At 67.6% G+C, this 57123-nt stretch carries 47 protein-coding genes (2 of these 47 running past the window's edge); 21 read left to right on the top strand and 26 right to left on the bottom strand.

The window, feature by feature from the left end; translation table 11 throughout:
* The 4 genes from WOC76_RS17825 to WOC76_RS17810 all read left to right on the top strand — a co-directional run.
* On the top strand, positions 1–711 hold the 3' portion of the coding sequence (locus tag WOC76_RS17825) for a hypothetical protein (protein WP_341389211.1). 465 nt of this gene lie to the left of the window's left edge; the window shows 711 of its 1176 coding nt (coding positions 466–1176); the start codon falls outside the window, past its left edge; the stop codon is at positions 709–711.
* Between the two features lie 168 nt (positions 712–879).
* Positions 880–1452 carry a GTP cyclohydrolase I FolE gene (folE, locus tag WOC76_RS17820; RefSeq protein ID WP_341104940.1) on the top strand — a complete coding sequence of 191 codons (573 nt, stop codon included), beginning with the start codon at positions 880–882 and terminating at the stop codon, positions 1450–1452.
* A gap of 157 nt (positions 1453–1609) precedes the next feature.
* Positions 1610–1927, top strand: coding sequence for a hypothetical protein (locus WOC76_RS17815; protein WP_341104941.1), 318 nt, complete (start codon positions 1610–1612; stop codon positions 1925–1927).
* Positions 1928–1956: 29 nt separating this feature from the next.
* Complete coding sequence (locus WOC76_RS17810) at positions 1957–2460, top strand: hypothetical protein (RefSeq protein ID WP_341104943.1); 504 nt, start codon at positions 1957–1959, stop codon at positions 2458–2460.
* A gap of 24 nt (positions 2461–2484) precedes the next feature.
* On the opposite strand, the gene hpnA is transcribed toward WOC76_RS17810, so the two are convergent.
* Positions 2485–3519, bottom strand: coding sequence for a hopanoid-associated sugar epimerase (hpnA, locus tag WOC76_RS17805; protein WP_341104945.1), 1035 nt, complete (start codon positions 3517–3519; stop codon positions 2485–2487).
* A 234-nt stretch (positions 3520–3753) separates the two neighbouring features.
* Between hpnA and WOC76_RS17800 the strand changes: the two genes are divergently transcribed.
* Together WOC76_RS17800 and WOC76_RS17795 are read left to right on the top strand one after the other, a co-directional pair.
* Positions 3754–4500, top strand: coding sequence for an enoyl-CoA hydratase-related protein (locus tag WOC76_RS17800; protein WP_341104946.1), 747 nt, complete (start codon positions 3754–3756; stop codon positions 4498–4500).
* 47 nt (positions 4501–4547) lie between these two features.
* Positions 4548–5249, top strand: a complete 702-nt coding sequence (locus WOC76_RS17795; protein WP_341104948.1) for an SOS response-associated peptidase — start codon at positions 4548–4550, stop codon at positions 5247–5249.
* A 3-nt stretch (positions 5250–5252) separates the two neighbouring features.
* Here the strand turns inward: WOC76_RS17795 and WOC76_RS17790 are convergent, their stop codons facing one another.
* The 6 genes from WOC76_RS17790 to mutM form a co-directional block, all read right to left on the bottom strand.
* Complete coding sequence (locus tag WOC76_RS17790; RefSeq protein ID WP_341108725.1) at positions 5253–6587, bottom strand: FAD-binding oxidoreductase; 1335 nt, start codon at positions 6585–6587, stop codon at positions 5253–5255.
* 430 nt (positions 6588–7017) lie between these two features.
* On the bottom strand, positions 7018–8280 hold the full coding sequence (locus WOC76_RS17785; RefSeq protein WP_341104949.1) for a class I SAM-dependent RNA methyltransferase: 1263 nt from the start codon (positions 8278–8280) through the stop codon (positions 7018–7020).
* A 128-nt stretch (positions 8281–8408) separates the two neighbouring features.
* Positions 8409–9143 (bottom strand): TlyA family RNA methyltransferase, encoded by a 735-nt coding sequence (locus WOC76_RS17780; protein ID WP_445928469.1) that lies wholly within the window; start codon positions 9141–9143, stop codon positions 8409–8411.
* Positions 9143–9961, bottom strand: coding sequence for an ABC transporter permease (locus WOC76_RS17775; protein ID WP_341104951.1), 819 nt, complete (start codon positions 9959–9961; stop codon positions 9143–9145). Before WOC76_RS17775 ends, WOC76_RS17780 begins: the two co-directional genes overlap by 1 nt.
* Entirely contained in the window at positions 9961–10713 is a 753-nt protein-coding gene (locus tag WOC76_RS17770) for an ABC transporter ATP-binding protein (protein ID WP_341389204.1), read from the bottom strand. The genes WOC76_RS17775 and WOC76_RS17770 overlap by 1 nt, the downstream gene beginning before the upstream one ends.
* 81 nt (positions 10714–10794) lie before the next feature.
* A complete protein-coding gene (mutM, locus tag WOC76_RS17765) occupies positions 10795–11664 on the bottom strand; it encodes a bifunctional DNA-formamidopyrimidine glycosylase/DNA-(apurinic or apyrimidinic site) lyase (protein ID WP_341104953.1) in 870 nt (289 codons plus the stop codon).
* A 77-nt stretch (positions 11665–11741) separates the two neighbouring features.
* On the opposite strand from mutM, the gene WOC76_RS17760 reads away from it, so the two are divergent.
* From WOC76_RS17760 to WOC76_RS17745, 4 genes are all read left to right on the top strand, one after another.
* Positions 11742–11882, top strand: coding sequence for a hypothetical protein (locus WOC76_RS17760; RefSeq protein WP_341104955.1), 141 nt, complete (start codon positions 11742–11744; stop codon positions 11880–11882).
* A gap of 75 nt (positions 11883–11957) precedes the next feature.
* The gene (gene ubiE / locus WOC76_RS17755) at positions 11958–12728 is read left to right on the top strand and encodes a bifunctional demethylmenaquinone methyltransferase/2-methoxy-6-polyprenyl-1,4-benzoquinol methylase UbiE (RefSeq protein ID WP_341104956.1); all 771 of its coding nucleotides are present in this window, start codon (positions 11958–11960) and stop codon (positions 12726–12728) included.
* 16 nt (positions 12729–12744) lie between these two features.
* Complete coding sequence (gene ubiB / locus WOC76_RS17750) at positions 12745–14307, top strand: 2-polyprenylphenol 6-hydroxylase (protein ID WP_341104957.1); 1563 nt, start codon at positions 12745–12747, stop codon at positions 14305–14307.
* 126 nt (positions 14308–14433) lie between these two features.
* Entirely contained in the window at positions 14434–16095 is a 1662-nt protein-coding gene (locus WOC76_RS17745; protein ID WP_341389201.1) for an adenylate/guanylate cyclase domain-containing protein, read from the top strand.
* A gap of 7 nt (positions 16096–16102) precedes the next feature.
* Here WOC76_RS17745 and WOC76_RS17740 read toward each other — a convergent pair whose 3' ends face one another.
* From WOC76_RS17740 to WOC76_RS17730, 3 genes are all read right to left on the bottom strand, one after another.
* Complete coding sequence (locus tag WOC76_RS17740) at positions 16103–16978, bottom strand: SDR family oxidoreductase (protein ID WP_341104960.1); 876 nt, start codon at positions 16976–16978, stop codon at positions 16103–16105.
* Positions 16979–17097: 119 nt separating this feature from the next.
* Positions 17098–19809, bottom strand: coding sequence for a heavy metal translocating P-type ATPase (locus tag WOC76_RS17735; RefSeq protein ID WP_445928477.1), 2712 nt, complete (start codon positions 19807–19809; stop codon positions 17098–17100).
* A 78-nt stretch (positions 19810–19887) separates the two neighbouring features.
* Positions 19888–20370, bottom strand: coding sequence for a methyltransferase family protein (locus WOC76_RS17730; RefSeq protein WP_341104962.1), 483 nt, complete (start codon positions 20368–20370; stop codon positions 19888–19890).
* 135 nt (positions 20371–20505) lie between these two features.
* Here WOC76_RS17730 and WOC76_RS17725 point away from each other — a divergent pair, with 135 nt between their 5' ends.
* Genes WOC76_RS17725 through WOC76_RS17715 form a run of 3 tightly spaced genes read left to right on the top strand, consistent with a single transcriptional unit; the run spans position 20506 to position 23530 of the window.
* A complete protein-coding gene (locus WOC76_RS17725; protein ID WP_341108726.1) occupies positions 20506–21636 on the top strand; it encodes an 8-amino-7-oxononanoate synthase in 1131 nt (376 codons plus the stop codon).
* Complete coding sequence (gene bioD / locus WOC76_RS17720; protein ID WP_341104963.1) at positions 21633–22259, top strand: dethiobiotin synthase; 627 nt, start codon at positions 21633–21635, stop codon at positions 22257–22259. The genes WOC76_RS17725 and bioD overlap by 4 nt, the downstream gene beginning before the upstream one ends.
* Positions 22256–23530, top strand: a complete 1275-nt coding sequence (locus WOC76_RS17715) for an adenosylmethionine--8-amino-7-oxononanoate transaminase (protein ID WP_341104965.1) — start codon at positions 22256–22258, stop codon at positions 23528–23530. Before bioD ends, WOC76_RS17715 begins: the two co-directional genes overlap by 4 nt.
* Here the strand turns inward: WOC76_RS17715 and WOC76_RS17710 are convergent.
* The 3 genes from WOC76_RS17710 to WOC76_RS17700 all read right to left on the bottom strand — a co-directional run bounded on the left by WOC76_RS17710 (position 23506) and on the right by WOC76_RS17700 (position 27035).
* On the bottom strand, positions 23506–25278 hold the full coding sequence (locus tag WOC76_RS17710; protein WP_341104966.1) for an AMP-binding protein: 1773 nt from the start codon (positions 25276–25278) through the stop codon (positions 23506–23508). The two genes, WOC76_RS17715 and WOC76_RS17710, sit on opposite strands and share 25 nt — an antisense overlap.
* Positions 25279–25395: 117 nt before the next feature.
* A complete protein-coding gene (locus WOC76_RS17705; protein ID WP_341104968.1) occupies positions 25396–26397 on the bottom strand; it encodes a nickel/cobalt transporter in 1002 nt (333 codons plus the stop codon).
* A complete protein-coding gene (locus WOC76_RS17700) occupies positions 26394–27035 on the bottom strand; it encodes a DUF1007 family protein (RefSeq protein ID WP_341104969.1) in 642 nt (213 codons plus the stop codon). The genes WOC76_RS17705 and WOC76_RS17700 overlap by 4 nt, the downstream gene beginning before the upstream one ends.
* Positions 27036–27336: 301 nt before the next feature.
* On the opposite strand from WOC76_RS17700, the gene WOC76_RS17695 reads away from it, so the two are divergent.
* The 6 genes from WOC76_RS17695 (at position 27337) to WOC76_RS17670 (ending at position 35329) form a co-directional block, all read left to right on the top strand.
* Complete coding sequence (locus tag WOC76_RS17695; RefSeq protein ID WP_341104970.1) at positions 27337–30852, top strand: indolepyruvate ferredoxin oxidoreductase family protein; 3516 nt, start codon at positions 27337–27339, stop codon at positions 30850–30852.
* A gap of 11 nt (positions 30853–30863) precedes the next feature.
* Complete coding sequence (locus WOC76_RS17690) at positions 30864–31688, top strand: cobalt-precorrin-6A reductase (protein WP_341104972.1); 825 nt, start codon at positions 30864–30866, stop codon at positions 31686–31688.
* On the top strand, positions 31685–33142 hold the full coding sequence (locus WOC76_RS17685; protein ID WP_341104974.1) for a cobyric acid synthase: 1458 nt from the start codon (positions 31685–31687) through the stop codon (positions 33140–33142). Before WOC76_RS17690 ends, WOC76_RS17685 begins: the two co-directional genes overlap by 4 nt.
* Positions 33139–34152, top strand: coding sequence for a threonine-phosphate decarboxylase CobD (cobD, locus tag WOC76_RS17680; RefSeq protein WP_341104977.1), 1014 nt, complete (start codon positions 33139–33141; stop codon positions 34150–34152). Before WOC76_RS17685 ends, cobD begins: the two co-directional genes overlap by 4 nt.
* Positions 34152–34895, top strand: a complete 744-nt coding sequence (bluB, locus tag WOC76_RS17675) for a 5,6-dimethylbenzimidazole synthase (RefSeq protein ID WP_341389196.1) — start codon at positions 34152–34154, stop codon at positions 34893–34895. Before cobD ends, bluB begins: the two co-directional genes overlap by 1 nt.
* Before the next feature lie 140 nt (positions 34896–35035).
* Positions 35036–35329: a hypothetical protein gene (locus tag WOC76_RS17670; RefSeq protein WP_341104979.1), complete on the top strand. Its 294-nt coding sequence runs from the start codon at positions 35036–35038 to the stop codon at positions 35327–35329.
* A 36-nt stretch (positions 35330–35365) separates the two neighbouring features.
* On the opposite strand, the gene WOC76_RS17665 is transcribed toward WOC76_RS17670, so the two are convergent.
* The 12 genes from WOC76_RS17665 to WOC76_RS17610 all read right to left on the bottom strand — a co-directional run bounded on the left by WOC76_RS17665 (position 35366) and on the right by WOC76_RS17610 (position 53666).
* Positions 35366–38464 carry an efflux RND transporter permease subunit gene (locus tag WOC76_RS17665; protein ID WP_341104980.1) on the bottom strand — a complete coding sequence of 1033 codons (3099 nt, stop codon included), beginning with the start codon at positions 38462–38464 and terminating at the stop codon, positions 35366–35368.
* Positions 38461–41595 carry an efflux RND transporter permease subunit gene (locus WOC76_RS17660; protein ID WP_341104982.1) on the bottom strand — a complete coding sequence of 1045 codons (3135 nt, stop codon included), beginning with the start codon at positions 41593–41595 and terminating at the stop codon, positions 38461–38463. Before WOC76_RS17660 ends, WOC76_RS17665 begins: the two co-directional genes overlap by 4 nt.
* Positions 41596–41606: 11 nt before the next feature.
* Positions 41607–42938: an efflux RND transporter periplasmic adaptor subunit gene (locus WOC76_RS17655; protein WP_341104983.1), complete on the bottom strand. Its 1332-nt coding sequence runs from the start codon at positions 42936–42938 to the stop codon at positions 41607–41609.
* Positions 42935–44497 carry a TolC family protein gene (locus WOC76_RS17650; protein WP_341104984.1) on the bottom strand — a complete coding sequence of 521 codons (1563 nt, stop codon included), beginning with the start codon at positions 44495–44497 and terminating at the stop codon, positions 42935–42937. The genes WOC76_RS17655 and WOC76_RS17650 overlap by 4 nt, the downstream gene beginning before the upstream one ends.
* Positions 44498–44688: 191 nt before the next feature.
* Positions 44689–45339: a DUF2147 domain-containing protein gene (locus tag WOC76_RS17645; protein WP_341104985.1), complete on the bottom strand. Its 651-nt coding sequence runs from the start codon at positions 45337–45339 to the stop codon at positions 44689–44691.
* Between the two features lie 71 nt (positions 45340–45410).
* Positions 45411–48008 (bottom strand): MMPL family transporter, encoded by a 2598-nt coding sequence (locus tag WOC76_RS17640; protein ID WP_341104987.1) that lies wholly within the window; start codon positions 48006–48008, stop codon positions 45411–45413.
* A gap of 119 nt (positions 48009–48127) precedes the next feature.
* Positions 48128–49306 (bottom strand): DUF1624 domain-containing protein, encoded by a 1179-nt coding sequence (locus tag WOC76_RS17635; RefSeq protein WP_341104989.1) that lies wholly within the window; start codon positions 49304–49306, stop codon positions 48128–48130.
* Positions 49303–50034 carry a cytochrome c biogenesis CcdA family protein gene (locus WOC76_RS17630; protein WP_341104991.1) on the bottom strand — a complete coding sequence of 244 codons (732 nt, stop codon included), beginning with the start codon at positions 50032–50034 and terminating at the stop codon, positions 49303–49305. The genes WOC76_RS17635 and WOC76_RS17630 overlap by 4 nt, the downstream gene beginning before the upstream one ends.
* Positions 50035–50293: 259 nt before the next feature.
* Positions 50294–50419, bottom strand: a complete 126-nt coding sequence (locus WOC76_RS17625; RefSeq protein WP_341104992.1) for a hypothetical protein — start codon at positions 50417–50419, stop codon at positions 50294–50296.
* Positions 50416–51567, bottom strand: coding sequence for an acyltransferase family protein (locus WOC76_RS17620; RefSeq protein WP_341431521.1), 1152 nt, complete (start codon positions 51565–51567; stop codon positions 50416–50418). Before WOC76_RS17620 ends, WOC76_RS17625 begins: the two co-directional genes overlap by 4 nt.
* A 46-nt stretch (positions 51568–51613) precedes the next feature.
* Entirely contained in the window at positions 51614–52855 is a 1242-nt protein-coding gene (locus WOC76_RS17615) for an NAD(P)/FAD-dependent oxidoreductase (protein WP_341104996.1), read from the bottom strand.
* Positions 52856–52940: 85 nt separating this feature from the next.
* The gene (locus WOC76_RS17610; protein ID WP_341108727.1) at positions 52941–53666 is read right to left on the bottom strand and encodes a VIT1/CCC1 transporter family protein; all 726 of its coding nucleotides are present in this window, start codon (positions 53664–53666) and stop codon (positions 52941–52943) included.
* A 671-nt stretch (positions 53667–54337) separates the two neighbouring features.
* On the opposite strand from WOC76_RS17610, the gene purB reads away from it, so the two are divergent.
* The gene (gene purB, locus WOC76_RS17605; protein ID WP_341104998.1) at positions 54338–55645 is read left to right on the top strand and encodes an adenylosuccinate lyase; all 1308 of its coding nucleotides are present in this window, start codon (positions 54338–54340) and stop codon (positions 55643–55645) included.
* Between the two features lie 8 nt (positions 55646–55653).
* Here the strand turns inward: purB and WOC76_RS17600 are convergent, their stop codons facing one another.
* Positions 55654–56172 (bottom strand): DUF2721 domain-containing protein, encoded by a 519-nt coding sequence (locus WOC76_RS17600; RefSeq protein WP_341105000.1) that lies wholly within the window; start codon positions 56170–56172, stop codon positions 55654–55656.
* A gap of 96 nt (positions 56173–56268) precedes the next feature.
* On the opposite strand from WOC76_RS17600, the gene ccmI reads away from it, so the two are divergent.
* Positions 56269–57123 carry the 5' portion of a c-type cytochrome biogenesis protein CcmI gene (gene ccmI / locus WOC76_RS17595; protein ID WP_341105002.1) on the top strand. It continues 348 nt past the right edge of the window, so only the first 855 of its 1203 coding nucleotides appear in the window; its start codon is at positions 56269–56271; the stop codon falls past the right edge of the window.

The following is a 57123-nucleotide window of genomic DNA, read 5'->3' as shown; positions in this document are numbered from 1 at the left end:
GAAGCCGATGAAGCGTCGCTCGAGGCTCCCGATCCAGACGCCGGCGTGGCTCCGCCTGCCGAAAAGGTGGAGGCAAGCGAGCCGGCCGCCGCGCCCCAGCCCGCCGCCAGGACGGATGCGGCGCCGGAGGCGGCCCCCGCCAACATCTCGACTACGGCTGTTCCGCTTCCGGTTGTTCCGGTGGAGAATCAGGATGCTGTCGCGCCGCCGGCCAAGCCTGCGGCCGCTGCGGCCAAATCTGACGCGACGTCGGCCAGGCCTGCGGCGGCAGCCAAGCCTGCGGCCCCGCCAGCCAAGCCTGTCGCATCGGCGTCTGAACCCGCCGCCGTGACCGCTCCCCTGCCGGCGCCGGCGAAGCCCGCGCCCGCCGCCACGACGGCGGCGCTGCAACCTGCGGCGGCTCCAGCCGAGTCAGAGGCTCCGGCAAGCGAGTCGGCCAAGCCAGTGGCGAAGCCTGCCGCAAAGCCGGCCGCCAAGCCCCCGGCGAAAACGGCGAAGCCCAAGCCCCAGGGTTCCCAGCAGACGGCCGCCAAGCCCCCCAAGCCGGCGACCGAGACGCCCGCGCCGGCGGCGGAGGTCGCGCTTCCGGCCCCGCCCCCCGCGCCGCCGCAGGCTCCCGCCGAGACCGGCGGCGCCTTCGGCCTTGTCAAGCGCACGGTCAATTCCGTGGGCTCGACGATCGGCAACATCGGCCGGGCCGTCATCCCCTAAAGAAGGGCGCTCCAAAAGGGCGCTCTCCTCAACCGTAGCGCTCCCGGTTTGCCAAACGCGCCGCCCCGTCGCAAGTTATGCAGGACGGGGCGCGCGAATGCGTCCGGCTCTTGATTCCCGCCCCGCACCTCCTGAGCCGGCGCGTTCGACAGAGTTTCGGAGCAGCGCATGGCGAAGCCGACCCAGGCCGACGCAGAAGCGGCCGTCCGCGTCCTGATCGAATGGGCGGGAGACGACCCGGACCGCGAGGGGCTGATCGACACGCCGTCGCGCGTGGCGCGCTCCTATCGCGAGCTGTTCTCGGGCTATGAGATCGACCCCCGCGACTATCTCAAGCGCACGTTCGAGGAAGTCGGCGGCTATGACGAGCTCGTGATCCTGAAGAACATCCGCGTCACCAGCTTTTGCGAACATCACATGTTGCCGGTGCTGGGCCGCGCCCATGTGGGCTATTTGCCGACGAATCGCGTGGTCGGCATCTCGAAGCTCGCGCGCGTCGTGCACGGCTTCGCCAGGCGCCTGCAAATCCAGGAAAAGCTCACCGCCGAGATCGCCGAGGCGATTCAGGACATCCTGCAACCGGCCGGCGTGGGCGTGGTGATCGAGGCCGAGCATAATTGCATGACGCTGCGCGGCGTGAACACGCCCGGCTCGTCGCTGACGACGAGCCGCCTGCTCGGCGTCATCCGCGACGATGCGCGCACGCGGGAGGAATTCCTGATGATGGTGCGCGGCGCCTGACGCGCCGCGCCGCGCCGCCGCCAGCGCGCCGGCCAGCCGCTTGGACCAGCCGCTTCGCCCAGCCGCTTGGGCAAGCGGCTTGGGCAAGCGGCTTGGGCCAGGAACAACTCCATGCGCGTCGCGTTAACTCGCCACTTGCTTACCCTTGGAGGCGGCAATGGCCGAGGAACGAAACATTCAGCGCCAGCAGCACAATGGTCATGGCGCGAGCGACATGAGCGGCGCGATCGCCGACCAGGCGTCCGCGGCGAGCGAGCAGGTGGGCCGCGCCGTTCAGCAGGGCATGGGCCGGGCCAATGCGGCGCTGAACGCCGTGACGGAGCGGAGCGGCCGGGCGGCGGAGCGCACCGGCGAGGTTTTGGGCAATTTCCGCTCGGCGATCGAGACCTCGGCGCGGTCGCAGCCGACGACGACGGTGGCCCTGGCGGCGTTTGCGGGCTTCATCTTCGGCGCGTTCTGGAGGATGGGCCGGTAGATCGTTCCTCCAGCCTCGAGTTGACGTCAATGTTCGAGCCGATCATCAAGAGGGCCGAAAACGCGGTCGGCGCCACGATCACCCGCCTGTCCGGAAATGCCATGGCGGCGGTTCCGTTGCTGATTGCCTTCGGATTCGCAACCGCGGCGGCGGACTATTGGGCGACCCAGAGCCTGGGGACGCTCTTCGGCAATCTGGCCGTTGCGGGCGCATTTCTGGCGATCTCGCTTTTCGTCTACGCCTATGCGCGTCGGCGCGAGGCGGTTCAACTGGCGCGCGCGAGCGAAGAGCTCGCCGCGCTGACTGCGGCTTCACCGTTCACGGCCCTGTCGCGCGCCATCAACTCCTCCAATGCGACGCAGGCGCTCATGGACCTCGCCAAAAGCGCGGCGCCCGTCGCGGCGAAGAACGCGGCGCGCGTCGCGCTGCGGGAGGCGCCGCGCAATCTGCCCCTGCTTCTCGGCGCGGGGCTCGGCCTGATGGTGGCCTCGCGTCTGGTGAATGCGATGACGAACGGGCGCGGCCGGCATTAGACCCGTGCGGCGCCTCTCACGGCCTCATCCTCCCCGCGAGGATGGGGCCGTGATCGTTTGCGATCCGTGGGCGGGCGCCGTCCCGCTGAACCAGTTGACCGCATCTCTCACGGCGAGACGCGCGGGGCGCGTCTCGTAGCCGAGTTCGCGGCGCGCCTTGGCGTCGTCGAAGAACATGCGCGTGCGCGACATTCTCAGGCTGTCGCAATGCAGGAAGGGCTCGTAGCCGAGGAGGCGCGCGCCCCATTCGTTCACATGGGCGAGCGGCATGAGCGGTCCGGGCGGCAGTCGAAAGCGCGGCGGCGCGCGGCCGGTCAGACAGGCGATCTCGGTCAGCAACTCGCAGAGCGTCAGATTTTCGCCGCCGAGGATGTAGCGTTCGCCGATCGCGCCCCGCTCCATGGCCGCGAGATGGCCCGCGGCCACGTCGTCGACATGCACGATGTTGAGGCCCGTCTCGACATAGGCGGGCATGGCGCCGCGCACGGCTTCCTTGACGAGGCGGCCCGTGGGCGTCGGCTTGAGGTCGCCCGGCCCGAGCGGCGCCGCCGGGCAGACGATGACGGCGGGCAGTCCCTCTTCGGCGATCATGCGCTCGACCAGGCGCTCCGCGACGATCTTGCTTTGCTTATAGGCGCCGATCGCCTTTTCGGGCGGAAGCCGGTCGCTTTCGGCGCTGAGGCGGCCATTGGCGGCGGCGAGCGTCGCCACGCTGCTCGTATAGACGATGCGCTCGACCCCTGCGCGCTGGGCTTCGCGCATCACGATTTCGGAGCCCCGCACATTGACGTGAAACAGGGTCTCCGGGGCCGGCGCCCAGAGCCGGTAATTCGCCGCGACATGGAAAAGCCGGCGCACGCCTTTCATTGCGGCGCGGACGCTTTCGAGATCGGTGATGTCGCCCTCTGCGACCTCGCAGCCCGGCGGGATGTTCTCCCGCGAACTCTCGGGGCGCGCCAGCGCGCGAACGCGAGCGCCTCTTGCCACGAGAAGCCGGACGACGGCGCCGCCGATGAAACCGCTCGCGCCCGTCACCAGAACAAGATCGTCTCTATCCATGCTTTCGAGCGCCAAGCTACATCCGATCAAGGCGCCGTGAGAGACACCAGAGCCGAATCGACTCTACAAAGCCACGTCCCGCTTTGCGAGCGTCGCCATTCAGGAGACGCGCGCAAACCGTTGAGAATTCGTCTCCGGTTGCTGCGTATCCGCCTGGCCGATACGCTCGCGAAGCCCGAAGCCCTCCGGCTCGGGTCTTCGCATCGAACGCCTCGCTGCGGCAAGAGGGCAGGCATGTCCGAAAAGATTCATCTCTCTCGCGTCGGCGCCGTTCTGCGTCTCGTCTTCAACCGGCCGGAAAAGAAGAACGCGCTCGACCGGGACGCCTATCGGGCGCTGATCGCGGCGCTCGACGCGGCGCAGCGGGACGCCGCGGTGCGCGCGGTCGTGTTCGCGGGCGCGGGGGAGGATTTCACGGCCGGCAACGATCTTGCCGACTTCCGCAATTTCCTCTCGGAGAGCCTGGAGAATTTTCCGGCCTTGCAGTTCGTGCGCGCGCTCGCGGCCTTTGAGAAGCCCATGGTGGCGGCGGTGAAGGGGGACGCGATCGGCGTCGGGGCGACGATGCTCTTCCATTGCGACCTCGTGTACGCCGCCCCGCAGGCGCGCCTGCGCATGCCCTTCATCGACCTCGGCCTCGTGCCGGAGGCGGGGGCGAGCCTTCTGGTCCCGCAACGGTTCGGCATGGCCAGAGCCGCGCAATATCTGCTTCTGGGGGAACCTTTTTCTGGCGAGGAGGCGCATCGCCTCGGCCTCGTCAACGCGCTGGCTCCGTCCGAGGGCGTGTTGGAGGCGGCCATGATGGCGGCGCAGGCGCTGGCGGCGAAGCCCGCCGAGGCGCTCGTCGCCTCCCGGCGCCTGCTGCGCGGCGACCCGGCCGACCTGCTGGCCCGCATCGACGCGGAGGCCCGGCTCTTCGCCGAGGCGCTCGCGTCGAATGAGACGCGGGCGCGGCTCGCGGCCTTTTTCGCGCGGAAATAGAGCTTATCTGCGAGTCCCCGGAGCTGATGAGGAGGCGGCTGGTTTCAATGTGCGGGCGTTACTCCCTGACCTCTGCGCCGGAGGCGATCCGCCAGCTCTTCGGCTATGCGGAGACGCCGAACTTCCCGCCGCGCTACAATATCGCGCCGACTCAGCCGATCGCCGTCGTCACGACCGAGCGGGGCGCGCAGGGACCCGTGCGGCGTTTCATGCTGGCGCGCTGGGGTTTCGTGCCGGGCTTCGTGAAGGACCCGCGCGACTTTCCCTTGATCATCAACGCCCGCGCCGAGACGGTCGTCGACAAGGCGAGCTTTCGCGCCGCGATGAAGCGGCGCCGCTGCCTCGTGCCCGCCGACGCCTATTACGAATGGCTGAAACTGCCCGCCGGCGGCCGGATCCTGCGCAAGCCCTATCTCTTCCGCCGGGCCGACGGCGCGCCCATGGGCCTCGCCGGAGTGTGGGAGACCTACGCCGGCGCCGATGGCGCGGAAATCGACACGGCCTGCATTCTCACGACCGGCGCCAGCGGCGCGACGGCGGCCATTCACGACCGCATGCCGGCGATCATCGAGCCCAAGGATTTCGCCCGCTGGCTCGACTGCGACGAAACGCGCGTCGAGGAGGCCGCGGCGCTTTTGAAGCCCGCCGCCGACGATGCGCTGGAGTTTTTCGAGATCGGCCCGGAGATCAACAAGGCGACGAGCGAGGGCGCGAAACTGCAGGAGCCGTTGGCCCCGACGCTCGTGTGAACATTACAGGAGCTTGCCGGGGTTGAGCACGCCCTTGGGATCGAGCGCGTTCTTGAGGGCGCGCATCACATCGAGCGCGACCGGGCTCTTGACCTGCGTGAGCAGCGACCGCTTCAATTGGCCGATCCCGTGCTCGGCGGAAATCGAGCCGCCGAATTCGTCCACGAGCCCGTGAACGAGCGCGTTCATCTCGTCCCATTGCGCGAGAAAGGCGGCTTTGTCGGCGCCCGCCGGCTGCGAGACGTTATAGTGGAGATTGCCGTCGCCCATATGGCCGAACGGCACGGGCCGCGCCTGCGGAAAGCGCGCGGCGATGCGCCGGCCGGCCTCGGCGATGAACTCCGGGATGCGTTCGATGGGCACGGAAATATCGTGCTTGATGGAGCCGCCCTCGCGCTTTTGCGCTTCCGACATGCTCTCGCGCAGCCGCCACAGCGCCGCCGCCTGATCCAGCGACTGAGCGCGCGTCGCGTCCAAAATCAATTCCGCCTCCAGCGCCTCGGCGAGCGCCGCATCCGCGATGCGCTCGGCCTCGCCGTCTGAAAAGCCGGCGATTTCGAACAGCACGTACCAGGGCGCGGGCGCGCCGAGCGGGTCGCGCGCGCCGGGAATGTGGCGCGAAACGAGGTCGAGCCCGAGGCGCGGCAGGAGTTCGAAGGCCTGAAGGGCAGGCCCTGCGCGGCCCTTCATGAAATTGAGCAGCGCCAGGGCGTTTTCGGGGCTTTCGAGCCCGAGAAAGGCGACCGCCTTCGAGCGCGGGCGCGGAAAAAGCTTGAGGGTCGCGGCGGTGATGACGCCGAGCGTGCCCTCCGAGCCGATGAAGAGCTGGGTGAGATTGTAGCCCGTATTGTCCTTGCGCAATTTGCCGAGCGTCGAAAGCAGGCGGCCGTCGGCCAGCGCGACTTCGAGCCCGAGCGCCAGATCGCGCGCCGCCCCATAGGCGAGCACATGAACGCCGCCCGCATTGGTCGCGAGATTGCCGCCGATGGTGCAGCTGCCTTCCGAGGCGAGCGAGAGCGGGAAATAGCGATCCGCCGCTTCCGCAACCTCCTGCGCCCGCGCCAGCGTCACGCCCGCTTCGAGCGTCATGGCGTCGGAGGCCGGATCGACTTCGCGGATGCGGTTCAGTCTCGACAGGGAGAGGACGACCTGCCGGCCGCTCGCATCCGGCGTCTGGCCGCCGACGAGGCCCGTATTGCCGCCCTGTGGAACGATTGCCACCCCATGCGCGTTGCAAAGCGAGAGAACGCTGGAGACCTGCTCGGCGTCCGAGGGCTTGACGACGCACATTGCGCGGCCGCGATAAAGGTCGCGCGGTTCGGAGAGGTAAGCGTCCATCTCCGCCGCTTCGGCCGCCACGGCGGAAGATCCGACGATCGCCCTGAGGCGATCGCAGAGATCGGGCGCGTCAAACCAAGCGCTCTGAGACAGAGAAGGCGCCCTTTTCGTTGTGGAGCCGGCCGTCAGTAACGGGGACGGCGTGCTCTCGCGTCTTTCCTGCGGGCGTAGACGTAAGCGCGCGCGGCGCTGGGCGCGCTTGCGAGGACGACACTACACAATGCTGCGGCGATAAGCGCATTCATCATGATTATCTCCTTCCAGTTCCGGAGACCATCGGGTCCCCGCCTGCACCGGACCATCTCGCAAATCCTATGCCTGATTTTTTTCTGCGGCAACGGGCTTTGCTGTAGGCGCGGCCAAATTTGATCTCGATTTCCCTCCGTTGAGACATTCTCGACACAGAACCATTGCCCGAAAATTAAGGGATTCACCCTAAAAGGCTGCGTTTTGCCCTTTTCTGGCCCGAGCTGCGCGAAAAGACCGCAACGATCTCGACATGGGGTGCGTAGCGGAACTGGTCAACCGGGGTGATTCCCTTCACCTCGAAACCGCCGCTGATCAAAAGCGCGGCGTCGCGCGCGAAACTTTGTGCATTGCAGGAAACCGCGACCGCGAGAGGAACGTCCGACGCCGCGATTTCCGTCGCCTGGGCCAGGGCGCCGGCGCGGGGCGGATCGAAAACGACCGCGTCGAAGGGCGAAAGCTCCCGCGCGGACAGCGGCCGGGCGAACAGGTCGCGGACCTCCCCTTCGAGCGGCTTGAGGCCGGGGGCGGCGCGGGCGCCCGCGCGCATGGCGTCGACCGCGCCGGCGGCGCTGTCATAGGCCGAGACTTTCGCCTGTTCCGCCAGGCGCAGCGCGAAGGCGCCGACGCCGCAAAAGAGATCCGCGACCTTCCTCGCTCCGCGCGTCGCCTCCAGCACGCGCGCGGCGAGCGCCTCTTCGCCGGCCTGCGTCGCCTGGAGAAAGGAGCCCGGCGGCAGCAGCACGCTGGCGGAGCCGACCGCGACATGCGGCGTCCGACGCAGCGCGACGAGCCGGCCATGATTCGTCAGGCGGGCGAGATCATGCGCCTGCGCCGCCTCGGTCAGCGCGCCGACCTCCTTGGCGTCGAGCGGTCCCGCGCCGCGCAGATCGACATCCATCCCCTCGCGCGTGGCGGTGATGGCGATATCGAGCGGCTTGCCGCGGGTGGCGAGGATCTGCGCGATGGCGCGGGCGGCCGGGAGCGCCCCGGAAAGGCTGGGCGCGAGCAAGGGGCAGGCGTCGATCTCGACGATCTCGTGCGAGCGCGCCGCCATGAAGCCGACGCGGGCCTTGCCGCGATCCATGCGGGCGTGAAAGGTGACGCGCCGGCGTCCCGCCCCATGCGCATGGACGAGCGGCGCCACCGGGAGCCGCAGCCCCGCATGGGCGAGCGCCGTTTCGACCAGGCCGCGCTTCCATTCGTCGTAACGCGCCGGCGCCAGCGCCTGCACGGCGCAGCCGCCGCAATGGGCGTAATGCGGACAAATGGGCGCGATGCGGTCTGGCGAGGCGTCGACGATCTCCACGACCCGCGCCTGTTCTCCCTCGATTTCCGCAAGAATCGTCTCGCCGGGAAGCGCATAGGGCGCGAAGACCCGCGCGCCGCCGTCATGGGCGACGCCTTCGCCGCGATGGCCGAGACGTTCGATGCGTAATTCTTTCATTGGGCGGCGCCCGTTTGTTGGCCCAACCCCACCCGGCCCGCGTTGCGGGCCACCCTCCCCGTAAAGGGGAGGGAGGGAGGCGCGGCGCTCGCGTGGATCGCTTGTAGGCGCTTCGGCATGGTCATGTCTCACCCCTCGGAGCGACGAGCGCAGACGAGAAACTCCCGGTTGCCGTCGCCGCCGGCGATCGGCGAGGGCGTCACGCCGGCGACCCGCCAGCCGAGGCCCTCGATCTCGCGGTGCGTACGGGCGCAAACTTCGGCGTGCGCCGCTTCGTCCCGCACGATGCCTTTTCTGACCGCCGCGCGTCCGGCCTCGAACTGCGGCTTGATGAGCGCGACGAGCATGGCGCCGGGCGCCGCGAGCGACAACACATTCGGCAACAGCGCCGAGAGCGAGATGAAGCTCGCATCCATCACGATGACGGCCGGGGCCTCGGCGAGTTGGGAAAGACTCAAGCTGCGCGCGTCCTGGCCCTCCATGGAGGTCACGCGCGGATCGCGCCGCAGCCGTTCGTGCAATTGATCATGGCCCACATCGACCGCCGCGACATGGCGGGCGCCGCGCGCGAGCAGCACGTCGGTGAAGCCCCCCGTCGAGGCGCCGACATCGAGGCAGGAGAGGCCCGCGGGATCGACGCCGAAAACGTCGAGCGCGTGCACGAGCTTGACGCCGCCGCGCGAGACCCAGGGGTAGGGGGCCGAGGCGACGATCTCCGCCCCTTCCGCGATCGGCGTCGCGGGCTTCGTCACGCGGCGCCCGTCGACGGTGACGAGTCCCGCCTCGATCGCCTCGCGCGCCTTGGCGCGGCTTTCGAAGAAGCCGCGTTCGCAAAGCGCCGCATCCGCGCGTTTCGCCCCCATCATTCCCCCGCTTGCAAAAGCGTGCCCGCCCGGCGCGCGCTGTTCAAAAGCTTGCCGAAGGCGAAGCAGGCGAGGGAGAAGAGCAGCGCGTCGATCGCAAGCCCCTGCGCCAGAAGATCCCAGCGGATCACATGGTCGATGAGCAGCGCGCGAAGCCCCTCGAAGACATAGGTCGGCGGCAGCGTCCAGGAGACGGGTTGAAGCCAGTTGGGCAATGTCGAGACCGGATAATAAACGGCGCCGAGCGGCTGCACGAAGAACATCAGCGACCAGACGAGATTTTCGGCGCCGAGCCCGAGCCGCAGCAACAGGCCCGAGACGAAGAGGCCGATGCTCCAGGCGAAGAACATCAGCACGACGAAAAAGGCGCCGAAGGCGACGCCGAGCCCCCAGAGATTGAAGCCGAAAAAGACGATGGCGAGCAGCGTCACCGGTAGCACGCCGACCATGAGCCGCACGAGGCTCATGACGATGAGCGAGACGACGAATTCCGCCGGCCGCAGCGGGCTCATGAGAATGTTGGGCAGATTACGCGACCACATTTCCTCGATGAAGGAAAAGGAGAAGCCCTGCTGGCCGCGCAGCAGAATGTCCCACAGGAGAATCGCGCCGATCAGCGTGCCGGCGGCCTGCGCCGCGCCGCCCGGCGCCTGAAGCGCGCCCGCCTTGACGAGATAGGTCTGCAGAAAGCCCCAGGTCAGCATCTGCAGGAACGGCCAGTAGATGATGTCGAGGACGCGCGTATAGGAGGCGCGCAGCAGATAGCTGTAGCGCAAAACCATGGCGCCGACGCGCCGGAGCGAAAAAACGCCTCCCATCAGGCCGCTCCCGCGCGGCCGCGCGCCACGTCGAGAAAGACTTCCTCGAGATTGGCGCGGCCGTAGCGCGCGATGAGCCGCGCCGGCGAGTCGTCGTCGACGACGACGCCTTCCTTGAGCATCATCACGCGGTCGCACAGGCGCTCGACCTCGCCCATATTGTGCGAGGCGAGCAGGATCGCGCAATTATGCGTGGCGCGATGCGCCTCGAGCCGCGCGCGCACCCAGTCGGCCGTGTCGGGATCGAGCGAGGCGGTGGGCTCGTCGAGCAGCAGAAGCTGCGGATCGTTGACGAGCGCCTTGGCGATGGCGACGCGCGTCTTCTGTCCGGCGGAGAGCCGGCCGGTCTGGCGGTCGAGAAAGTCCTTGAGCGCCAGGGCGTCGGCAAGCTCCTCGATCTTCGCCTCTATGTCGGAGACGCCATAGAGGAGGCCGAAGACGCGCAGATTCTGCCGCACGGTGAGCCGGTGCGGCAGATCGACATAGGGGCTCTCGAAATTCATGCGGCCGAGCACCTCGTAGCGCTCGCGCAGCAGGTCGTGGCCGAAGACGCGGATCGTTCCGGCGGTGGGCTCGATCAGGCCCATCACCATGCCGATGGTCGTCGTCTTGCCCGCGCCATTGCCGCCGAGGAGGGCCGTGACGGAGCCGGGGGGCAGGGAGAAATCGAGGGGTCCGACGACGCTGCGCTGGCCGTAGCTCTTGCAAAGACCGTGAACCGAGAGCGCCGGTTCGCTCATTAAAGGGGACATGACGTGGGTTATGGCTGTTCGAGGCGGCCGCGGCAAGGGCGCCTCACTCCGGCAAGGGCGCCTGACTCCGGCAAGGGCGCGTCACTTCTGGCAGCGCGGGCAATGAAAGGTCGAGCGGCCCGACTGCACGCTGCGCAGGATCGTTCCGGGGCAGGACGGCGTGGGGCAGGCCGCGCCTTCGCGGTCGTAGACCCGGAAGGAATGCTGGAAATAGCCGAGCGAGCCGTCCGCCTGCCGATGGTCGCGCAGCGACGACCCGCCGGCCGCGAGCGCCGCGTCGAGCACCTCGCGGATGGCGCCCGGAAGGCGCGCCAGCGCGGCCGTCGGCTTTCCGGCGGCTGTCACCAGCCTGCCGCCGGCGGCGAGCGGCGAAATTCCCGCCCGATGCAGCGCCTCGCAGACATAGATGTTGCCGAGCCCCGCGATCAGCCGCTGATCGAGCAGCAGCGCCTTGACCGGCGCGGCGCGGCCGCGAAAGGCCCGCGCGAGAAAAGCCGCGTCGAGGCCGCCGCCCAAAGGCTCGGTCCCGAGGCCGCGAAACAGCTTGTGGCCCTCGAGGTCGCGCGTTTCGACGAGCAGCATGAAGCCGAAGCGGCGAGGGTCGTTGTAGGTGACGCGGGCGCCGCTCTCCATGTGGAAGACGACATGATCATGCGCCGCGCTCTTGTCGCGCGGATGGTGAAAGACGCCCGCGACCGCGCCGTCGATCCGGAAGGAGCCGCTCATGCCGAGATGCATGACGAGCGTCTCGGCCCCGTCGAGTTCGGCGAGGAGATATTTTGCCCGCCGCCGCAGCGCGAGCACGCGCCGTCCCGCGAGCCGTCGTGCGAAATCGGGCGGGAAGGGGAAGCGCAAATCCGCGCGCCGCTGCTCGACGCGGGCGAAGCGCGCGCCTTCGAGCGTGGGCGCGAGGCCCCGGCGCACGGTTTCGACTTCGGGCAATTCGGGCATCAAAGGCTCCGGGTGGCGCGCTTTCGTCGCCGGCGCGCGCCGCGCCATAAATCGCCATAGCAAATGGCGAGAGGCGGATGAAGATCGAGGCCCAAATCGTGGGGGCGCTGCGCGTGCGCCTGCCCGACGCGATGGCGATCTATCTCTTCGGCAGCATCGCCAGCGGCGAGGCCGGGCCGCGCAACGCCGGGCGGCGGCTTGTGTCGCGCCAGGGCTAGAACGGGGCGCCCGTAGCCATCCCGGCCGGGAGCGGCTATACCCTCCCCCGTCTTCCCCTGTCAGGCGAGCGTTAAATGACCGATTCCCATTCCGATCGAGAGGGCTCGACCCATTTCGGCTATTCCGAGGTGCCGCTTTCCGAGAAGCAGCATCTCGTGGACGATGTCTTTCACAAGGTCGCCCGCCGCTATGACGTGATGAACGATCTGATGTCCGCGGGCCTGCACCGGCTCTGGAAGGACACCTTCGCCGGCAAGGTCAACGCGCGCAACCGCAAGGAATTCAGGCATCTGGACGTCGCGGGCGGCACTGGCGACGTGGCCTTCCGCATCGCGCGGCAGTCTCCCCCGGACGCCGAGATCGTGGTCCTCGACATCAATGGCGACATGCTGGAGGTCGGCCGCGACCGCGCCCGCGAGAAAGGAATTGGCGAGAAGCTCGATTTCGTGCAGGCCAACGCCGAGTCGCTGCCCTTTCCGGACAATCATTTCGACGCCTATACGATCGCCTTCGGCATCCGCAACGTGCCGCGCATCCAGACCGCGCTCGAGGAAGCCTATCGCGTGCTCAAGCCCGGCGGCCGTTTCCTGTGCCTCGAATTCTCGCAGGTGAACGTGCCGGGGCTGGACAAGATCTACGAGGCCTATTCCTTCAACGTGATTCCCGCCGTCGGCAAGCTCGTCGCGGGCGATGGCGAGCCCTATCGTTACCTCGTCGAGTCGATCCGCAAATTCCCGGCGGCCGACGATTTCGAGCGCATGATCCGCAAGGCGGGCTTCCGCCGTACCGGCTACGAGCGCCTCACCGGCGGCGTCGTCGCGATCCATTCCGGCTGGAAATTCTAACGGGCAGGACGCTTCCTTGTTTCTCCAGACGGGCAATTTCCTGCGACTGGCGCGCGCCGGCTATATTCTGGCGCGCGAAGGCGTCTTCACCTCGCTCGATCCCAATCTGCTGCCGCCCGCGGCGGTTCCGCTCGTGCGCCTCGCCAATCTCTTCGCGCGGGGCAAGGGCGAGAACGCCGGGGCGGCGCTCGTTCGGGCGCTGTCGCAGATCGGTCCCTCCTATGTGAAGCTCGGGCAGTTTCTGGCGACGCGCCCCGACGTGGTGGGCGGCGAGATCGCCGACGCGCTCACGGCGCTTCAGGACCGCATGGCGCCCTTCGGCCAGGTCAAGGCGGTGGAGATCATCGAAAGGTCGCTCGGACGGTCGATCGACGAGATGTTCACCTCCTTCGGCGAGCCCGTCGCGGCCGCCTCGGTGGCGCAGGTGCACATGGCCACGGCCGTGTATGAGGGGAAGGAGCGCAGGGTCGCGGTCAAGGTGCTGCGCCCCGGCGTCGAGGGCCAGTTCGCCCGCGATCTGCGCGACATGTATCTCGTGGCCCGCGTGGCCGAACGCTGGTCGGCGGAAGGCCGCCGCCTGCGGCTGATCGAGGTGGTGGACACGCTCGCGCGCACCGTGAAGCTCGAGACCGACTTCCGCCTCGAGGCGGCGGCGGCGTCCGAATTCGCCGAGAACGTCGCCAAGGACCCGGACATCCGCGTGCCGCATGTGGACTGGGACCGCACGGCGCGCGAGGTGCTGACGCTCGAATGGATCGACGGCGCGCCGCTGTCCGATCTCGAGCGCGTCGCGGCGGAAGGCCACGACCTCAAGAAGCTCGGCGCCCATGTGCTGCAGTCCTTCCTGCGTCACGCCATGCGCGACGGCTTCTTCCACGCCGACATGCATCAGGGCAATCTGTTCGTCGACCGGCAGGGCCGGCTCGTCGCCATCGACTTCGGCATCATGGGCCGGCTCGGCGAGAAGGAGCGGCGTTTTCTGGCCGAAATCCTCTATGGCTTCATCACGCGCGACTACCGGCGCGTCGCCGAGGTGCATTTCGAGGCGGGCTATGTGCCGGCCAAACATTCGATCGAGGAGTTCTCGCAGGCGCTGCGCGCCATCGGCGAGCCGCTGCACACGATCAACGCGTCGGAAATTTCCATGGCGCGGCTGCTGACGCTGCTCTTCGAGGTGACGGCGCTCTTCGACATGCGCACCCGCACCGAGCTGGTGCTCCTGCAAAAGACGATGGTGGTCGCGGAAGGGGTCGCCCGCACGCTCGATCCCAGGCTCGACATCTGGAAGACCTGCGACCCCGTCGTGCGATCCTGGATCGAGGAAAATCTCGGGCCGAAGGCCAAGATCGAGGACGCGGGCAGGAATATCGCGGAGCTCGCGCGGCTCGCCTCCCATCTGCCCAAGACGCTTGCAGAGGCCGAAATCGCGATTTCCCGCGTGTCCAGCATGGCGGAGCAGGGCGTCGATCTGTCGCCTCTCTCGCTCGAGACGCTGGCCGAGACGCGGCGTCGCTCGGACATGCGGCTGCTTCTCGGTCTGACGGCGCTGACGCTCTTCGCCGCCTGGCTGTTCGGCTAGCGCGCTTTCCGCCGAAGCGGGGAACCGGTTCGGCGGTAGAAAGCGCAACGAAACAAGCTGGAGCCTCGATCCTTTCGGATCGGGCGGGGCTCTCGTTATGAGGCAGGCGCCTCGGAGGCGGCCAGGATGAAGCTTCGAACTTTCTTTCTCTTCTTCTTTTTCGTCCTGACGGTCTTCGCGGGCGCCAATGTGGCGCTCGGCGTCCTCTTGGGGAAGGCGGACGACGCCCGGATCCAGTCCGAGCGGCAGAAGGACAAGATCACTTCGCTTTCCGAGGATCTCGTCATCTCCTCACAATTTGCGACGCGCTTCGCTCGCGGCTATGTCGCGACCAGGGACCCCAGACGGCTGCGATGGCACAATGAAGTCGTCGGCATTCTGGAGGGCGCCATTGCGCGCCCCGAGGGGTATGGGGTCGAATATTGGGATCTCGTCTCCGGCGGACTCCTGCCCGAGCCCGATTCGAGCGTCAAAGGGCTCTCTCTCGAAAATCAGTTCTTGCAACTGAACCTGACTGTCGAAGAGTTCAATCTGCTCAAGAAAGCCGAGGAGCTTCTCCTCAAATTGGCGACTTCCGAACGCATCGCCATGCACGCCATCAACGGAGAGTTCGACGACGGGACGGGCGCTTTCTCGAAAAGGGGCAAGCCCGATCCGGCCCTGGCCGACCGGCTGCTCTACAGCGAGAATTACGTCAAGCAGAACGCCGACCTCGCCAAGCTCGTCTACGACTTCACCGAGAAGGTGAAAGGCCGCTACGAGACGATTTTGCGCGCGCAGGAGGATTATGCGACGCTGCTCGTGCGCCTGAATATCTATCTCGCGACAGGCCTTTTCGCGACCATTCTCCTTTATCTTCTTCTGATGCGCAGCCGCTTCATGGTCCGGATGCGGAAGCTGATGGACGCCGTCACGGAAATCAGCGCCGGGAAACTGGACACGGAAATCGGCCTCTCGGGGCGCGACGAAATCGCGGAGCTCGCGGAAGCGGTCGGGTCGATGGCCGGCAATTTGAGCAAGGCTTTCGAAAAGCTGGAGGAGCGCGCGCTCGTCTCGGAGCGAACGGCGGTCGAACTCGACAATGAGCGTCTGCGCTCCGAGAAGCTTCTGCACAACATTCTGCCGGCCACCATCGCGCAGCGCCTCCAGGGCGGCGAGGCGGTGATTGCGGAAGTCTATCCCGAGGTGACGGTCTTTTTCTCGGACATCGTCGGCTTCACGGATCTCTCCGCCAAGCTCGGCCCGCACGAGACCGTCAATCTGCTCAACATGCTCTTCGAAAAATTCGACGAGCTCGTTGAGAAGCATGGCGTCGAGAAGATCAAGACGATCGGCGACAGCTATATGGTCGTCGGCGGCGTTCCCAATCGCGATCCCCTGCACTGCCAGCATGTGGCGGAATTCGCGCTCGAAGCCATCGGCTTCGTCCGCGCCTTCTCCGACACCTATCCCTTTCCCATTCAGATGCGGATGGGCATCCATACCGGGACTGTCGCCGCCGGCGTGCTGGGCCGGAAGAAATTTTCCTATGATCTCTGGGGCGACGTGGTGAATGTCGCGAGCCGCTTCGAATCGACCTCGCTGACCGACCGGATCCACGTCTCCGAGTCGGTGCGCGTGCGTCTTTCCGACGATTTCATCTTTCAGGACGCGGGCACGGTCGACCTCAAGGGCAAGGGCGTCACGGCCTCTTACTATCTCCTCGGCAAGAAGAAGGAGCTCGCCGGGGTGGTCGAGTTCCGCAAGCAGCAGGCCGCCACGGCCCGCGAGGCCGACGGCGGCAAATAGATCTCCGTCACTTTCCGGCGTGGAAGCTCATCTTGCGCACATTGGGGCTGATCGGCTCTTCCAGGAAGAAATCGAGCACGGCCTCCTTCGTGGGATCGACCGAGTAAGGCGCGAAGTCCGTGACGCCGTCCTCGGCGAGCACACGCACGTCGATGAAGAAATTGCCCGTGCAGACGCGCGACGGGCGGGTGAGAATGGCGTGCGCGGCGTCGGCGACGATCTCCGGCTTGCGTGAGCGGCGGATCACTTCCTCGCCGCCGAGAAGATTGCCGACGGCGGCGGTGGCGATCGCCGTCTCGGGCCAGAGCGAATTCACGGCGACGCCATCCTTCGCCAAATCCCGCGCCAGTCCCAGCGTCACGAGGCTCATGCCATATTTCGCCATCGTATAGGCGAGATTGGGCGAGAACCATTTCGGGTCGAGGTCGATGGGCGGCGACAGGGTGAGAATATGCGGATTCTCCGCCTTGCGCAGGAAGGGCAAGGCGAGCTTGGCGCAGAGATAGGTCCCGCGCGCATTGATCTGCTGCATCAGATCGAAGCGCTTCATCTCGAGCTGATCGACGCCGCGCAGGTCGATGGCGCTGGCGTTGTTGATCAGAATATCGACGCCGCCGAAGACTTCGGCCGTCTTCGCCATGGCCGCCTCGACCTGATCGTCGAAGCGGATGTCGCAGGAGAGCGCCAGCGCCTTGCCGCCCGCCGCCTCGATTTCAGCCGCGGCCGTGAAGATCGTGCCGGGAATTTTCGGGTTTTCGGTCACGCTTTTCGCCGCCACGGCGATATTCGCGCCGTCGCGCGCCGCACGCTTGGCGATGGCGAGGCCGATGCCGCGGCTGGCGCCGGTGATGAAGAGCGTCTTGCCTCGCAGCGATCCCGACATTGGCCTTCTCCTTGCAAAAAACGGCCTGCGGCCGGCGTTCGTGCGGCGCGCCAGGCTAAGGGCGCATGGATGAGAAAGAGCGCGGCGCGCCTTGCGCCACGCTGTTCACCACAACGCCGTCAGGCGGCGACCTGCGCCGGATAGCCCGCTTCGGTGATGACCTTGGCCAGCGCCGCCGGGTCTTTCGGCGTGGGCGACACGTCCACTTTGCCGGTCGCGAGATCGACCTTCACTTCCGCGCCCGGCTCCACCGACTGCACGGCCTTGGTGACGTGCTTCACGCACATGCCGCAGGTCATATCCTTCACATTGAACGTCGTCATCGTGTCCTCCTTGGGGTTCTCGGTCGAGGGCGCGGCCGCTGCCGCGGGCGCGGTGGTTTCATGCGCCGCCGGCGGGAGCGCCGCCTCGGCGATGACAGGCGGCTGGAAGCGGCGCAGACGCAGGGCGTTGGTCAAAACGAAGACGCTCGACAAAGCCATGGCGCCCGCGCCCAGCATGGGCGAGAGCTGCATACCGTTGACCGGATAGAGCGCGCCGGCGGCGACCGGAACGAGCAGCGCATTATAGCCGAAGGCCCAGAACAGATTTTGCTGGATGTTGCGCATGGTGGCGCGCGAGAGCGCCAGCGCCGCCGGCACCTTGGCGAGATCGCCCGACATCAGCACGACGTCGGCGGCTTCGATCGCAATATCGGTCCCCGTGCCGATGGCGATGCCCGCATCCGCCGCGGCGAGCGCGGGGGCATCGTTCACGCCGTCGCCGACGAAGGCGATCCTCCGGCCCTCGCGCAGCCGCTCGAGCGTCGCCACCTTGCCGTCGGGCATCACGCCGGCGACGACTTCGTCGATGCCGAGGCGCCTGGCGATGGCGTTGGCCGTGCGCGCCTCGTCGCCGGTGATCATGGCGGTCTTCACGCCGATCGCATGCAGCGCGTCGATCGCGGGCTTCGTCGTCGGCTTGAGTTCGTCGGCGACGCAAACAATGGCGCGGACCTTGCCGTCGACAGCGACATAAAAGGGCGTCTTGCCCTCGTCCGAAAGGGCGGCGGCGCTGTCGGCGAAGGCGCTCGCGTCGAAGCCGAGCGAGTCCATGTAGCGCAGGGCGCCGATCGCGACCTTGTGGCGCTCGACCGAGCCTGCCACGCCCATGCCGGAGACGGACTGAAAATCCGTGACGGGCGGAATGGCGAGACCCTGCTCCTTCGCGCGCGACACGATGGCCGCGGCCACCGGATGTTCGGACTGCGCCTCGACGGCCGCCGCGAGCCGCAGAACGTCGTCGGCCTTTTGGCCCGGCGCCGGAACGAGGTCGGTCAGTCTCGGCTTGCCGAAGGTCAGCGTGCCGGTCTTGTCGAAGGCGATGAGCGTGACCTCCTGCAGCGTCTGCAGGGCCTCGCCCTTGCGAAACAGCACGCCGAGCTCGGCGGCGCGCCCGGTGCCGGTCATGATGGCGGCGGGCGTCGCGAGCCCCATGGCGCAGGGGCAGGCGATGATCAGCACGGCGACGGCGCTCACCAGCGCATGGGTGAGGCGCGGCTCGGGGCCGATCAGCATCCAGATCACAAAGGTCGCCGCCGCCACCGCGAAGATCGCCGGAACAAAGACGGCGGTGACGCGGTCGACCATCGCCTGAATGGGAAGCTTCGCGCCCTGCGCCTGCTCGACCATGCGGATGATGCCGGCGAGCGTGGTGTCGGCGCCGACGCGCGTGGCCCGGAAGGAGAAGGCGCCCGAACCGTTGACCGTCGCGCCCGTGACCGTCGCGCCGACGCCCTTGGCGACCGGCGCAGGCTCGCCCGTCACCATGGATTCGTCGACATAAGACGCGCCCGCAGTGACGACGCCGTCCGTGGGCACGCGCTCGCCCGGCCGAACCAGCACGATGTCGCCGACATGCACGTCGTCGATATCCACGTCGACGGTCTCGCCCTCGCGCTCGACGCGCGCCGTCCTGGGCTGCAATTTCGCAAGCGCGCGGATCGCTTCCGAGGTGCGGCCCTTGGCGCGCGCTTCGAGAAAGCGACCGAAGAGGATGAGCGTAACGATGACGACCGCGGCTTCGTAATAGACATGCACGGCGTCGGCCGGCAGCCACTGCGGCAGGAAGGTCGCGACGAGCGAATAGAGATAGGCGCTGAGCGTGCCGACCGCGACGAGCGCGTTCATGTCCGGCTGCCGCCGAAACAGCGCGGGGAGGCCTTTCTGGAAGAAGACGAGGCCGGGCCCGAAGAGAACGAGCGTGGCGAAGAGGAAGGAGAACTGGCGGATCAGCTCTTCGCCGATCGTCGCCATGGCCCAGTGATGAAAGGCCGGAATCAGATGGCCGCCCATCTCCAGGATGAAGACCGGCGCCGTGAAGACGGCCGAGACGATGAGGTTGAAGCGCAGGCGGCGCATTTCCTCCTCGCGCCGCGCGCGCTCGCGGTCGGCGCCGCCGGCGTCGGCCTCGATCTTTCGCGGCTCGTAGCCCGCCTCCGAGACGGCGCGGCGCAGCCTGTCGGCGAGGCCGGGGCCGGAGAGCGCGCGCACGCTCGCGCGCTCGGTCGCCAGATTGACGCTGGCCGAAAGGACGCCCGGCACGGCTTTCAGCGCCTTTTCCACATGGGCGACGCAGGAGGCGCAGGTCATGCCCCCGACGCCGAGCTCGATCGTCTCGACGACGGGCTCATAGCCCGCGTCGGCCACTGACTTCACGAGCGCGGCCGGATCGGCGCCCGGCGCGAGCGACACGTCGACGCGTTCGGTCGCGAGATTGACGCTGGCCGATTCGACCCCCGGCGTTCCCTCGAGCGCCTTCTCGACATGCGAGACGCAGGAGGCGCAGGTCATGCCGCGCACATTGAAATCGAGATGTGTTTCCGCGCCCATGCCGAGCCCCCGACTGGATTTCTTCTTCTCGAGCGAAACCTAAAGCCATCGGCGCGTGCGCGCCACATAGGCGCGGTAGTCCGCGCCGAATTTCGCGCGCAGATGCCGCTCCTCCGGCTCGATCGACAGTTTCTGCAAGGCGAAGGCCAGCAGCGGCGTCAGCAGCACGGTGAAGGGCGAGGCGAGAAGAAGGCCGAGCCCGAGCACGACGGCGACATGCGAGACATAGATCGGATTGCGCGAGAAACGGAACGGGCCGCCTGTCGCAAGATGCGAGGCCGCGCGATGCGGCAGGATGGTCGTCTTCGCCCGCGCGAAGGTCGCAGCGCACCAGGCGTCGTTTGCGAGCGCGAGCGCCACGATCAGGCCGCCGAGAAGCGGCGCGCCGGGGAAGGCGACGAGCCCCGCGAGGGCGCCGCCCGCAGCCCAATCGAGCGTGCGCCCGACGAGGAGCGCGCCAAGGATCAGCAGAGGCGGCCAGGGGATACGCGCGGGCGGCGCGTCGGTTTCCGGTGCGGTCATGACGAGGACTCCGTTACGCTCCAAGATCGCGATCGACGCGCTATTTTTCAACCCGCCGGCCGAGCTTGCGCATTGACTTGCGCCGCGCGCGACCTTTACCAGTTCGCATCCATGTCGGAGAGACCCGTGGCTTCCATGCTCGAGCGGTTTCAGGCGGATCTCGCCGGCCTCGCCGCGCGCGACCGGCTGCGGTCGCTCGCGCCGCGCCTGGGGCTCGACTTCGCCTCGAACGATTATCTCGGCCTCGCCGAGTCGCGCGAACTCGCCGCGGCCGCGGCGGCGGCGCTGGCGCGCGGCGCGCCCGTCGGCGCCGGCGGCTCGCGGCTTCTGCGCGGCAATCATCCGGAGCACGAGGCGCTCGAGGCCGAGGCGGCGCGTTTCTTTCGCGCCGAAAGCGCGCTCTTCTTCGGCGCGGGCTTCTCGGCCAACGAGGCGCTGCTCTCGACGCTGCCGCAGCGCGAGGATCTCATTTTCCACGACGCGCTCGTTCACGCCAGCGCCCATGACGGCATGCGGCTGTCGCGGGCGCCGCGCGCGTCCTTCCCGCACAATGACATTGACGCGCTCGACTCCGCGCTCGCCGCCTGGCGCCGGACGGGCGGGGCAGGGCGCGCCTGGATCGTCGTCGAGAGCCTTTACAGCATGGACGGCGACATGGCGCCGCTCGACGATCTGATGCGGGCGGCCGAGCGCCACGACGCCTTTTTGCTCGTCGACGAAGCTCATGCGACGGGGGTTCTCGGCGCCGGCGGGCGCGGCCTCGCGGCGCGTTTCGAGGGGCGCGAGAACGTCGTCACCGTGCACACCTGCGGCAAGGCGCTCGGCGTGTCCGGGGCGCTCGTCTGTCTCGCGCGGCCGCTGCGCGATTTCCTCGTCAACCGCTGCCGCAATTTCATTTTCGCCACCGCGCCCTCGCCGCTCGTCGCCGCCTGCGTGCGGGCGGCGCTCGCCATCTGCGAGACGGCCGACGACCGCCGCGCCGCCTTGCAGTCCCGCGTCTCCCTCGCCGGGGAAAAGCTGCAAGCATTGTGCGGCGTCGCGCCGTCGGGCACGCAGGTGCAGCCCGTCGTCGTCGGGACGGACGCGCGCGCCATGGCGCTTGCGGCGGCGATGCAGGCGCGCGGCTACGACATACGCGCTATCCGTCCGCCGACCGTGCCCGAGGGAACGGCGCGGCTGCGTCTGTCGCTGACGCTCAATGTGGACGAAGCGCATATCGCGCGCATGATCGGGGATCTTTCACAGGAGCTCGGCGCCATCGCATGAGACGCGCATTCGTCATCGTCGGGACCGACACAGGCGTGGGAAAAACCTGTTTCTCCGCCGGGCTCGTCGGCGCGCTCGGCGCCCATTACTGGAAGCCCGTGCAATCGGGCCTCGAGGAGGAAACCGATTCCGAGACCGTCCTGCGCCTCTCCGGCGTCGCGCCCGATTATATTCTCCCCGAGGCGTGGCGGCTGAAGCTTCCGGCCTCGCCGCATATTTCGGCGCGCGCCGAGGGCGTCGAGATCGATCCGGAGACGCTCGTCGTTCCCGAGGTCGAGGGGCCGCTCGTCATCGAGACGCCGGGCGGCGTGATGGTTCCGCTCACCGACGACGTTCTGACGATCGAGGTGCTCGCGCGCTGGCGCCTGCCGGTCATTCTCGTGGCGCGCACGGCGCTCGGCACGATCAATCACAGCCTTTTGACCATCGAGGCGCTGCGCCGGCGCGACATTCCGATTCACGGCGTCGCCTTCATGGGCGACGAAGAGGCGGCCCCGCAGGAGACCATCCTGCGCAAGGGCGGGGCGCGCGGGCTCGGACGCCTGCCCCGCCTCGCGCCGCTCGACAAGGAGACGCTGCGCGCGGCCTTCGATCAGGCGTTCTCGCGTCAGGATTTCGCATGAGCCTCGTCACGGACTCGCCCGTCTGGCGCCCCTTCACGCAACATGCGCTCCAGCCCGGCGCCTATAAGATCGTCCATGCCGAAGGCGCCTGGCTCACCGCCGAAGACGGAACGCGCTTTCTCGACGCCATCTCCTCCTGGTGGGTCATCACCCATGGCCATCGCCGGCCCGAGATCATGGCGGCGATCCGCCGCCAGACGGAGACGCTCGACCAGATCATCTTCGCCGGCTTCACGCATGAGCCCGCCGAGGCGCTCGCGCGCCGTCTGGTGGAGATGACGCAGCCGGGCCTCGATTACGTCTTCTACTCCGACAGCGGTTCGACGGCCGTCGAGGTCGCGATCAAGATGGCGCTGGGCTTCTGGCGCAACCGCGGCGTGGATCGCCGGCGCATCGTCGCGCTGGAGCACGCCTATCACGGAGATACGGTCGGCGCCATGTCGGCGGGCGCGCGCTCGGTGTTCAATGCGCCCTATGAGCCATTGCTCTTCGACGTGGCGCGCCTTCCCTTCCCTCGTTTGGGCGCCGAGCAGGAGACGCTCGACGCGCTCGAAGCGCAGTGCCGCGCCGGCGCGGCGGCCTTCATCGTGGAGCCGCTCATTCTCGGCGCGGGCGGCATGTTGACCTATGGCGCGCAGACGCTCGCGGAGATGAAGCGCGTCTGCGAACGCCATGGCGCGCTCTTCATCGCCGATGAAGTCATGACCGGCTTCGGCCGCACGGGATCGCTCTTCGCCTGCGAGCAGGCCGGAATCGTTCCCGACATCGCCTGCTATTCGAAGGGGCTGACCGGCGGCGCGGTCCCGCTCGCCGTCACCATGTGCCGCCGGGAGATTTTCGAGGCGCATTACGCGCCGGACCGCGCGCGCGCCTTTTTCCATTCGAGCTCCTTCACCGCCAATCCGATCGGATGCGCGGCGGCGCTTGCCAATCTCGACATATGGGAGCAATCGGACGCGCGCGCGCGCCTCGCGAATGTTTCCGCCATGCAGGCCGAACGCGCGGCGCGCTTTGCAAAGGACCCTCGCTTCAGCGAGGTCCGCCATCTCGGCGCGATCGTGGCGCTCGATCTCCACGTCGCCGAAAGCGGCTATGCCGCGACGCTCGGCCTCGATCTCATCCGCGTCTTCAACGCGCGCGGCCTGCTGATGCGGCCGCTCGGCGCGACGGTCTATGTCCTGCCGCCCTATTGCGTCACGGGCGAGGAGCTCGATCTCGCCTATGACGCGATCGACGAGGCCGCCGATCAGTTCGCTTCGCGCGCGCGTTGAATTTCCGTCTTCACCGAGCGCCCGCGGCCCTCGTCATTGTGCGGGTCGTTGCGCGCGTCGAACTCCTCCTTGAGGGCGCGGCGCAGGATCTTGCCGACGTTGGTTTTCGGCAGGCTGTCGCGGAATTCGTAGAAGCGCGGCGCCTTGTAGCCCGTGAGGCGCTCATGTGCGAAGCGGCGCAGTTCTTCGGTCGTGAGGCTCTTGTCGCGCGGCACGACAAAGGCCATCGGCGCCTCGCCCGAATGGGCGAAGGGAACGCCAATGACCGCGACCTCCTTCACCTTCGGATGTTCGATGAGCGCGGCCTCGACTTCATTGGGATAGACGTTGAATCCGGAAACGAGGATCATGTCCTTCAGCCGGTCGACGATTTTCAGCATGCCGTCCGGCTCCATGATGGCGATGTCGCCGGTCTTGAAATAGCCGTCGGGAGTCATGGCCTTGGCGGTCTCGTCGGGGCGGCGCCAATAGCCCGGCATCACCTGCGGCCCGCGCACCCAGAGCTCGCCGCGCTCGCCCAGCGGCGCGATGGCGTCGTCCGTGCTGCGGATCGAGATTTCGGTCGAGGGCTGCGGATAGCCGATGCCGCCCGTGAATTCCGTAATGTCCGGACGGTTGACGGTGACGATGGGCGAGGTTTCGGAGAGGCCGTAGCCCTCGATGATCGGCTTGCCGGTCAGAGCCTTCCATTTCTGCGCGACGACCTCCTGCGTGGCCATGCCGCCGGAGATGTTCATGACGAGAGGGGAGAAATCCACCTTGCCGATGTCGCGATGGTCGGCCAGCGCGGAATAGAGCGTGTTCACGCCCGAAAACAGCGTGAAGCGCGACTTCCGCATCGTCGCGACAAGGCCGTCGAGATCGCGCGGATTGGCGATCAGCAGGCAGCAGCCGCCCGTACGGATCAGAAGGATGCAGCAGGCCGTGAGCGCGAAGATGTGATAGAGCGGCAGCGCCGTCACCATCACATGCGGCCCGCGCGGCTCGAGATACCATTCGAGCCAGGCCCAGGACTGCGCCACATTCGCCGCGATGTTGCGATGGAGCAGAACCGCGCCCTTGGCGACGCCCGTCGTGCCGCCCGTATATTGCAGAAAGGCGAGGTCGTCCGGCGCGACCTCGACGGGGCTGCGCTTTTCCGCCGGCGTCTTCAGCACCTGCGCAAAGGGCAGGGCGCCCGGCAGGCTGTAGGCCGGGACCATCTTTTTCACGTGGCGGGCCACGAAATTCACGACGAGGCCCTTCAGGCCCATCAGATCGCCCGCCGTGACGATGATGGCGCGCTCGATCTTCATGCGCGGCCAGGCGCGTTCGGCGGTATGGGCGAAGTTCTCGAAGACGAAGAGAAAGCGGGCGCCCGCGTCGTTGAGCTGATGCTCGAGCTCGCCCGGCGTATAGAGCGGGTTGACGTTCACCACGACGCCGCCGGCGATCAGCACGCCAAACAGAATGACCGGATAGGCGAGCACATTGGGCGACATGATCGCGACGCGGTCGCCCTTTTGGAGCCCCTGCGTCTGGAGCCAGGCGGCGACGCGGTCGGCGGCCTGTTCGAACTCCCGATAGCTCAGCCGCGCGCCAAAGCTCTCCATCGCCGGCCGCTCGGCATATTCCGCCGCGCTCCTGCGGAAGACGCCGACCGCCGTCGAGCAGGCGTCGGGGTCGATATCCGCAGGCACGCCCGGCGGATAGGAGGCGAGCCAGGGCCGCGCCGCATAAGGGTCCTGCTGTCGCTCCGGGCTCGTCATCTTGGGCGCCTCGCTGGAAAGTCTCGAAGAAACCGAATCGCTTTTGCTGGTGAAGATAGAGCGACAGAGCGGCGTGCGGCGCAATCGGCGCGCGCGAGTTTTGTTGCGGCGCGATAACTAGGCCGCGCCGCCGCGCGACAGGCCGAGGCCGAGAAGCAAAGCGATGCCGAGGCCCAGCACCAGAAGCGCCGCGCCAAACTCGGCCATGCGGGCGAAAAGCGCGGTTCGGCGCGCGCCGTCGCCCGTCAGGCGCAGCGCCAGGCTTTTGGCGTGGACGGCGAGGGCGGCGAGGGCGCCCGTGGTCAGCGCCGTGCCGGCCGACATGGCCATGACGGCGCCGGCGCCGGCGGCGAACATGCCCTGCGACAGGGTGAAGACCAGAACCAGAATGGCCCCAGAACAGGGCCTGAGCCCCGCGGCGACGACCGTGGCGAAAGCGTCGCTCCAGCGGAAACGCGCGCCGGAGAGCTGCGCGGGGTCGGGGGCGTGGGCATGGCCGCAGCCGGGGCCATGGATATGAGCCGGATCGTCGATCGCCTCGCAGATGAAGCGCCCGGAGCCGGCCCGCGCGGGGGCGCGCAGAAGGGCGAGGAGGCCCCGGCCCTTGATCCAGACCAGCCGCGCGCCGAGCGCGGCGATGGCGACATAGCTCGCGATCTCGACGATTTGCGCCGCGCCGGTCATCTGCCCGGCGGTGGCGTCAAAGACGAGCGCCGCGACGGCCACGAGGGCGATGGCGACGAGCCCCTGCAGCAGGGCGGCGAGCGCCGCGAGCAGAAGGCCGCGCCTGAGCTGGATTTCGTTCGCCACCATGTAGGAGGCGAGCACCGCCTTGCCATGGCCCGGCCCGGCGGCGTGAAAGATCCCATAGGCGAAGCTCGCCGCCGCCAGCGTGAAGACGGCGCGCGGGCCGCTGCCGAGCGCGCGCGCCGCCGCCTGAAGCTCGGCGTGAAACTTGTTCTGCCAGGCCAGAATGAGGCCGGCGAGCCCGCCCGCCGCGCCCATGGCTTCCTGCCCACCGACGGCGAAGGGATGGCGCTGGGCCAGCGCGGGATCGTGAAGGAGAAGAAGGAGGCCCGCGGCGGCGGCCGCGAGCGCCCCGAGCCGCCTGCGCGTCACGGACAGGCCACGACGGCGCGGGTTGCGAGCTTCACGCCGAAATCGGCCCCCGGCGACATGTTCTGGAAGAAGGCTTCGCTCAGCTTCTGATTGTCGGTGGCGACGAGCGGCGCGGGCTCGACGAGGCTGACCGAGCAGCCGGCCGGCGCCCCGGCGAGCTTGACGGGGTCCTTCTTCTCGAGGCCGAAGGAGACGAAATAGGTCGGGTCATAGACCTGGAAGGAGAACGGCTTTCGCGCCGGCGCCGGGGTCTCGAGCGGCAGGAAGAAGTGCAGCGTCACGATCTTCTTGTCGTTTGCTTCGAGATAGACGTCCTCCGGGGCCTTGAAGGCCGCCTTGGCGTTGTTTTGCTTGGCATAAGTGAAATAGTCGAATTCGGCGAGGGACTCGACGTTGGTCTTTGCGAGCGGCGCGAGCTCGTCGCGCGTCGGCGGCTTGCCATTCTTGCCGAGGCCCTGAACGGCGAAGGCGGAGTACATCTCGTCGAACTCCCAGGCGTGGCGCACCCCGAGAATCCGCCCCTCGGGGCCGAAGACGACCTCGCTGCGCACGGCGACCCAGACATGGGGATGGGCCTGCGCCCCGGCCAGGCCGGCGAGGGTCAGGAGCAGGCCGATCAAAAGGCTCCAGAAGCTCATGTCCCTCCCGCCTAGGGTCGGAAATCGGCGAAAACAGGGCGTCGGGCCCCGCGCCGAAAGCCTGTGTATCTTACATTCAAGGGTTCTTGAAAACGACATTCGCTCTGGCCTAGACTACGGAAATGACAAGAGCCGCGCCCCAATGGGCGAGCCGGGCGAAGGGATCGCGCCGACGGCGAGGGCGTAAAGCGGCGATCTTCATGCGTTCGGGCCCGATCCCGGCTCGTTGTTCCTGGTCGTCTTTGCGTTCTGGCGCACAACCGAAGCGCGCATCGCCGTTTTCGCGCAGGAGAGTTGTTGAATGGCGGATATCGTCGCCGGCGACGTAACCCCCGGCTCCGCCTTCGGCGAGGCAAGGCTTTCCGATCGCTTCGACCTGTCCCGCGATCGCGTGCTGATCACGGGCACGCAGGCGATCGTGCGCCTGCTGCTGATGCAGAAGGAGCGGGACCGCCGCGCGGGGCTCAATACGGCGGGCTTCATCACCGGCTATCGCGGCTCGCCGCTGGGCGGCGTCGACGCCCAGATGCACAAGGCGAAGCCGCTCTTCGACCAAAACGACATTCTCTTCCTGCCGGGCCTGAACGAGGATCTCGCCGCCACCGCCATCTGGGGCGCCCAGCAGGCGGAGATGCGCGGCGAAGGCAGATATGACGGCGTCTTCTCCATCTGGTACGGCAAGGGGCCGGGCGTCGACCGCAGCGGCGACGCCCTGCGCCATGTGAACCTCGCCGGCACGTCGCCCCATGGCGGCGCGCTCGCGCTGATGGGCGACGACCATACGGCGGAATCCTCGACGACCGCGCATCAGTCCGACTTCCATTTCGTCGATGTGATGATGCCGATCCTGTCTCCCGCGGGCGTGCAGGAAATTCTCGACTACGGCCTCTACGGCTTCGCCTTGTCGCGCTTCGCCGGGGTCTGGGTCGGGCTGAAGCTTCTGAAGGACACGGTCGAGTCGACCGCCTCGATCGACGGTTCGCTCGAGCGCGTGCGCCCCGTCATCCCTCATGATTTCGTCATGCCGCCGGGCGGGCTCAACATTCGCCCGAGCGATCCGGTGCTCGCGCAGGAGGAGCGGCTGCAGGAGAGCAAGCGCGACGCCATGCTCGCCTTCATCCGCGCCAATCGCCTCAACCGGATCATCACCTCGGGCGGCGCCAACCCGAAGATCGGCGTCATCACCGTCGGCAAGTCCTATCTCGACGTGCGTCAGGCGCTCGACGATCTCGGCGTAGACGAGACGCGCGCCAATGATCTCGGCCTGCGCCTCTACAAGATCGGCGCGCCCTGGCCGCTGGAGCCGAAGGGCGTTCTCGACTTCGCGCGCGGCCTCGATCTCATCATGGTGGTCGAGGAGAAGCGTTCGCTGATCGAATCCCAGCTGCGCGAGACGCTCTATGGCGCGCCGCATCAGCCGGTCTGCATCGGCAAGACGGACGAGCGCGGCGACTGGCTCTTCCCCGCGAAGGGCGCGCTCGACGCCAATGACATCGCCATCGCCATCGGCCGGCGCCTGCTGAAATACCACGGCTCGGAGGAGCTCGAAGCGCGCGTGCGCCGGCTGGAGCGTCTGCAGGACCGGCGCAAGACGATGACCGACGTCACCGTCCGCGTGCCGCATTTCTGCGCCGGCTGCCCGCACTCGACCTCGACCCATGTGCCGGAGGGCGCGCGCGCCTATACGGGCATCGGCTGTCATTACATGGCGCAATGGATGGGCCGCTCGACGGAGGGCTACACCCATATGGGCGGCGAGGGCGCCAACTGGATCGGCGAGGCGCCCTTCTCCACGCGCCGGCACATGTTCCAGAACCTCGGCGACGGCACCTATAATCATTCCGGCTCGCTCGCCATCCGCTTCGCCGTCGCGGCCGGGACCAACATCACCTTCAAGATTCTCTACAATGGCGTCGTCGCCATGACGGGCGGCCAGAAGCACGAGGGCGGCCTCAGCGTCGAAGCCATCGTGCGGCAGGTCGCGGCCGAGGGCGTGCAGAAGATCGCGCTCGTCTCGGACGAGCCCGGCAAATATCCGCCGACCATCGCCTGGCCGCCGGGCCTCACCATTCACCACCGCAACGTCATCAACGAGGTGCAGCGCGAGCTGTCGGAGACGGAAGGCGTCACCGTCCTCATCTACGACCAGACCTGCGCGACCGAAAAGCGCCGCCTGCGCAAGCGCGGCCTGATGCCTGATCCGGACGCGCGCATCATCATCAACGAGCTCGTGTGCGAAGGCTGCGGCGACTGCGGCACGGCGTCGAACTGCGTCGCGGTGCAGCCGGTCGAGACCGAATTCGGCCGCAAGCGCCGCATCGACCAGTCGGCCTGCAACAAGGATTTCTCCTGCCTCGAGGGCTTCTGCCCGAGCTTCGTGACCGTGCACGGCGCCCGCATGAAAAAGGCGCCGCTGCCCACGAAGGAGGACGCCAACGGCCAGCCCGCGCTGCCCGAGCCCAAGATCGCTGAGATCGGCGCGACGCCCTATGGGGTTCTGATCGCGGGCCTCGGCGGCACGGGCGTCGTGACGGTTTCCGCCATTCTCGGCATGGCCGCGCATCTCGAGGGCAAGGGCGTCGGCGTCATCGACATGGCCGGCCTCGCGCAGAAGGGCGGCGCCGTCTATTGCCATGTGAAGATCGGCCGCGCGCCGGCCGACGTTCACGCGATCCGCATCGCCGCAGGCGAAGCGAATCTGCTGCTCGGCTGCGATCTCGTCGTGGCCGGCGCGCGGCAGGTGCTCGCCGCGGTGGAGCAGGGCAAGACGGCCGTGCTCGTCAACAGCGCCGAAGTCTTTCCCGGCGACATCGAGCGCAATCCGGATTTCGTCCTGCCGTCGGAAGAGATCAAGCAGGCGATCCGCCGCGCCGCCGGGCCGGAGTCGATCTTCATCGACACGACCGCGCTCGCCCAGGCGCTGCTCGGCGACTCCATCGCCGCCAATATCTTCATCCTCGGCTACGCCTGGCAGAAGGGTTATCTGCCGCTCTCCGAGGCGGCGATCCTGCGCGCCATCGAGCTCAACGGCGAATCCGTGCCGATGAATCATTCGGCCTTTCTTTGGGGCCGCCGCGCCGCGCATGACATGAAGAGCGTCGAGGCGGTCGTGCAATCGCTGCGCCGTCCGACGGAGGCGAAGCAGCGCTCGAAGACGCTCGAGGACGTCATCGAGCGGCGCGCCGCTTTCCTCGTCGACTATCAGAACGAAGCCTATAGCGCGCATTATCGCGCCCGCGTCGAGGCCATCGCGCGGGTCGAGACGGCGCGCGCTCCCGGCTCGACCGAACTGACCGAGGCGGCCGCCCGCTATCTCTTCAAGCTGATGGCTTTCAAGGACGAGTTCGAAGTCTCGCGGCTCTATACGAGCGAAGCGTTCCAGCGCCAGCTCGCCGAGACGTTCGAAGGCGATCTTCGCCTCGAACTGCATCTCGCGCCGCCCATTCCCTTCCTTCAGCGCAAGACCGACTTCGGCGGCTCGCGCAAGATCACCTTCGGGCCGTGGATGTTTTCGGTCATGAAGGTTCTGGCCCGGCTCAAATGGATTCGCGGTCGCTGGTTCGACGTGACGCGCTTCAACAACGACCGGATCGTCGAGCGCAAGCTTCTGGCGGATTACGAGGCGCTGCTCGACGACATCCTCGTCTCGCTCACGCCCGACAATCACGCCGCCGCCGTGGCGCTGGCGCGGCTTCCCGAAAAGATTCGCGGCTTCGGCCATATCAAGGGCCGCCACATCGCGGCGGCCGAGATCGAGCGGGCGCGTCTCATGGCCGAGTTCCGCAGCCCGGCGGCCGTGAAGCTCGCGGCGGAGTGAGCGTCGCGGCAATGATCCGGCATCCAGGCGGCGGGGCGACGCGCCGGGGCGATGCAGTCGCTCCGACCCTCTCCCCAGCGGAGACAGGACCTGCGCAAGGCAAGGGCGTGCGCGTGCTGCTGCTCGGCGGCGCGAGCGAAGGCCGCGCGCTCGCCGCGCGTCTGGCCGAGCTCGGCGTCGAGGGCGTCGTTTCGCTCGCCGGCCGCACCAGCGCGCCGCTGGCGCAGGCGCTGCCGACGCGCGTCGGCGGCTTCGGCGGCGCCGAGGGGCTCGCGCGCTATCTCGCCGAGGGGCGCTTCACCCATGTCGTCGACGCCACCCATCCCTTCGCGGCGCAGATCTCTGCAAACGCCCGCGCGGCCTGCGCGGCGCTCGACTTGCCGCTCATCGCCCATGCGCGCGCACCCTGGGCGCCCGAGCCCGGCGACCGGTGGATCGAGGTCAAGGACAACGCCGCCGCGGCCGCCGCATTGGGCGAAACGCCGCGCCGGGTCTTTCTCACGATCGGCCGTCAGGGCGTTGCAGACTTTCGCGCCGCGCCGCAGCATGATTATGTGCTGCGCGTGATCGAGCGACCCGACCCGAAGGACCTGCCGCCAAGCTGTGAACTCGTCGCCGCGCGCGGCCCTTTCGCGCGCGAGGATGAAATCGCCCTCATGCGCGCGCGGCGGATCGAGATTGTCGTGAGCAAGAACAGCGGCGGCGCCCTCACCTACGCCAAGATCGAGGCGGCGCGGGCGCTCGGGCTTCCCGTCGTCATGATCGCGCCGCCCCCGCGCGAAGGCGTCGCGGTCGCGCAGGACATCGACGCCGTTCTGGCCTTTCTGGCGTCATGAGCCGCAAGCTGATGATTCAGGGCACGGGGTCGGACGTGGGCAAGTCGCTCGTCGTCGCGGGCCTCGCGCGCGCCTTCGTCAATCGCGGCCTGCGGGTCGCGCCCTTCAAGCCGCAGAATATGTCGAACAACGCCGCCGTGACGGAAGACGGCGGCGAGATCGGCCGCGCCCAGGCCTTGCAGGCGCGCGCCGCGCGGCTTGCCGCAAGCGTCGACATGAACCCGGTCCTTCTCAAGCCGCAGGGCGCCAATGGGTCGCAGGTGGTGGTGCGCGGCCGGATCGCCGGACAGGCGACGGCGCGCGACTATCAGAGCTGGAAGCCCAAACTCATGCCCGCCGTGATGGAAAGCTTCGCGCGCCTCTGCGCGACGGCCGATCTCGTCATCGTCGAAGGCGCGGGGAGCGCGGCGGAAGTCAATCTGCGCGCCAATGACATTGCCAACATGGGCTTCGCCCGCGCGGCGGACGCGCCGGTCGTGCTCGTCGGCGACATCGACCGCGGCGGCGTCATCGCCCAGCTCGTCGGCTGCAAGGCGGTGCTCGACGCGAACGACGCGGCGATGATCGAAGGCTTCATCGTCAACAAATTTCGCGGCGACGCCTCCCTTTTCGACGAAGGGATGCGCTTCGTGGCCGAGCGCACCGGCTGGCGCGCGCTGGGGCTTCTGCCCTATTTCGAGCGCGCCGCGCGTCTGCCGGCCGAGGACGCCTTCGGCCTGAAAAGCGCACGCGCCAGGGAAAAGGAGGGCGTCGTCGTCGCCGTTCCGCTGCTGCCCCATATCGCCAATTTCGACGATCTCGATCCGCTGAAGGCGGAGCCGGGCGTCGATCTGCGCTTCATCGCGCCGGGCGATCCCGTTCCGGCGGCGGCGCGGCTCGTGGTTCTGCCGGGCTCCAAGGCGACGATCGCCGATCTCGCCGCGCTGCGCGCCCATGGCTGGGACACCGACATTCTCGCACATGTCCGGCGCGGCGGGCGGGTCTTCGGCATTTGCGGCGGCTATCAGATGCTTGGGCGCGCCATTCGTGATCCGTTGGGCATGGAAGGCGCCGTGCGCGAGGCGCAGGGTCTCGGCCTTCTCGACATGGAAACGGTTTTGACCGACACGAAGACGCTCGTCGCCGTCGGCGGACGCGGGCTCGCCTTCGACGCGCCGTTTCACGGCTATGAGATGCATGTCGGCGAAACCTCGGGCGCGGCCTGCGCGCGGCCCCTGCTGCGGTTCGACGACGGGCGCCTCGACGGCGCCGTCTCCACGGATGGCCTCGTCATGGGCGCCTATGTGCACGGGCTCTTCGCCGACGACGCCCTGCGCTCCGCCTTTCTGGCGGCGATCGGCGCCGAGGCGTCGCCGCTGCGCTTCGAGGCGTCGATCGAGGAGACGCTCGACGCCCTCGCGGCCCATTGCGAAAGCTTCATCGACCTCGACGCGCTGCTGGAGATCGCCCGATGACGGCGCATCCTTGCGCTTCGCCGGCCCTCGCACATGGCGGCCGCCTCGACGCCGCGCGCCGCCTGTATCCCCATGCGCCGCAGCCCTGGATCGATCTGTCGACGGGCATCAATCCGCGCCCCTATCCGCCGCCGCCGCTCGCCCTCGAGGTCTTTACGCGCCTGCCGGACGAGGACGCTCTCGCCGCGCTGCTCGCCGCCGCGCGCGCCGCCTATGGCGCGCCCGACGGGGCGGCGATCGTCGCCGGGGCCGGGGCGCAGGCCTTCATCCAGCTCATGCCGCGCGTCTTTCCGGCGCGTCGCGTCGGCGTGCTGGGCTTCACCTATGCCGAGCACGCCGCCTGCTGGTCCGCCGCCGGGGCGCAAGTGACGCCGGTCGCACGCCTCGAAGACCTTTCGGATTTCGACGCGGCGGTCATCGTCAATCCCAACAATCCCGACGGGCGCCTGCTCTCGCCGCAAGCGATCGCGCCGCTCGCGGAAGAGATGACGCGCAAGGGCGGCCTTCTCGTGCTGGACGAATCCTTCATGGATTTTCTCCCCGAAAAAAGCAGCGTCGCGCTCGCCGCGCTCGAGGGCGTCGTGCTGCTGCGCTCCTTCGGCAAGGCCTATGGACTCGCGGGCGTCAGGCTTGGCTTTGCGATCTGCGCGCCGATCCGCGCCGGCGCGCTGGGCGCCGTTATCGGGCCATGGGCCGTCTCCGGGCCGGCGCTCGCGATCGGCGCCCGGGCGCTCTCCGATCTTGGCTGGCGGCAGGCGGCGGCCGAGACCTGCGCCGCCGAGGCCGCGCGTCTCGACGCGGCGCTGGCGCAGGCCGGTTTCGAGCCTCTCGGCGGCGTCTCGCTCTTTCGCCTCGTTCGCCACGCGCGGGCGGGCGAGCGGTTCGCCGCCTTATGCGAAAGGGGCGTTCTCGTCCGGGCCTTTCCCGAGCGCCCGAGCTGGCTGCGATTCGGCCTTCCCGCCGATGAGGGCGCCTGGCGCCGGCTCGCGGCCGCCCTGGAGGCGCTCTGATGGCGAAGGACACGATGCGGCCAATAGCCGCGGATGAGGCGGCCGAGGCGCTCGGCCCCGCCGCGCCCTTCGACGCGGCGGAGCGGGCCGCCGTCTATCGGGCGATCCACACGCGGCGCGACGTGCGCAATGAATTCCTCGGCGAGGACGTTCCGCAGGACATCCTCATGCGCATTCTCGACGCCGCGCATCACGCGCCGTCGGTCGGCTTCATGCAGCCGTGGAATTTCATCGTGATTCGCGACCGCGCGGTGCGCGGCGCCGTGCACGACGCCTTTCTGCGCGCCGCCGCCGCGGAAGAGCAGATGCTCGATCCGGCGCGGCGCAGCCACTATCGGAATCTCAAGCTCGAAGGCATTCTCAAGGCGCCCGTCAACATCTGCGTCACCTGCGACCGCAGCCGCCACGGCGCGACGGGACTCGGCCGCACGCAGCAGCCCAACACCGATCTTCTGAGCACCGCCTGCGCCGTTCAAAATCTGTGGCTTGCCGCGCGCGTCGAAGGCGTCGGCGTCGGCTGGGTCAGCATTTTGCGCGAGAGCGAGCTGCGCGACATTCTGGGCGTGCCGCAGGACATCGCCGTCGTCGCCTATCTTTGCGTCGGATTCGTCGAACGCGCCTACAGCAAACCTGAACTGGAGGTGAAGCGCTGGGCGTCGCGTCTGCCGCTGGAATCGCTCGTCTTCGAAGACCGCTGGGGACGCGGGGGGGACCGCTCTTGCCCCTCCACAAAGCTGCCTTAATTCCTTTACCAAATAGCAACCGGCGAGCAATTCCTCGATCGTCAACGCCATCTTAAGCGTCGCAAACGAAGACGTTTGCCGTTGCGTTGGCAATTGGGAATCATCGCGACGCTCCATGTTTTCGGGAGCTGCGGAGACGCATGACCATGGCGCCGGCGACCATCGAACGATATTTCGACAAAGCCTTCCTGCTTGCCAACAACACCGTCGTGACCGTCACGGAGGTGCCGGAGTGCGAGGAGGAGCTGTTGAAGCTTCTCGAAAGCGCCATGCTGCGCGGCTTCGACAATCGCGCGCGGCTGACGGAAATCCATCTGCCGATGGAACGCTTCCCCGACATGGACTCGAAGTTCTGGCACGTGCCGATCGAGGATTGCGGCAAGGCGCAGGTGTTGCGCTTCTTCTTCGAACACCCCGACGCGAGAGCGAATTAACTTCCTTGCGCCTCTCGGCGGCCCTGGCGGCGCGCCTCACGCGGCCGCCGCGCTCTCCTGTCTCGCAGTCGCGCCCTTGCGCTTGCGGCGCAATTTGCTCATGAGCAGATAAATCACCGGCGTCGTGTAGAGCGTCAGAATCTGGCTCAGCAGCAGGCCGCCGATGATGGTGATGCCGAGCGGGCGCCGCAGTTCCGCGCCGATGCCGGAGGCGAAGGCGAGCGGCAGCGCGCCGAACATGGCGGCGAGCGTCGTCATGAGAATGGGCCGGAAGCGCTCCTTCGCGGCTTCGAGCGCCGCATCGTGAATCGAAAGACCCTCCTCGCGTTCGGCTGAAAGCGCGAAGTCGACGAGCATGATGCCGTTCTTCTTCACGATGCCGATGAGCAGCAGGATGCCGATGAAGGCGATCACAGTGAATTCGACGCCAAACAGCTCGAGCGAGAGCAGTGCGCCGAGCCCCGCCGAAGGCAGGGTCGAAATGATGGTGATCGGATGCAGGAGGCTTTCGTAGAGAATGCCGAGGATGATGTAGACCGCGAGCAGCGCGGCGAGAATGAGCGCCGCCATGCCGCGCGCGATCTTGCGGAAATCGGCGGCGTCGCCGGCGAAGCCGGTGTGCAGGCTGCTCGGCGGATTGAGCTCGGCGATCATCGTCTCGATCGCCGCCGTCGCGGCGTCGAGCGTGGAGCCCGGCGCGACATTGTAGGACAGGGTCACCGCCGGCAGCACGCCCTGGTGATTGACGACGAGCGGCGAGGAGCCGCGCTCGATGCGCGCGAGCGAGGTCAGCGGAATCTGAACGCCCGAGGCGCTCGACACATAGACGCCGGCGAGGTCGCGAATGTCGCGCTGGCGCGCGGGCGGCGTCTCGAAGACGACGCGATACTGATTGCGTTGCGTGTAGATGATCGTGTCCTGCCGCTGGCCGAAGGCGCTGTTGAGCGCGGCGTTGATCGCGGCGATCGGCACATTCATGCGCGAGGCGGCGTTGCGGTCGATGATGACCGAGGCGCGCAGGCCGCCCTGCTCCTTGTCCGAGGTCACGTCCACGAGCTCGGGCAGCTTCTTCATGCGCGCGAGCACTTTCTCGCGCCACTCCTCGAGCTCTTCGAGCGAGGCGTCGGCGAGAGTGAACTGATATTGCGACTTGCTGACGCGTCCGCCGCTGCGCAAATCCTGCGAGGGCACCATGAAAACGCTGAGCCCGGCGATCTTGGCGAATTCCTTGCGCAGCCGGTTGATCACCTCCTTGCTCGAGACCTTGCGCTGGCCGATCGGCTTCAGCGCGACGAACAGGCGGCCCTGATTTCCTGCGGCCGTGAGCGGCCCGGCGCCGATGAAGGAGCCGACATTGGCGACGTCGGGGTCCGCGAGCAGCACTTCCGTCGCCCGTCTTTGCAGGCGCGCCATTTCCTCGAAGGAGACGTCGGCCGAGGCTTCCGTCGTGCCGTTGATCAGGCCGATGTCGTCTTGCGGCAGGTTTCCTTTCGGAATGGTGCGGTAGAGCTGTACGGTCCATACGATGGCGCCGAGAATGACGACGAGCGTGATCCAGGGATGATCGACGACGGGGCGCAGCGTTCGCGTGTAAAATTCGACGACACGCTCGAGGCCGCCCTCGATCAGGCGGTCGAAGCGGCTCGGCTGCTTCTTCTCCGGCGCCGGCAGCCAGGCGCAGAGCATGGGCGTCACCGTGAGCGAGACGACCGTCGAGATGAGGATCGCGAAGGTGAGCGTGACGGAGAATTCGCGCAGCAGCCGCCCCATCACGCCTTCCATGAAGAGGAGCGGGATGAAGACGGCGATCAGCGAGAGGCTGATCGAGACCACGGTGAAGCCGATCTGCCGCGCGCCGACGAGCGCCGCGTCGAGGCGGGAGAGGCCCTTCTCGCGATTGCTCTCGATGTTCTCGATCATGACGATGGCGTCGTCGACGACGAAGCCCACCGAGATGGTGAGCGCCATGAGCGACAGATTGTCGATCGAAAAGCCCGCGAGCCACATGGCGGCGCAAGTGCCGACGAGCGAGAGCGGCACGGTGACGCCGGCCGCGATCACCGGCGTCGCGCGACGCAGGAAAACGAAGACGACCATCATCACCAGCGCCACCGAAATGGCGAGCGTGAATTGTATGTCGTGAATGCTGGCGCGGATCGTCTGGGTGCGGTCCGAGAGCACGTCGATCTTGATGCCGGAGGGGATCCACTCGGAGAGCTGCGGCAGCAGCGCCTTGATGTGATCGACGGTCTCGATGACATTGGCGCTGGGCTGCTTGGTGACGATGACGAGCACCGCCGGTTTGCCGTTGAACCAGCCCGCCGACATGCGGTTGCGCACGCTGCGCTCGACGGTCGCGACATCGCCGAGCTTCACCACGGCGCCATTGCGCGACGCGACGACGATGTTGCGGTAATCCTCGGGCGTCGAGAGCTGATCGGTCGCGCTGAGCGTGATTTCCTGCGTGGTTCCGGCGAGCGCGCCGACGGCCGAATGCGCATTGGCGGCAAAGAGCGCGCGCGCCACTTCATTGACGCCGAGATTCATCGCCGCGAGCCGCGCCGAATCGACCTGCACGCGGATCGCCGGCTGTTCGGCGCCGGCGATGCGCGCTTCGGCGACGCCCGGAACCTGCGAAATGCGCTGGGCGATGATCGAGTCGGTCGCGTCGAAAATGGCGGAGGTCGGCAGCGTGTCGGAGGTCAGCGCCAGCACCAGCACCGGCATGGTCGACTGGCTCGCCTTGCGGAAGCTCGGCGCCACGGGCAGGTCGCTCGGCAGATCGACGAGAGAGGCGTTGATCGCCGCCTGCACGTCCCGCGCGGCGGCGTCGATGTTCTTGTCGATGTCGAACTGGGCGATGATCTGCGTCGCGCCGAGCGAACTGGTCGAGGTCAATTCGTTGAGGCCGGCGATGCCGGAGAGGCGGCGCTCCAGCGGCGCGGCGACGGAGGCCGCCATGGTCTCGGGATCGGCGCCGGGCCGCGAGGCGCTGATGCCGATCGCCGGAAAATCCACGGCCGGCAGGCTCGCGACGGGCAGGAAGAAATAAGCGACGGCGCCGAGCAGGAACAGCGCGGCGGCGAGCAGGGTGGTCCCGACCGGCCGGCGGATGAAGGGCTCGGAGACGTTCATTCGGCCGCCTCGCGCCGGTGCGGCGGCTCCTCCGCTTCGGCGGGTGCCTGGTCGGCGGCCTCTTCGGTCTTCGCGCCGAGAAGACGCTCGCGCAGCCGCTCCACCTGTAGATAGAGGACGGGCGTCGTATAGAGCGTCAGCGCCTGGCTCATCAGCAGGCCGCCGATGATGGAGACGCCCAGCGGAATGCGCAGCTCGCTGCCAGGTCCATGGGCGAGGGCGAGCGGCAGGGCGCCAAAGAGCGCGGCGAGCGTCGTCATCATGATCGGGCGGAAACGCAATTGCGCGGCGCGCACGATGGAGTCCTGCGGCGAAAGCCCTTCGAGCCGCTCGGCTTCGAGCGCGAAGTCGATCATCATGATCGCATTCTTCTTCACGATGCCCATGAGCAGCACGATGCCGATGAGCGCCACGATCGAGAGGTCGATGCCGAGCGCCAGCAGCGCGAGCAAGGCGCCGACGCCCGCGGAGGGCAGCGTCGTGAGCACGGTGAAGGGATGGGCGAAGCTCTCGTAGAGCACGCCCAGAACCACATAGATGGCGATGACGGCGGCGAGAATGAGCCAGGGCTCGCTCGCAAGCGACTTGTTGAACTCGGCCGCGTCGGCGCTGAAGACGCCGGTGATGGTCGGCGGCATGCCGATCGCGGCCTCGGCCGCCGCGATCATCTTCACCGCCTCGCCGAGCGCCACGCCCTTGGCGAGGTCGAAGCTGATGGTCGAGGCCGGGAACTGGTCCTGATGCGCCACGGAAAGCGGCGCCGCGACATTCTCGATATGCACGAAGGTCGCGAGCGGCGTCTGCGGACCGCCGCCGACCGGCGCCACGTAAAGCTTTTCGAGCGCGGACATGTCGCGCAGATATTGCGGCGCGGCCTCCAGAATGACGCGATACTGGTTCGACTGGGTGTAGATGGTCGAGATCTGGCGCTGGCCGAAGGCGTCGTTCAAGACATTGTCCACGTCCTGCGCCGAAATGCCGAGGCGGCCCATCTTGTCGCGGTCGATGCGCATGAGCGCGCGCAGGCCGCCGTCCTGGGTTTCGGCCGCGACATTCTTCAGGCCGGGCGTCGCGCGCAGCCGGTCGAGCAGGCGGTTCGACCAGCGCAGCAATTCGCCCGAGTCCGCCGAGGTCAGCGTGTATTGATACTGCGAGCGGCTCGGCCGCGTGGTGATCTGGATGTCCTGCACGGGCTCGATGAACAGCGTTGCGCCGGCGATCCTCTCGCCTTCCTTCTTGAGCCGGTCGGCGATCTCGTCGGCGCTCGCGTCGCGCAGGTCGCGGTCCTTCAGCGTCACCGTCAGACGCCCGACATTGGTCGTGGCGTTGAGCGGCCCGACGCCGAGCACGGAGGTCACGCCCGTGACGTCGCGGTCCTTGCGGAAAACATCGGTCACCTTCGCCTGCAGGGCCTTCATGCGCTCGAAGGAGGCGTCGGGCGAAGCCTCCAGAACGACGCTGAGCACGCCCGTGTCCTGCCGCGGCAGGAAGCCCTTCGGAATATAGGCCCACAGCGCCACGGTGAGCGCCAGCGTGCCGGCGGTCAGGATCATCATGAATCGCTGATGGGCGAGCGCCCAGTCGAGCGAGCGATAATATTTCTCGTCGAGCCAGAGAGACATTCTCTCCCACGCGGAATCGCCGCTTTCCGGCGCGGCGCGCAGCAGCACGGCGCAGAGCATGGGCGTGAGCGTCAGCGAGATGACCGCCGAGATGACGACGGCGATCGAGAGCGTCAGCGCGAATTCGCGGAACATGCGGCCAACGATGCCGGTCATGAACAGAAGCGGGATGAAGACCGCGATGAGCGAGACCGTGAGCGAGACGACGGTGAAGCCGATCTCGCGCGCGCCGTCGAGCGCCGCCTGAAGCGGCGTCTTGCCGTGCTCGATATTGCGGAAGACGTTCTCGATCATCACGATGGCGTCGTCGACGATGAAGCCCGTGCCGATGGTGAGCGCCATCAGCGACAGATTGTCGAGCGAGAAGCCCGCCGCCCACATCACGAAGAAGGTGGCGATGATCGAGAGCGGCAGGCTGACGCCGGCGATCAGCGTCGCGCGCCAGCTGCGCAGGAACATCAGCACCACGGCGACGACGAGGCCCGCGGCGATGACGAGGGTGAGCTGCACCTCGTGAATCGAGGCGCGGATCGTGTCGGTGCGGTCGTTGACGATGTCGAGGCTCATGCCCGCCGGCAATTCGCCGCGCAGCTTGGGGAGCGTCTCTTTCACGCGCTCGACCGTGGCGATGATATTGGCGCCCGGCTGACGCATCACGTCGAGGATGATCGCCTGCTCGCCATTGTGCCAGCCGCCGACGCGGGCGTTTTCGAGCCCGTCGGAGACCTTCGCCACGTCGCGCAGCATCACCGGCGCCTTGTTGCGCCAGGCGACGATGATCGTCTCGTATTGCTTGGCCTGCAGAATCTGGTCGTTGGCCTCCAGCGTGTAGGACTGGCGCTGGCCTTCGAGCGACCCCTTGGCGCCGGCGTTGTTGGCGCTCGCGACCGCCTGACGCAAATCCTCCATGCCGATGCGGTTCGCCGCGAGTCGCGCGAGGTCCGCCTCGATGCGGATCGCCGGGCGCACGCCGCCCTGCACCGAAACGCGGCCCACCCCCGAAACCTGCGCGAGCTGGGGCGCGATCAGCGTGTCGGCGAGGTCGGAGAGATCGCGCAGCGTCGCGGTCTTCGAGCCGAGGGTGAGCGTCAGGACCGGCGTGTCGGCCGGGTTCACCTTGGCGTAGACCGGCGGATAGGGAAGGTCGCGCGGCAGGGTCGAGGCGGCGGAATTGATCGCGGCCTGAACGTCCTGGGCGGCGGCGTCGATGTCGCGGCCGAGATCGAATTGCAGCGTGATCTGCGAGAGGCCGAAGGAGCTTTGCGACGACATGCTGGTCAGCGACGGAATTTGCCCGAACTGCCGCTCGAGCGAGGCCGTCACCAGCGAGGCGATGGTGTCGGGATTGGCGCCGGGAAGCTGCGTCGTGACCTGGATCGTGGGAAAATCGACCTGGGGCAGCGGCGAGATCGAGAGGCGCGTATAGCCCAAAACGCCAAAGAGCAGCAGCGCAAAGGCCATGAGCGAGGTCGCCACCGGCCTTTTGATGAAGGGCGCCGAAACATTCATCTCGAGTCAGATCACCTTCCGGGAGACCCTTCTCCCCTTGCATTCTCGCCCTTCGGGCCGTCGCTCCTGGGGCTATCGTTCTTGGAGCCGTCCATTTTGGCGCCATGCCGCCGATGGCCGCCGACAGGCTCTTTCTGCGGCTCCGCTTGCGACGGGGTCGCGGTCGCCGCGGCGGCGGGCTCCTCGGTGTGGGCCACATGCACTTTTGCGCCGTCGAAGAGCCGCGCGAATCCGCTTGTCACCACGGTCTCGCCGGGCTCCAGCCCCGACGTGACGACGACGATATTCTCATCCTGCCGCCCTGTCGTGACGGTTTTCATATGGGCGCGGCCATCGTCTCCCAAAACATAGACGAAGGCGCCGTTGGGGCCGCGCTGGACCGCCGGGCTCGGGGTCACGACGGCGTTCTTGATGGTGTCGAGCATCAGCCGCACATTGACGAACTGTCCCGGCCACAGTCCCAGATCCTGATTGGCGAAAATGGCCTTCAGCTTCACCGTGCCGGTGAGCTGGTCGATCTGGTTGTCGATGACGGAGAGCTCGCCGCTCTCCAGCGTCGTGGCGTTGTCGGAGCCGAGCGCCCTGACCTTCGCGGGGCCTGAGCCTTGCGCCTTCTGCACCGCGGGCAGAGCCTGCTGGGGCAGAGTGAAGACGACATAGATCGGCCTGAGCTGGGTGACGACGACGATGCCGCCCGCATCCGAGGGGTGCAAAATATTGCCGACGTCCACGAGTCGGATGCCGACGCGTCCGTCGATCGGCGAGCGGATGGTGGCGTAGTCGAGCGTGGTCTTGGCGTTGTCGATCGCCGCCTGATCGGCGCGCACCTGCGCCTCGAGCTGCGAGACCTGCGCCTTCTGCGTCGTATATTGCTGCTGCGAGAGGAACTTGCCGGCGACGAGCTTCTCGTAGCGGGCGAGATCGACGCGGGCGTTGGCGAGGTTGGCCTCGTCCTGGGCCTTCTTGGCGACGGCCTGATCGTAGAGCGCCTTGTAAAGGGCCGGGTCGATCTCGGCGAGCACGTCGCCCTTCTTCACGTCCTGGCCTTCGGTGAAGGCGAGGCGCAGGAGCCGCCCGTCCACCTGGGTGCGGATCGTCACCGTATTGAGCGCCTGCACCGTGCCCACGGCGTCGATCGTCACCGGAACGTTCTCGATCCGCGCCTTGGCGGTCGCGACGCTCACGGCTTCGTCCCGGCGCTTGCCTCCGCCGCCCGTGGCGCTTTCCGCCGCCGGCTTGCCGTCGGAGCCGAACCTCAGGCCGCTCTGCCACGCTCCGCCGGCGGCGAGCGCCAGCGCGAGCGCGCCAATGGCCATGAGGATACGCCGATCGGCGCGGATCATGGAAAGATTCCCTTGTCGGCCTCATAGGCCGCGTTGGCTTGAGCGATTTCGGCGTCTCGCGTCGTGGGGGACCATCCGCCGCCGAGCGCCTGATATAGGCTCGTCGCAGCTTGAAAGTAAGAGAGCCGCGTCACCGCGAGCTGATCCTGAGCCTGAAAAAGCGTCGTCTGCGTCGTCGAGAGGGTGATGATGTCGATCGTTCCCTCCTGCAGCCGCACCTCGGACACGGTCAGCGCGCGCTCGGCGGCGGCGGCGGCCACGGTCTGGGCCTTCAGCGCGGCCGCGGTCTCCCGCACCGCGATCAGCGCGTTTTCGGCGTCGCTCAGCGCCGTCAGGATCTGCTTGCGGTAGAGGGCGGCGAGTTCGGCGTAGCGGCCCTTCTGATTCTCGTAATTGCCCTGAATGTTGAAGCCGTCGAAGATCGGCTGGGCGAGATTGGCCGCCGCCTGCCAGGCGACCGCCTCGGGCCGCAGCAGATTGTGCAGCAGCGCGCTCTGCACGCCATATTGTCCGGTGAGCGTGATCGATGGGAAGAAGGCGGCGCGCGCTTGCAGCACCGAAAACTCCTGCGACGCGAGCCGCGCCTCGGCCTCGGCCACGTCCGGACGGCGCAGCAGCACTTCCGAGGGCAAGCCCGGCGAAACATGCGGGAAGGTGAGCTTCGTCAGCGATCCGCCCTTGATCTCCACGCTTTCGGGCGTCTGCCCGACCAGAACGGCGAGCTGATTCTTCGTCTGCCGCAAGGTCTGCTCGAGCGGCGGAATCGTCGCCCGCGCCTGCGCCAGCACGCTCTCCTGCTGCGCCGTGTCGAGGGCGCTCGCGACGCCGACCTCGAAGCGCGCCTGAATGGCGCGAAAGACGCGCTCGGCGATGGCGACGTTATTGTGGGCGATGCGTAGCCGGTCCTGCGCGGTGAGCACCTGGAAATAGGCGTTGATCACCGAGGCGATCGTCGAAATCTCGACCGTATCCCGGTTGAAGCGGCTGGCGTTGGCGAGCAGCCGCGCGGCGTAGGAGGCGTCCTCGTTCTTGCCCCAGAAGTCGATCTCGTAGCTCGCCGTCAGGCCGAGCTGGAAGAAGCCGAACTCCCGCGCCCGGAAGCCGGTGAGCGGCGTCTGCTGCGACGAGCCCGTCGATGTCGAGGCGGGCGTGATGTTCGACCCCGCCGACGCGACATTGGTCGTCGTGCCCGGCACGCGGGTCGTGCGGGCGATGTCCTGCATCGAGATATTGGGCCACAGCGCCGCGCTCGCGACCCGCGCCTGCGCGTCGACTTGCGCGATGCGCGCCGCGGCGGCGGCAATGTCGAGATTTTCGCCCACGGCCGCTTCGACGAGACCCGTCAGCTCCCGGGAGCCGAATTTGGCGGCGAAATCCGGCCCGCGCGGGATGGGCGTCGCGTTTGCGCTCTTGGCCTCGCGGAACTTCGGCGGCGGCGGAACGGCGATGTCCGGCTTCTCCCAGTCGAGATCGCAGCCGGAAAGCAGCGCAGCCGCGGCCGCGAGTAGCAAGGGAGAGGGCAGGAACCGGAACGCCCCGACGGCCGTCAAAAAGCTCACTCCCTCTCTTCCGCCGACGCGCCATCCGCCCGGCGCGGCCTGTCCTGCGACCAACGTCGGCGCCCTGCCGGGCCCGTCCTGGGGCGGTTCTTAAGCCAGTGGCGTGCAGGCGCAAAATCGGCGGGCGCCAAGCTGGCCCGCCGGCTCTGAGGCGTCAAGTTCAACCTGTTGTCACATGCGCGAGGAAAGGCCTATTGGTCGGCGTCTTCAACGGGCTTTGGATGCGAAGGCTGCGCCTTCGGCGCCGCGGATTTCGCCTCCGCCGGCTTCGCGGCTTTCGCGGTCTTCGCCGAATCAGCCGCCGGCTTCGCGGCCTTTTCGCCGGTCGGCTTTGCCGCAGCCTGCGCCTTTTCGGGGTGTTCGGCGACGGGAGCCTTGCTCTCGGCCTTGCCTTCCGTCTTGCTCTCCGACTTGCCGTCGCTCTTGCCCTCGGCTTTCGCCTCGGGCTTCGGTTCGGCTTTCTTCGGCGGGCCGGAGACGCGGGTCCAGGTTTCGCTCTGGCACAGGAAGGCCATCAGGCATCCCGTCAGCGTGAACTGCGTGGGCGAGTCATAGGTGATCTTGCCCGTATAGGTCTTGCCGTCCTCGGGGTTGAAAAGATCGCCCTTCCAGCTGTTCGGCCCGGTCTTGGCGGCCGAGCGCAGCACGACCGGCGGCGGGCTGCCGTCCAGCATGGGCAGCACGCCCTTGGCGCAGAGCTTGCCAGAGCAGTCGTAGAATTCGAGCTTGTCGGTCGGGTGGCCTTCGCGGACCCAAACGCCATAGATCGGTTGCTCCGCCGCGCTGGCGATCGGCGCAAGGAGGGCCGTGGCGGCGGCAATGCTCAGCAGAAATTTGTTCATGACGCCGTCTATCCCCAGTTGTGTGGGCCAAGGCCTTCGCCTGGCAGCGAAATCCAGAAGGCTGCCTTTCGTCAAGCCGGGTCGGACGCGCCCGGCGCCGGATGGCGGGGCGGGCCGAGAAAGGCCGGCACGATGATGAAGGCCGCAAGTAGCGTGAAAAACAGCGAGATGGTGAGAAGCTCGCCCATGCTGGCGGTGCCCGGATGGCTCGACAGGAAAAGGCTGCCGAAGGCGGTGCCCGTGGTGAGCGAGCTGAAGAAGATCGCGCGGGTGAGGCTCGAGGCCAGCATGTCCACGACGCCCTTTCGCCAGGCGATCACGTAATAGATGTGAAAGGCGACGCCGACGCCGAACATCAGCGGCAGCGCGATGATATTGGCGAAATTCAGCGACACCCCGAGCATTTCCGCAGCCTGAAGGCTCATGATCCCGGCGAGCACGAGCGGGCCGAGGGTGAGCGCGACATCGATTGCATTGCGCAGAGCTACGGCAAGAATAAGGAAAACCGCCACGAAGGCGAAGACGCCGGCCTCCAGAAAGGCGCGGGTCACCGTCTTGCCGGCCTCCGAGATGATGACCGGCGCGCCGCTCGAATCGGGTGCGATGGCCAGCATGGCGTCGGCGAATCGGCTCATGACCACGCGGTCGTTGCTGTCGCCCTTGGGCGTGGTCTGGAGCCGGACGAGGCCATCGGCGGAAATCCAGTCCGAGCGCAATTCCTCCGGCAGATTTTCGGGCGTCACGCGCTGCGCCTGCAGGACGTCGTGCAGCTGGCCCATGAGCTTCTCGAAGCCCGCGAAGGCGGCGCCGCGGGCCTTTTCGCGCGTCTCCGGGCTCGCCTTGGCGAGGGCGTCGAGCGTCGCCGCGAAACGCGTCACCGCGGGCTGCGGCTTCTTCGCCACGGCCGCGCGCAGCGCCTTGGCGGCGGCGGTCAGCGCCTTGACCGTTTCCGCGTCGGTCGGCGCGGGCTTGACCTTGGGATGGAGCGCGGCGTGCAGCTCGCTCGCGGCGCGCGCGATCAGCGGCAGCTTTTCGTCCTGATCCTTGGGAATGAGCGAAAAAACCGAATCGACGTGGTCGACTTCCGGCAACGCCAGGATCTTCCTGGTCAGCTCCTGCGCCGCCTCGAGCGAGGGCGCGAGCGTCTCGATCTTGTTCGGGGCCGTCTTCGGGTCCTTCGAGAGGTCGAGGAAGGTCGCGACGGATTCGACCTTCTGGTCGCGCAGATTCATCGGATTGGAGTCGAAGTGCAGCCGCATCAGCGCCGGCACGCCGGCGAGCACGACCGCCGCCGTGCCGAGCAGCACGATCGGGCGGTGGTGGGCGATCCAGTGATCCACCACGGCGAGCGAGTGGGTCGCGATCGGCACGTGCTCCGCCGGCGGATGCAGCAGCTTGATGGCCGCGGGCAGGAAGGTCAGCGTCGCCAGATAGGCGATGATCATGCCGACGCCGGCGATGAGCCCGAGCTCCGCGACGCCCAGAAAGGAGGTCGGCAGGAAGCAGAAGAAGCCCGCGAGCAGCGAGACCGCGGCCAACGTCAGCGAGCCGCCGATGCCCTGCGTCGCATGGAGCAGCGCCGGCTCGAGGTCGCCGTGGCCGTGCCGCTCCTCGCGATAGCGCGTGGCGAACTGAATGCCGAAATCGACGCCGAGGCCGATGAAGAGGGCGGCGAAGGCGACCGAAATCAGATTGAACCGGCCGATGAGCAGAATGCCGGCGCCCGAGGTGATGGCGAGGCCCGCCAGCAGCGTGACCAGCACGGCCAGAATGAGCTTGGGCGAACGCAGCGCGGCGAAGAGAATGAGCGAGACGACGACCAGCGTGCCGGCCGTGTTGAGCGCCATATTCTCGGAGAGCGTGGCGAATTCCTCGTCGGCGAGCGGCACCTCGCCCGTGAGGCGAAACGTATAGCCGTTCTCCTTGTCGATCCCGAGCGCGGCGGCGGCCTTGCGGACCGCCCCGATGGCCTCGCCGCCCGGCTGAAGCGCCGTGAAGTCGAGGACCGGATTGATGAGGACGATGCGCCGCGTCTCGGGCGGCGGGCCGACGGGCGCGGCCTCCTTGCCGCCCGCGAGCAGCTTCTCCCAATCCACGCGGGCCGTCTGTCCGGCGAGCGTCGCCTCGAAGGCCTGAGAAAACTGGTCGAGGCCCGCAAGATACATGGCGGTGGCGCGCTCGCCGCCCGCCGCCCGCTTCTGGTTGGCGACGAGGACGCTCGAAAGCCCGCGCAGGGTCGGATCCTCGGCGAGGGGCGTCAGCACGTCGCGCTGGCCGATGAGTGTGCCGACCGTGTGCTCGAGTTCGGGACGGTCGAGATAAAGAAGCCCGCTCTTGGCGAAAAAGGCCGGATCGTCCGGGCGCCACACCCTGAGAAGCAGGGGCCGGCCCTTCAGCTCGGCGGTGAGCCGGGCGGCGGCGTCCTCGGCGGCTTCGGGGTTGGGTCCGTCGATGACCGCGACGATGGTGTTCTCGAGCTGCGGAAAGGCGCGGTAGAGCGCCATCTGGTTCTTGCGCCAGCCCATGTCGGGGGAGAACAGATTCGCCGTGTCGGTGTCGATCGCGAAACGTTCGGCGGTGAGGTAAACGCCCCCGGCGGTCAACGCGAGCGTGAGAAGAACAACGGTCCAGGGCCAACGAAGACAGAAGGCCACCAGTTTCTCGAGCATCTACCTAACCCCGGACCTGCGTTGAGACAAAAACGACGTTCCTCTATACCGCGCGCCATGCGCCGCGACCAAGCCGCCGGCCCGCGGCCGCCTGGTAAATCGCGCTGAAGCGTTAAGGTTCAGAGATAACTCAGCCACCATAGATCCCGCCGCCGGCGCTTGACGCCCCCGAACCAGCGGCACGCTGGATAGAGCGCCGCCACGACGAGAACCCACGCCGCATAGGCCCCGGCGAGGCCGATCCCGAGACCGGCCGGCGGCCCGCCGGATTTCAGAAATCCTGCAACGTCGGCATAGCTATAGCCCTGCGCCGCGAGAAGCGCCAGCGCCGCCGCCGCCCCCAGATAGAGATGCAGGACGTAGAAAAGCAGCGGCGTCCGGCCGAAGACGGCGAGGACGCGGCCGGCGGCGCCGTTGACGCGTTCGAGCGCGGGCAGGATCAGCGCCGCGCCCCCGAGCGTCACGAGCAGATAGAGCAGGGAGGGCGGATATTTGGTGACGTTGAGAAAGGAAAGCGCGGTGAAGAGCGCCTCCCGCTGCGCGGTCCAGGGGGCGGGGTCGCCGTAGAAATTGGTCGCCCGCAACACGGCGAAAGCTGCGAGGGCGCAAAGGCCGGCGCGCAGGAGCGTCTCGTCCCGCGCCGCCGGCGCCCTTTCGAAGAGGGGTCCGATCCCGTAGCCCAGCGCGACGACGCCGATCCAGGGCAAGGCGGCGTAATAGACCGCGCCGGGAAGGCCGAGGGGCAGGGGACCTTTCTCGTGCAACAGCCGCCACCAGGGGCCGAACGCCCCGAGGTCGGCCGCGTGGACGCCATCGAGCAGATTGTGGCCGAGAACGATCGCCGCGCCGATCGCGAGAACCTGCCGGGCGGGGAGGCGCGAGAGCAGCGAGAGCGCGACGAGCCCGCAACCGATCGCCCAGAGCGTGCCCAGCATGATCCGCCCCGGCCCGCCCCAGACGGGGCTGATGGCCACTGCGTCGAGCAGGATCAGCCAGACGCCGCGAGTCGCGAGAAAGAGGCTGAGCGTCTCGGGGTCCCGGCGGCGCGCGCCATAGAGATAGGCGCCCACGCCCGCGAGCAGGGCGAAGGTCGGCGCGCAAAAATGAGTGACGAAGCGCGTGAAGAAGAGAAATGGATAGGTGCGCTCGAGGTCCGTCGGGCTGAAGCGCAGGGCGTCGGCGTCGAAGAAATCGCGCATGTGATCGAGCGCCATGACGACCATGACGAGACCGCGCAGCCGGTCGATTTCGGGCAGACGGGGATCCTGGCGGGGGTCCCAGCCCGCCATCCCGGTCATCCGAGCGTCGCCAGGCCGGGGAACATCTCCAGCAGCCAGAAAGACATTTCCTGCACGCCGCCGGTGAGGAAGGCGACGCCCGTGACGATCAGCAGGACGCCGACGACTTTCTCCACCTTGCCGAAATGCTTGCGAAAGCGCGCGACGAAGGCGAGGAATCGGCCGAGGGCCAGGCCTGCGACGATGAAGGGCAGGCCAAGACCCAGCGAATAGGTGGCGAGCAGGGCGGCGCCGCGCGCGACCGTCTCCTGCGCGCCGGCGACGGCGAGAATCGCCGCGAGAATCGGCCCGATGCAGGGCGTCCAGCCGAAGGCAAAGGCCAGCCCCATCACATAGGAGCCGAAGAGGCCCATGGGCTTGGTGATCTCCGCGCGCTTCTCCCGATAGAGCAGGCCGACCTTCAGCACGCCGACGAAATGCAGCCCCATCAGGATGATGACCGCGCCCGCCAGCCAGGAGAGAATATGCAGATTGGCGCGAATCACGGCGCCGAAGGCGCTGGCGGTCGCGCCGAGCGCCACGAAGACCGTCGTGAAGCCGAGGACGAACAGCACTGCCGAAAACAGCACGTCGCGGCGGGCCTGCGAGCGGGTCTCGATTTCGAGATCCTCCATCGAAACGCCAGCGAGATAGGTCAGATAGGGCGGCACGAGCGGCAGCACGCAGGGAGAGAGAAAAGACAAGAGCCCCGCCGCCGCCGCTGCGGGAAAGGTGACGTCCGCCGCCATGGTGATCCTCGGAAGAGAGATGTTTGGGCGCGTTATTGCCACAGGGCGGGCCGCGGCGCAAAGGCGGCGCTCCGGGCGCCGCGCGGAGCGATCGCCGCGCGCCGATCCTGTTCAAGCAAAATAATCGTTCTGGACTTGTGGGTTTTGCTCAAATTGGCGCTTCAACGCGCCAGAAGTGAGTTTACTCTGCGCTCTGACAGGGAAACCGAAGGAGCATGGAGATATGATCCAGCACAGCCGCGCGTCGATGCTGAAAGCGTCAATGTTCATTGCTGGCGGGCTCGCCTTTTTTCTTGTCTTGATGCATCAGGCGTCTCAATTGTTCAGGTAAGACGAGTAATCCCGGCGGCTCCAGCTCTCCCGGCCGCCGGGTTTTCTTTGTCATGACGCAGGGTCCATCGCCAAAGCGGGCGCCGCCGCTTGTTCTTCGCCGCGCCGCCGAAGGCGCGAGGACAGCGCCTGCCCGAGGCCGATCAGCTTGAGTTCGATGCGGAACAGGCCGAGACAAAACAGGATCGCGCCGCCGATCAGGGCGAATTGCGCGGCGACGCCGAGACCGTTGAAGACCGGTCCGTTGCAGAGCTGCTGCCAGAGATAAATGGAATAACTCGCCCGGCCGAGCCCCGCGAGCGCGCCGATCGACAGGGCCTTGCGCAAGGGACTCTCCGCCGCGCCCGACAGCAGGACGAGGACGGGAATGGCCCCGACATAGGCCAGCCGGAACCACGCGATCAGCTCCGCCCGCATGGCTTCGTCATCCCCGAAAGAGGCGACGACGCTCCTCGGCATGAAAACGACGAGGGCGGCGACGGTGAACGCCGGCAGGCGCACATCCGCGAAAAGGCGCTGGATCGCCGCGCCGCGCGCCGCGGCGGCGTAGCCGGCGAAGAACAGAGCATAGGCGATGAGGCAGCCGATCTTGCCGATCCACCAGATGGTGAAGACGAAAGGCAGGGCGGCGAAGGCGAGCGCCGCCGCCGCCAGGGTCGGACGCGGGGCCTTCCCCAGCGTCATCCAGGCGAAGGCCGCTGGAAAGAGGCAGTAGAACTGCTCCTCGAAGGCGAGGCTCCATGTGTGGCCGACATACCAGTCGCAGGAGACGCCGGGCGCCGTGGAATTGCACAGATAAAGCGCCGCGCTGACGAAGTTTACGGGCGAAAACTCGATGACGCCCGCAAGGGCGAGGCCCATCAGCGCCGCGAGATAGAGCATCAAGGGCGGGACGATGCGGAAGAACCGCCGCGCATAGAAGGCCGGAGCCGAAAAGCCGCCGGTTCGCTCGACCTCCCGCAAGGAGGTCAGGCTGACGACATAGCCGCTGATGAAGAAGAAGATGAAGACGCCGGTCTCGCCATATTGGGAGAGGACGCCGAACGCGCTTCTTTCGTAAAAGGCGCCGATCTCCCTGTTCATGCCGAGATGGTCAGCGAAAACGAGAAGGATGGCGATGACGCGCCATCCGTCGATATAGGCTAGTCTTTCCGCCGCGCGCATGATCTTTCCACGGGCGCCGTCGGGCGCGATTCGGGCCAAGGCCCGACAGTTTCAGATCATGACGCCAATGTGAAGCTTGCGCCCCCTAGAAGCGGTCGGCCCGATAGGGGGCGGGATCGGTGAAGGGCGTCTCCCCGGTCATCATTTCGGCGAGCAGGCGCCCGGAGACGGGGCCGAGGGTCAGGCCATGATGGGCGTGGCCGAAGTCGAACCACAGTCCCTTGTGGCGGGGCGCGGGTCCCAGCACCGGCAACATGTCCGGCAGGCAGGGGCGGGCGCCTTTCCAGGGCGCGCGGTCGAGCGCGGCTCCGAGCGGGAAGAGCGCGCGGGCGATCGGCTCGCAGCGGTCGATCTGCACCGGCGTCGGCGGCGCGTCGCGCGGCGCGAATTCCGCGCCGCTCGTCAGCCTGATCCCCCTGTCCATGGGGGCCAGAAGATAGCCATTGTCGGCGTCGAGAATCGGGTGCTCGAGCCGCGCCCCCGGCTGCGGCGCGTAATGCATGTGGTAGCCGCGCTTGAAGCCGAAGGGCATCTGGTAGCCGTAACGGCGGAAAATCTGGTCGGACCAGGGGCCGAGCGCGAGAACGGCGTCCGGCGCGGCGATGCGCCCCTGCGGCCCCATCACGCTCCAGCGCCCGTCCGGCTCCTCTTCGAGCGTCAGCGCGTCGGCCGCGACGAAGCGCCCGCCGCGCGCGAGAAAGAGATCGGCATAGGCCTTGGCGAGCGCGCCGGGATCGCTCACAGAGGCGGTGTCGCGGTAATGCACGCCGCCCGCGACGGCTGCGAGATGCGGCTCGCGCGCGGCGACGCCCTTCTCGTCGAGAATGTCGATATGGAGGTCATAGGCGCGCAGCTTCTCCGCGTCGGCGACGCCATGCTCCAGCGTCTCCTTGCTGCGAAAAAGCTTGATCCAGCCCGTGTGGCGGATGAGCCGCCCCGCGCCCGCCTGCTGGATAAGCGCCTCGTGCTCGACGAGACTGCGCTCGATCAGCGGGCGCCGGCCGGCGATGCTCTTTTGCACGCGCTCGGGCGCGCTCGCCCGCCAGTAGCGCATCAGCCAGGGCGCGACCGAGGGCACGGCGGTCAGGTGATAATGCGCTTCGGGGAGCAGGTTCAGCGCGTATTTGACGAGCCGCCTCGGGTCGCGCGGGAAGAGATAGGGAAAGATCGAGGAGCGCTCGATGAGCCCGGCGTTGCCGAAGCTCGTCTCGAGACCCGCGCCGCGCCTGTCGACGAGGACGACGTCGCGCCCGCGCGCCTGAAGATGCAGCGCCGCCGAGACGCCGACCATGCCGGCGCCGAGAACCATCGCATCCGCTGTCTGCATGGGGCCTCCAGAGAATCTTCATATGGGCGGCGCGAGGGCGCGACGCCAGTTCGCGGGACCGGTGCAAGCTCCGTGCAACCGGACGCTAGCCGCCGAACAGCGAGGCGAGATAAAAGGCCGCGCCCGCCGCGAGGCCGCCGACGAGGAAGGTCTGCGCGCCCGACTTCAGCGGATCGACCCCGGTGAGCCGGCCCTTCACCGCCCCGAAAATGAGCAGCGCCGCGCCGGTGAGGATCGCCGAATGGACGAGCGCGCGGCGGATGTCGTCCTCGACGATGTAGGGCGCGAGCGGAATGAGTCCGCCAATGGCGTAGGCCAGGGCGATGGTCGCCGCGCTGACCGGCGCGCGCCTGGGGTCCGGCCGCTCCAGCCCCAGCTCGAAGCGCATCATGAAATCGACCCAGCGCTTCTTGTCGGCGGAGAGCGAGGCGACGACCGTGTCGACCTCCGGCTTCTCCAGCCCATATCCCGCGAAGATCTCGCGCAGCTCGCGGCGCTCCTGCTCGGGCAGCTTCTCGACCTCCGCATATTCTCGCTTTTCCTCCGAGAGGAAATGTTCGTGGTCGCTGCGCGCGGCGAGATAGCCGCCGAGCCCCATGGCCGTTGCGCCCGCGACGATCTCCGCGAGCCCCGCCGTCACCACGATGCGGGTCGAGGCGATCGCCGCCGAAATGCCCGCCGCAAGGGCGAAGGGCACGGTCAATCCGTCCGCCATTCCGATGACCACGTCGCGCACGGTCTGCGAGTTCAGAAAGTGCCGCTCGACATGCTCCCCTGGCGCGCCTTTCGCGCGCGGCGGGCCAAAGAGCAGCGCGCGCAGCTCCTCGGTTCCCAGCACGCGCCCGAGCTCGACGAAGGCGAAAAAGGGGATGAGCCCGACCGAGGCGATGATCGCCGTCATGACGATGGCCTGCAAGGAGCCGTCGCCGATCGTCGGCAGCGCCTCCCGCGCCGGCTTGCCGTGGATCACGCCGATGACCGTCTCCTCGACGACGTGAAAGGCGACGAGCAGCAGGCCGAAGATCGCCGACTTGATCAGGGCCGGCAGGGCGACCGGCGCATCCTTGCGGCTCTCGCCGAGATGAAATTTCTGCCCGAAGAAGATGACCTTGGCCAGAACGAAGGCGTTGAGCAGCGCGAAGCCCTGCTGGTAGGTGAGCAAATCCTCGTTGAAGATGATCGCCTTATGGAGAGACAGCAGGGTGAGGATCACCCAGAGGTAGAGGAAGATCGCAAGGAGCCGCTTTCCCTCCTCGACCGCCCCCGCCCGCAATCGCGCCAGTTTTTCCGTCACCATGATGCGCCCCGAGGCCTCTCGTCTTCCAGCAACGCCCGCCTTTATGCAGCCTTCGGGCCCGGCGAGGGAAGTCGCCTGCCCGAAGGCCGCGCCGGATTGACCCTGCGCCGCGAATTTGCGAACCGGAGGGCCGAAGGCCGGCAGGCCGCCGGCTCAGTTCCTTCAAGAGCGTTCCCGAGGCCCCCATGATCCCGCGCTATTCCCGACCCGAAATGACGACGATCTGGGAGCCGCAGACGCGCTTTCGCATCTGGTTCGAGATCGAGGCCTATGCCTGCGACGCTCTCGCCGAGCTCGGCGTCATCCCGAAGGAAAGCGCCAGGAACATCTGGGACAAGGCGGATTTCGTCAAATTCGACGTGGCGCGCATCGACGAGATCGAGCGCGTGACCAAGCACGACGTCATCGCCTTCCTCACCCATCTCGCCGAATTCATCGGGCCGGACTCGCGCTTCGTGCATCAGGGCATGACGTCGTCCGACGTGCTCGACACCTGCCTCGCTGTGCAGCTCGCCCGCGCCGCCGATCTGCTCGTCGCCGACGTCGACGCCCTGCTCGCCGCGATCAAGAAGCGCGCCTTCGAGCACAAATTCACGCCGACCATCGGCCGCTCGCACGGCATCCACGCCGAACCCACCACTTTCGGCCTCAAGATGGCGCAGGCCTATGCGGAATTTACCCGCGCCCGCGAGCGCCTCGTCCAGGCCCGTAAGGAAGTTGCCACCTGCGCGATTTCGGGCGCCGTCGGCACCTTCGCCAATATCGACCCCCGCGTCGAGGAATATGTCGCGCACAAGATGGGCCTCGTCCCGGAGCCGGTGTCGACCCAGGTCATTCCGCGCGACCGCCATGCGGCCTTCTTCGCGACGCTCGCCGTCGTCGCCTCTTCGGTGGAGCGCCTCGCCACCGAAATCCGCCATCTCCAGCGCACCGAGGTGCTGGAGGCCGAGGAATATTTCTCGGCCGGCCAGAAGGGCTCCTCGGCCATGCCGCACAAGCGCAATCCGGTGCTCACCGAAAATCTGACCGGCCTCGCCCGCCTCGTGCGCGGCATGGCGTTTCCGGCGATGGAAAATGTGGCGCTCTGGCACGAGCGCGACATCTCCCATTCCTCGGTGGAGCGCATGATCGGCCCGGACGCCACGGTGACGCTCGATTTCGCGCTCGCGCGGCTCACCGGCGTGATCGAGAACCTGCTCGTCTATCCCGAGAACATGCAGAAGAATCTCGACCGGCTCGGCGGGCTCGTGCATTCCCAGCGCGTCCTGCTGGCGTTGACGCAAAAGGGCGTCTCTCGCGAGGACGCCTACGCCATGGTGCAAAGGAACGCCATGCCGGTCTGGCGCGGCGAGGGGGACTTCCGCACGCTGCTGGGCCAGGACCCGGACGTCAGCGCAAAACTCTCGCCCGCCGAGCTCGACGAGCTTTTCGACCTCTCCTACCACTTCAAGCATGTGGACACGGTCTTCCGCCGCGTCTTCGGCGCGGCGTAAGGGGCGCGCTACTCGTCGCCGGTCAGATTCGGCCCCCACCTCTTCTTGCGCATGAGCAGGGCGTGGGCGTCGATTTCGGTATAGCCGAGGCGCACCTCCTGGCCGAAGGCGACGAGCGCCATGGTGAACAGCGCCATGGCGACGATGAACAGAAAGCCCGCGCCATATTCGTGACGGACGCGGGCGAAGGCCGCGACGAATCCGAGAATGACCAGAAGGCTGGTGACGACGCAGCTCGCGACGCCCCAATAGATCGAGCGGTGCAGCAGCATCGCGCGGCGGCGCAGGACCGGGAGCTCGGCTCTGTGCTGATCGCGCGCGTCGTCGTCCCCGCGCGCGGCGAGTTCGCGCGAATGGTCGACGAGGCGATCGAGGCGCGAGATGAGGACGCTGAGCAATTGCGCCTCGGCGGCGAGCAGAAAAGCAGGTCCCGTGACCTGCGAGATGACGTTGGAGAGCTGTTCGATCGAGGGGGTCTGAAGGTCGAAGGACATGGCGGCCGTGGACTGGGGGACAGGCGCGGCCATGATATACTGGTCCTCTCGGTCGCGCTATTTTCGGCGACGAGCGGCGGCGCCCGCATTTTTCTTTCAAAGCGGGCCTCAAAGCTTTAAACAGCCCCCATGATCTGGCTCGTTTTCGCTCTTCTCACCGGCGCCGCCGTCATGGCGGTGCTCGCGCCCCTCGCCATGCGGGGCGAGGCCAGGGACGCCAGCGCCGCCGACATCGCCTTCTTCGAGGAGCAGATCGCCGAAATCGAGCGCGAGCGCGACGAGGGGCGTCTCGATCCCGCCGAGGCCGAGGCCGCCCGGACCGAAGCCGCGCGGCGCCTGCTGCGCGCCGAGGCCGCTCCGAAGACCGGATCGGCCGGCTCCCGCAAGGCGGCGCTGATCGCCGCGCTCGCCGCCATCGTCGCCATTCCCTCCGTCGCCCTCCCGATCTATTTGCGACTCGGCAAGTCGGCGCTGCCGGACATGCCGCTGGCCGCGCGTCTCGACGCCGCGCCCGAAAAGGGCGATCTCGCCGGCGCCGTGGCGCGCATCGAGCATCATTTGCGCGAGCATCCCGAGGACGGCCGCGGCTATGAGGTCGTCGCCCCCTATTATCTGCGCACCGGCCAGGGCGAGGCGGCGATCAGCGCCTATGAACAGGCCCTGAAGCTGCTCGGGGCGACGGCCGAGCGTCATCTGGCGCTGGGCCAGGCGCGCATGATCGTCGCGCAGGGCCAAGTGACGGCCGAGGCGCGAAAGGAGTTCGAGGCGGCGCTCGCCCTCGATCCCGCCCTTCCCGCCGCCCGCTTCTATCTGGGCGTCGCCGCCGAACAGGCCGGCGAAAAGGACCGGGCCATCGACATCTTTTCGAAGATGGAGGCAGAGGCGCCGGCGGACGCGCCCTATCTCTCCGCCGTCAGACAGCGTCTCGCGACGCTGCGCGGCGAGGGGGAGGCCCCCGAGTCGCCCTTCGCGCAAGCGCCGCAG

The organism is Methylocystis sp. IM3 (genome assembly GCF_038070105.1).
GTDB lineage: Bacteria > Pseudomonadota > Alphaproteobacteria > Rhizobiales > Beijerinckiaceae > Methylocystis.
Note: the sequence above shows the minus strand (reverse complement) of the source record. Positions and strands in the feature narration are given on the sequence as shown.

Excerpts from the sequence above, each read along its gene's own strand:
- WOC76_RS17615 (WP_341104996.1), bottom strand. The coding sequence starts at position 52,855 with ATGCAGACAGCGGATGCGATGGTTCTCGGCGCCGGCATGGTCGGCGTC.
- WOC76_RS17700 (WP_341104969.1), bottom strand. The coding sequence starts at position 27,035 with ATGAGCTTCTGGAGCCTTTTGATCGGCCTGCTCCTGACCCTCGCCGGC.
- WOC76_RS17670 (WP_341104979.1), top strand. The coding sequence starts at position 35,036 with ATGACCATGGCGCCGGCGACCATCGAACGATATTTCGACAAAGCCTTC.
- WOC76_RS17655 (WP_341104983.1), bottom strand. The coding sequence starts at position 42,938 with ATGATCCGCGCCGATCGGCGTATCCTCATGGCCATTGGCGCGCTCGCG.
- cobD (WP_341104977.1), top strand. The coding sequence starts at position 33,139 with ATGACGGCGCATCCTTGCGCTTCGCCGGCCCTCGCACATGGCGGCCGC.
- WOC76_RS17685 (WP_341104974.1), top strand. The coding sequence starts at position 31,685 with ATGAGCCGCAAGCTGATGATTCAGGGCACGGGGTCGGACGTGGGCAAG.
- WOC76_RS17775 (WP_341104951.1), bottom strand. The coding sequence starts at position 9,961 with ATGGGAGGCGTTTTTTCGCTCCGGCGCGTCGGCGCCATGGTTTTGCGC.
- WOC76_RS17795 (WP_341104948.1), top strand. The coding sequence starts at position 4,548 with ATGTGCGGGCGTTACTCCCTGACCTCTGCGCCGGAGGCGATCCGCCAG.
- ubiE (WP_341104956.1), top strand. The coding sequence starts at position 11,958 with ATGACCGATTCCCATTCCGATCGAGAGGGCTCGACCCATTTCGGCTAT.
- WOC76_RS17815 (WP_341104941.1), top strand. The coding sequence starts at position 1,610 with ATGGCCGAGGAACGAAACATTCAGCGCCAGCAGCACAATGGTCATGGC.
- WOC76_RS17695 (WP_341104970.1), top strand. The coding sequence starts at position 27,337 with ATGGCGGATATCGTCGCCGGCGACGTAACCCCCGGCTCCGCCTTCGGC.
- WOC76_RS17780 (WP_445928469.1), bottom strand. The coding sequence starts at position 9,143 with ATGGGGGCGAAACGCGCGGATGCGGCGCTTTGCGAACGCGGCTTCTTC.
- WOC76_RS17600 (WP_341105000.1), bottom strand. The coding sequence starts at position 56,172 with ATGGCCGCGCCTGTCCCCCAGTCCACGGCCGCCATGTCCTTCGACCTT.
- WOC76_RS17785 (WP_341104949.1), bottom strand. The coding sequence starts at position 8,280 with ATGAAAGAATTACGCATCGAACGTCTCGGCCATCGCGGCGAAGGCGTC.
- WOC76_RS17770 (WP_341389204.1), bottom strand. The coding sequence starts at position 10,713 with ATGTCCCCTTTAATGAGCGAACCGGCGCTCTCGGTTCACGGTCTTTGC.
- WOC76_RS17715 (WP_341104965.1), top strand. The coding sequence starts at position 22,256 with ATGAGCCTCGTCACGGACTCGCCCGTCTGGCGCCCCTTCACGCAACAT.
- WOC76_RS17690 (WP_341104972.1), top strand. The coding sequence starts at position 30,864 with ATGATCCGGCATCCAGGCGGCGGGGCGACGCGCCGGGGCGATGCAGTC.
- WOC76_RS17625 (WP_341104992.1), bottom strand. The coding sequence starts at position 50,419 with ATGACAAAGAAAACCCGGCGGCCGGGAGAGCTGGAGCCGCCGGGATTA.
- WOC76_RS17635 (WP_341104989.1), bottom strand. The coding sequence starts at position 49,306 with ATGACCGGGATGGCGGGCTGGGACCCCCGCCAGGATCCCCGTCTGCCC.
- bioD (WP_341104963.1), top strand. The coding sequence starts at position 21,633 with ATGAGACGCGCATTCGTCATCGTCGGGACCGACACAGGCGTGGGAAAA.
- WOC76_RS17645 (WP_341104985.1), bottom strand. The coding sequence starts at position 45,339 with ATGAACAAATTTCTGCTGAGCATTGCCGCCGCCACGGCCCTCCTTGCG.
- hpnA (WP_341104945.1), bottom strand. The coding sequence starts at position 3,519 with ATGGATAGAGACGATCTTGTTCTGGTGACGGGCGCGAGCGGTTTCATC.
- WOC76_RS17725 (WP_341108726.1), top strand. The coding sequence starts at position 20,506 with ATGCTCGAGCGGTTTCAGGCGGATCTCGCCGGCCTCGCCGCGCGCGAC.
- folE (WP_341104940.1), top strand. The coding sequence starts at position 880 with ATGGCGAAGCCGACCCAGGCCGACGCAGAAGCGGCCGTCCGCGTCCTG.
- WOC76_RS17740 (WP_341104960.1), bottom strand. The coding sequence starts at position 16,978 with ATGTCGGGATCGCTGCGAGGCAAGACGCTCTTCATCACCGGCGCCAGC.
- WOC76_RS17660 (WP_341104982.1), bottom strand. The coding sequence starts at position 41,595 with ATGAATGTTTCGGCGCCCTTCATCAAAAGGCCGGTGGCGACCTCGCTC.
- WOC76_RS17745 (WP_341389201.1), top strand. The coding sequence starts at position 14,434 with ATGAAGCTTCGAACTTTCTTTCTCTTCTTCTTTTTCGTCCTGACGGTC.
- WOC76_RS17630 (WP_341104991.1), bottom strand. The coding sequence starts at position 50,034 with ATGGCGGCGGACGTCACCTTTCCCGCAGCGGCGGCGGCGGGGCTCTTG.
- WOC76_RS17640 (WP_341104987.1), bottom strand. The coding sequence starts at position 48,008 with ATGCTCGAGAAACTGGTGGCCTTCTGTCTTCGTTGGCCCTGGACCGTT.
- WOC76_RS17760 (WP_341104955.1), top strand. The coding sequence starts at position 11,742 with ATGAAGATCGAGGCCCAAATCGTGGGGGCGCTGCGCGTGCGCCTGCCC.
- WOC76_RS17790 (WP_341108725.1), bottom strand. The coding sequence starts at position 6,587 with ATGGACGCTTACCTCTCCGAACCGCGCGACCTTTATCGCGGCCGCGCA.
- bluB (WP_341389196.1), top strand. The coding sequence starts at position 34,152 with ATGGCGAAGGACACGATGCGGCCAATAGCCGCGGATGAGGCGGCCGAG.
- WOC76_RS17710 (WP_341104966.1), bottom strand. The coding sequence starts at position 25,278 with ATGACGAGCCCGGAGCGACAGCAGGACCCTTATGCGGCGCGGCCCTGG.
- WOC76_RS17800 (WP_341104946.1), top strand. The coding sequence starts at position 3,754 with ATGTCCGAAAAGATTCATCTCTCTCGCGTCGGCGCCGTTCTGCGTCTC.
- mutM (WP_341104953.1), bottom strand. The coding sequence starts at position 11,664 with ATGCCCGAATTGCCCGAAGTCGAAACCGTGCGCCGGGGCCTCGCGCCC.
- WOC76_RS17810 (WP_341104943.1), top strand. The coding sequence starts at position 1,957 with ATGTTCGAGCCGATCATCAAGAGGGCCGAAAACGCGGTCGGCGCCACG.
- purB (WP_341104998.1), top strand. The coding sequence starts at position 54,338 with ATGATCCCGCGCTATTCCCGACCCGAAATGACGACGATCTGGGAGCCG.
- WOC76_RS17730 (WP_341104962.1), bottom strand. The coding sequence starts at position 20,370 with ATGACCGCACCGGAAACCGACGCGCCGCCCGCGCGTATCCCCTGGCCG.
- WOC76_RS17735 (WP_445928477.1), bottom strand. The coding sequence starts at position 19,809 with ATGACCTGCGCCTCCTGCGTCTCGCATGTCGAGAAGGCGCTCGAGGGA.
- WOC76_RS17665 (WP_341104980.1), bottom strand. The coding sequence starts at position 38,464 with ATGAACGTCTCCGAGCCCTTCATCCGCCGGCCGGTCGGGACCACCCTG.